The organism is Parundibacterium terreum, from assembly GCF_014636315.1.
Lineage (GTDB): Bacteria > Pseudomonadota > Gammaproteobacteria > Burkholderiales > Burkholderiaceae_D > Undibacterium > Undibacterium terreum.
This window is the reverse complement of the sequence record NZ_BMED01000003.1, coordinates 1-55,541: the sequence shown is the minus strand read 5'-3', so window position 1 is coordinate 55,541 and position 55,541 is coordinate 1. Positions and strand designations below refer to the sequence as shown.

Genomic DNA, 55,541 nt, shown 5'->3' with positions numbered 1-55,541 from the left:
GGATGAACCCTTTGCAGGCGTCGACCCGATTGCGGTGATAGAGATCCAGCGTATTGTGCGCTTCCTGAAAGAACGCGGCATAGGCGTGCTGATCACCGACCACAATGTGCGCGAAACGCTGGGCATTTGCGACCACGCCTACATCATCAACCAGGGTGCGGTGCTGGCCAGCGGCCGACCGGATGAAATCGTCGCCAACGAGTCTGTGCGTAAAGTTTATCTGGGAGAGCACTTCCGTATGTAACGGATGTCTATCTCTATGAAACAAAGCCTACAACTCCGTACCTCTCAACATCTGGCATTAACGCCACAACTGCAGCAATCAATACGTTTGCTGCAGTTGTCTACGCTTGAACTGCATCAGGAGCTGGAAAACCTGCTGACCGAAAACCCGATGCTGGAGCGCGTAGACGATCCCATGGACAATGCCGTCAGGCTGCTGGCGGATGGTGCCATCAGTGCAAGCAGTACGTCGGACAATGACAGCGGTGCGGCGAATACAGGCAATGAAGACTCCTCTCCAGCGTCGGACAATGGCGACGGCGCTGACGCGCCCAATGCAGCCGATACCACCAGTGCCAACGAAGAAGACTGGAGCTTTGACGATGTGCCGCAGGGCTCCAAGGGCCCGGAAGAAGATGAAGGCCGCCCGCAGTTGGAGTGTGCCCAGATTTCGCTCAGGGAACATCTGCTGGAACAGATGCGCGTGACCGTCAAGGAACTGAGAGACCGCGCATTGATCGAACTGATCATCGATGCACTGGATGGCAACGGCTACCTGACCGAATCGCTGGAAGACATACATGGCGCGTTGCCGCTTGAGCTATGCGTGGAACCCGAAGAGCTGAATTTTGCGCTGAACATGCTACAGAGTTTTGATCCTGCCGGCGTCGGTGCGCGCAGCCTCTCAGAATGCCTGTCCATACAGATCAAGCGCCTGCCGAAGATTGCATTCGTGACGCGCAGGCTGGCCCTGGATATTGTGGAAAAGCATTTGGCTTTATTTGCGCAACGCGATTTCAATAAGCTGAAAAAAGTACTGACTTGCGACGATGAAGATTTGCGCGAAGCGCAAGTTGTCATCAAGCAGTGCAAACCCCATCCGGGTGCAGAGTTCACCGCTGACGCATCGGACTATGTGGTGCCGGACGTCATTGTCAGAAAATCAAAGAATGGCTGGCAGGTGTTGCTGAACCAGGACGTGATGCCGCGTCTGCGTGTAAATAGTATGTATGCCAACATCATGAAGCAAAATCGCGGCGACGGCACGCTGAGTTCCCAGCTACAAGAGGCACGCTGGCTGATCAAGAATATGCGCCAGCGCTTCGATACTATTTTGCGCGTCGCACAAGCGATAGTGGAAAGACAACGCAATTTTTTCACACATGGCGCAGTTGCGATGAGACCTCTTGTTTTGCGCGAAATTGCTGATACACTGGGTTTACACGAGAGTACTATTTCTCGTGTCACAACTCAAAAATACATGCTTACCCCTCATGGTATGTTTGAGTTGAAATACTTTTTCGGTAGCCACGTTGCGACGGAAACTGGGGGTGAAGCTTCATCCACCGCAATACGGGCACTCATCAAGCAATTGATAGGAGCAGAAGACCAGAAAAACCCACTCTCTGACAGCAAGATCGCAGACATGCTGGGTGAACAAGGCATGGTCATCGCGCGACGTACCGTCGCGAAATACCGGGAAGCCCTGAAAATCCCTCCAGTGAGTCTGCGAAAATCCTTATAAGAATCCTTGAAAATCTTTGAAACCTTAAAAATTCCCGACGGCACTACCTTACGGTAGAGCATCTGTTTTTTTAAATTTTCTGTAACAAGTTCTTGTAATCGAGTTTTGCATTGCTATATATAATTTAGCTCAATGCTTTTGGGCTGACTTATTTTGTAGCAAGTAACATCTACCATAGGAGCGCCGTATGAATCTCACCATCAGTGGACATCACCTCGAAGTTACTCCAGCAATCCGTGAACACGTGCAAAACAAGCTAGAGAGGATAAGGCGACACTTCGACCAAGTCATTGATATTGCAGTCATCCTGACAGTAGACAAGCTCCGCGAAAAAGAGAAACGTCACAAGGCAGACATCAATCTGCACATCAGCGGCAAAGACATACACGTTGAAAGCCTCGCGCAAGACCTGTACGCAGCGATAGATACCCTCATCGACAAGCTGGACAGGCAAGTCATCAAACACAAAGATAAAATCCAGGCGCATAAAAACGACGCGATTAAATACATACCTGATCCCGCCTCCGCCTCTGCCTAAACGGCCATACGTAGAGAAACCAGACAAAGGATGCTTTTCAGCATCCTTTTTTGTTGCCCGCAACCATTCCCACGACAAGAAAGCATGCTTCTGCAAGCCGCTCCGCATAAGTTTATGCGACCAGAAAATTTTCTTGAGCACTCCTTGTCAGCCTCGGCGACGCGCTTAGGCTAAAATAGGCTTTTCATCCGGAAACGATCTTCCCATGAGCGAATACGTCCAGACCTTCGTCCAGAACCAGATAGGCTTTATCACGCTGGACAGACCCAAGGCACTCAACTCCCTCTCCCTGGACATGATCCGGGAAATTACCCAGGTATTGCTGCAATGGCGCGACGCAGACAATGTCGGTGCGGTATTTATCTCCAGCTCCAGCGAAAAGGCTTTCTGCGCCGGGGGGGACATCCGTTTCTTCTATGACGCCGGCACCGCAACGCCGAAAGGCGACAGCGCCTTGCTGGAAGATTTTTTCACTGAAGAATATGCGCTGAACCACCTTATCCATTTCTACCCCAAGCCGTATATCGCCTTGTTGAATGGCGTGGTGATGGGCGGCGGCATGGGTATTGCGCAAGCGGGGCCATCCTGCCGTATGCGCATCGTGACTGAAAAGACCAAGATGGCGATGCCGGAAGTAAATATCGGCCTGTTTCCTGACGTGGGCGGCGGCTACTTCCTGTCACGCGCGCCGGGCCAATTGGGCACTTACCTGGGCCTGACCGGTGAAATCATCAGGGCCGCCGATGCGATCTATGCGGAGCTGGCTGACGTGTATATTCCCACCAGCGCCATACCGGCGCTGATGCAATTGCTGACATCCACACAGCAGGCAGATATCCGCGCCGCCATCCGCGAGTTTGCAGCGCCGTTCGCCGCAGAAATCAAGCTGGAGGACAGCATGCTGGCAACGCACCGCAGCCTGATCGACCAGCATTTTTCTGCCAATCAGGTGCAAGCCATTGTCGATACCTTGTCCGATGACGGCAGCCCATTCGCACAGCAAACCCTCTCCGTTATGCAGAAGCGTTCGCCGCTACTGGTTAGTGTGACGCTGGAACAACTACGCCGCGGCGCCGGGTTGACAGTCGCAGCTTGCCTGCGCATGGAGCGCGACATGGTACGTTATTGCTTCAAGCATGGAGAAGTGCTGGAGGGTGTACGTGCGCTAGTGGTAGACAAGGACAACACGCCCAAATGGGCGCCGCCTAGCCTGGCAGAGGTTACCCAGGAAATGGTCGCGCCCTTCTTTGTATCTGCATGGCCGGATCATGCCCATCCATTGCGGCATCTCGATTGAGTAAAATTAAGCAAAGCCTGCCCCAATAAAAAAGGAGCCAATGTATATTGGCTCCCTTTTTTTAATGAAACTATGCGCAAGGCTTAGTGTTGCTGGCCACCGCCGAGATAGGCGGCTTTTACCGCCGGATCATTTTTCAGGCTGGCTGCAGGGCCATGGACTGAAATCTTGCCATTCTCCAGTACGTAGCCATAATCAGCCACATTCAAGGCCGCGGCGGCGAACTGCTCCACCAGCAGCATCGTCGTGCCCTCTTCTTTCAAGCGCTGGATAATGCGGAAGACTTCATCCACCAGAATGGGCGCCAGCCCCATGGAAGGCTCGTCCAATAGCACGACCTCAGGGTTGAGCATAACTGCCCTGGCCATTGCCAGCATCTGCTGTTCACCGCCGGACAAAGTCCCGGCCAACTGATGCTGACGTTCTTTCAGGCGTGGAAATAGCTCCAGCGCTTTTTCCAGGTCGATCTTGATGTCGCCACGCGGGCGCGAACCGGTAAACCGCGGGAAGGCTCCCAGCAGCAGATTATCGGTCACACTCATCGTCGCGAACACACGGCGGCCTTCCGGCGAATGGGCCAGGCCGGCACGCGCGATCTTGTGTGAGTCCAAGCCTGTGACGTCCTTGCCACCCAGAGTCACCGTGCCCTGCTTCGGTTTCAGCATGCCGGAGATGGCGCGCATCGTCGTGGTCTTGCCGGCGCCATTAGAGCCAATCAGCGTGACAACTTTTCCCTTTGGAACTTCCAGCGAAATGCCGTGCAATACTTCGACTTTGCCATAGGCGGCGTGTAAGTTTGAAATGCTTAACATGGTTGCCTCGCTTAAGCTGAAACAGTTTCGTGAGCAGGCGTATCGCCGGCGCTACCACCGAGATAAGCCTCTATCACTTTGGGATCAGCCTGCACATCCGCCGGCTTGCCTTCGGAAATTTTCTGGCCGAAATCCAGCACCGTTACCGTATCTGAAATCGACATCACAACGTCCATGTGATGCTCGATCAGGATGATGGTGATACCGTGTTCGCGTATCTTGCGAATGATGGCGACCAGCTCTTTGATATCCGGCGCGGTCAGGCCCGCCGCGGGTTCGTCCAGTAATAGCAATTGCGGATTCAGACCAAGCGCCCTGCCGATTTCCAGCACGCGCTGCTTGCCGTAAGGCAGATTGCGCGCCTCTTCATTCGCCAAGTCCGCCAGACCGGCGAAACGCAGGATGCTGGCAGCCCGCTCGCGCGCCGCCAGTTCTTCACGGCGATACCGCGGCGTGCCCAGCATCACGTCGAATACATTGCTGCGGAAGGTGTGGTGTAAGCCGACCAGTACGTTTTCTGTTGCAGTCATTTCACCGAACAACTGCACGTTCTGGAAGGTACGCGCGACACCGCCCAATGCAATGGCGGAAGGCGTATCGCCGGATATCTGCACGCCATTAAATTCAACGGTGCCGTCAGTCGGCTTGTAGATGCCGGTCAGCACATTCATCATCGTGCTTTTGCCTGAACCGTTAGGCCCGATCAGCCCATGCACAGAGCCCTTGGCAATGTTCAGGTCTACCATATTCAGCGCCTTCAATCCGCCGAACTGCATCAACAGGGATTTGGCAGCCAGCAAATAACCGGTCTTGCCGCTATCGGCCGCTGTCGCAACTGCGGCAACACTGGACGATGCAGACAAGGCTTCCACATGCTTCCGGCGGCCTTTGCTGAAGAAGCCATTGATGAAACCGATAATGCCATCCTGCAGGTAATACACGACAAACAGGGTCATGAAGCCGAAGATGGTGAGGCGCCAGTCGGTGATATTTTCCAGTTTGTACGAGAACAGCGCCATGCCCAGTGTTGCCACTACTGGTACGATCACATCACGCACGGTTTTCTTTTTGGTGGCCAGCAGGTAGGCTGAAGCGGCAACTGCAGCGACGGCCGCAACGGTCGCGATCTTGCGGAACAGGTCAATATCCGCCAGCAAGCTGGGCAGCATGACCACGATCAGCGCACCGAGCAGCGAGCCGCTACGGGTCTTGCGCCCGCCCATGATTACCGCCAGCAGGAACAGAATGGTCAACTCAAAGTTATAGGTATTGGGCGAAATATATTCTTCGGAATACGCATATAAGCTGCCGGACAAACCCGCCAGCGCGGCACTGATCACAAACGCATAGACTTTGTAGCGATACACTGAAACGCCCATGCAATCGGAAGCGATAGGGCTGTCGCGCAAGGCTTCGAAGGCGCGCCCCAGATAGGATTTGAGTATCCTGTGCACGACGATCAGCGACAGCACCATCAGCACCGCCACCAGGTAGAAATAACCGACCTCGTTCAATTTCTGTCCAAAGAAAATCGGCTTGGGAATCTTCAGGCCCATGGGGCCTTCAGTCAGGAAACTCATCTCATTGATCAATATCTGAATAATGGTACCAAAGGCCAGCGTCACCATCGCCAGATAAGGGCCGGTCACCCGCAATGCCGGTAAGGCCAGGATGGCGCCAAAAATCGCAGTGACGACGATACTGGCCGGCATCGCGACCAGGAAAGGCAAACCCAGCTTGAAGTACAGCACGCCCGTGGTGTAGGCGCCGATGCCAAACAGACCGGCGTGGCCAAGCGATACCTGCCCGGTGTAGCCAACCACGATATCCAGGCCAAACAAAAGAATGGCGTAGATGAGGATGGTTTCTGCCAGGTGAATATAATAGGGGTTATGAACCAGCATAGGGAATATCACCAGCGCAGCGATACCCAGTACTGAAAGCACAAGTATTTTCTTGTTCATGTTCTATACTTTCTTGATTGCAGCTTTGCCAAACAGGCCGGCCGGCTTGAACGCCAGGACCAGCAATAACAACAGCAAACCCGGCACTTCCTGATAACCAGTGGACAGGTAGAAGCCAGTCAGTTTTTCAGCAATCCCCAGTATCAGGCCGCCGACGATCGCACCGACGCCGGAGGTCAGGCCACCGATGATCGCCACCGCAAAAGCTTTCAGGCCCAGCGCTGAACCTATCGTCACACCGGTAGGCACCAGCGGCGCAATCAATACGCCTGCGAAGGCTGCCGCCGCAGAAGACAGCGCATAGGAAAAGGTGATGACCATGCGGGTATTGATACCCATCAGACCGGCGGCATCCCTGTCGTTCGACGTCGCGACGACGGCTTTGCCATAGATCGATTTGCGATTGAAGATTTCCACTGCAGCCATGATCGCCAGCGCACCGATCACAACGACGATTTGCATGGGTTGAACATTGGCTCCAAACACTTGGAAAGGCGCAGCTGACAACGGTGAAGGGAAAGGCACGTCATCCTTGCCCCAGATATTTTCAGCAATGTTCTTGAAGATGATTGCCAGCGCGATCGTCGACATGATCCATCCGAATTCGGACTTGATCTTGATCGCCGGCCGCACGCCTATCCACTCCACCAGCATGCCTTGCAGCGCGCCAAAAACTAGCACCACCGGTATCATCAGCCAGTAGTTCATATAGGGACCGCCGTGTACATTGCCGACCAGACTGAGACCCACCATGGCGCCCAGCATCAAGGCCTCGCCCTGGCCGAAATTCAGCGTGCCCGAAGTAGCGAATGTCAGCTGGTAACCGAAAGCGACGACCGCGTAGATCATGCCTAGCGCGATACCGCTGAACACAAGTTGTAAGAGAATTTCCATTTTATCCACCTGACAGACGGCAGCATTTGCCGTAATTCTTAAGAAAAGGGCCAGTCCTTAGAACAAGGTCTGGCCCAATTGCGGATCTGAGTTCTATCTCGGTATCGAGTATGAGAACTTTGCCGAATTATTTGGCGAGAACGACGCGTGCGTTCTTCACTTCGCCAATGACAGGCATGCCAGGTTTGATGGCTTCGTGATCGTCGTGGCTGAATGGCTTGTTGTAAGTCGCAACCACGCCTTCGACTTTTTCATTCAGGTTTTCCAGTGCTTCGCGCACTTTCGGACCATCAGTAGTACCGGCCTGTTTGATCGCTGCAGCCAGCAGGTACACTGAGTCGTAGCCTTGCGCAGCAGACACTGCGGATGGCATACGGTCTACTTTGTAAGCCTTCTGATAGCCCTCGATGAAGGACTTGCGTTTTGGCGTGTTTGGATCCTGGATAAAAGTCTGCGGCATCAGCGTGCCGTCGCCATTCTTGCCGGCGTTATCCAGGAAGTTACCCATGGACAAAGGCCAGCTGCCTATCATCGGCACTTTCCAGTTCAATTTTTCCATGCCGTTGGCGATCTGTGCCAACTCAGGGCCGATGCCATAGGTCAGCACGACCTGAGCGCCACCTTGTTTGGCTTTCAGCAACTGCGCCGTCATGTCCACGTCTTTGATGTTGTATTTTTCAATCGCAACTGGTTTGATGCCTTTGGTCGCCAGTGCTTTCTCCAGATCTTCGCGGCCCAGTTGGCCGTAGTTGGTGGAGTCGGCCAGGATAGCGACCTTGGTGAATTTGTGTTTGGTGATTGCCTCATCCACGATCATCGCCGACTGGATAGTGTCATTGGCGGATGTGCGGAAGATATAGTTATCTTTATGTTCCGGCGCTGCAAACTGCTTGGTGATCACGCTGCCAGTAGCAACGTTGTTGATGACGGGAATTTGCGCTTCCTGATAAAAGCGCTGCGCAGCCAGTGCCACACCGGTATTGATGAAGCCCAGAGTAGCAACGACTTTTTCCTTGTTGATCAATTCCTGTGCGACCTGCACGCCGCGTTCGTTTTTCGCTTCGTCATCGCGCTCAACTACCTGGAACTGACGGCCCAGCACGCCGCCTTTGGCATTGATTTCGGATACGGCAAGTTTCACGCCGTCACGCATGGATACGCCCATGGGAGCGGAACCGCCTGTGAAAGGACCGGATACGCCGATCTTGATCGGTTCAGCAGCATTGCCCGCTACAGTCCAGCTCAGCAACGCAGTGGCAATCAAGCTTTTCATCTTGTATGACATGTCTATCTCCTGTTATATGAATTATCGTGACTACGGATACATCAATAGTTCTTTTTTTGTTATAGCTACAAATTGTATGTGCGTTAAATCCATGCATCAATCAAAAACCCATGTGGCAGCGCAACATAAGCTACTTAAGTGGTACTACCGAGAACGGTCGAAATTGAGATGCGAACTCCTGCCAACTTCGACGTTCTCTTGCAGCATGAAGCCACGGGCTGGTAGAGCTTAATCCAGAAACAAGAAAAGGATTTTCTTTTGTCCTAAAAGCTTTTCATCCTAAGCTGAAATCTTTTTCATCTGAGCGGCTGGTAACTGCCTCCCCCTCTACCCCAGGGCCAAAATCAGCACGGAATATCGATGCATATCCTATGGTGTTCCCTGAAGCTTGCACTAAACTTACTTCAGCAAACCAAATACCTTGCCTATGATCTTGCTACCGGAACCGATAGGATCCTGGCGTATCGCTTTTTCCTCTTCGGCGATCATCAGGTACAGGCCATCGACAGCGCGCTGCGTTACATAGCCCTCTACGGTTGCTTCCTTGCCTGAAACTGCCCCGAATTTGGAGGCCTGCCCCATCACACTATTGTATTTGGCCGACAAGCCGGCCTTGTCAGTGACTTTTTTCACGATAGGCAAAAATTGATCGGACAACTGGGTCGAGGTTTTTCCCCGAAAAAAGTCGGTGACCGAGGTATCGCCGCCGGTCAGGATATTTTTAGCATCCGTCACAGACATCGACTTCACCGCATTGACCAGCAAGGGCTTGGCCATAGGCACGGCTGCCTCTGCAGCGTGGTTCATAGAGACCACCAGATCATCCAGTTGCTGGCCCTGCCCCGTCATCTTCAATATGGGCCGGGCTTTTTCCAGTATGGACGGCAACTGGATTTTGACTTTGTCATTATTCAGGAAGCCGTTCTCCACACCCAGTTTGGATACCGCTTGCGACGCGCCTTTATCCAGTGCAGCCTTCAGACCGGCACTGGCATCCTGATTGCTCAAGTCGTTTAACGAGGCCGCAAATGCAACACTGGAAATCACCAGCAAAGAACATGTGAGGAAGGGTTGGATGGGTTTTGTGAAGCGCATGCTGATCTCCTTGGATAAGAATTAACCGGCATTTACTTTAGCATGCCAGACGTGGCTGCAATGCAATGAATTGTGTCACTGCAAGCGTTGCCTGGCAGCACTGAGACTAAGCGTGATTCAAACTTCGTCTACAGCAAACAAGCGGCGATATTCGCGCATCGCATAACGGTCGGTCATACCGGCGATATAGTCGGCAATCTTGCGTGCCTGCAATTGACCGCCCGGGTCCGCTGCCTTTACCTGATAGTCTGGCGGCAGCAGGATGGGTTCCGCCTGCATCGCATCAAACAAGGCGCGTATGGTTCTTCTGGCCTTGGCCGTCATGCGATTGACGAGGTAATGCCTGTACAGATTTTCGTGCAGGAAACGCTTCAACAGGTTTGCCTGGATGCGCATTTCTTCGGAAAAAGAGATCATGCCGGGCGCGTTGCGCACGTCGTCCACAGATTGGGGTGCATACTCGGCAATTCGCTTTTCCGAGTTCACGATCAAATCAACGATCAATGCATTGATCATGCGGCGTATGGTTTCCGCAATCGCCCTGCGGCCAACCAGCCCTGGGTATTCCGCTTCTACTTCACGCCGGTAGCGCGCGAAAAAATCCAGCTCCATCAGTTGGGCTTCCTGCATCAGGCCGGAGCGCAGGCCATCGTCGATATCATGGTTGTTATAGGCAATCTCGTCAGCCAGATTGGCCAGCTGCGCTTCCAACGTAGGCTGTTTCTTGTCGATGAAACGCTGGCCTATATCGCCGAGGTTTTTGGCATTCGACAGCGAACAATGCTTCAGTATGCCTTCGCGTGTTTCAAACGTCAGGTTCAGGCCGTCAAATGCGCCATAGCGCTCTTCAAGTTCGTCTACAACGCGCAAGCTTTGCAGGTTATGCTCAAAGCCGCCGAAATTCTTCATGCAGTCGTTTAGCGCATCCTGCCCGGCATGGCCGAAGGGCGTGTGGCCCAAATCATGCGCCAGTGAGATCGCCTCGACCAGATCCTCATTCAGGTTTAGTTGCCGCGCAATGGAGCGCGCTATCTGCGCTACTTCCAGGCTATGCGTCAGACGGGTGCGGAACAGGTCTCCCTCATGATTGACGAAGACCTGGGTTTTGTATTCCAGGCGGCGAAATGCTGTTGAATGAATAATGCGGTCACGGTCGCGCTGGTATTCGGTACGGGACTGGGATGCATCTTGTGAAAAGCGGCGTCCACGCGAGGTGGCAGCTTGTGCGGCATAGGAGGCTAACGTGGCGTCCCTGAGTATCATATCAGCAGATACAGGCGCGCAAGCTGGCCAGCAGATGATCCTTGGGCGCAGCGGTAATCAGCGGAGCGCCCAGGGGTTTGAGCAAAATGAACTTGATCTGGCCGCCTTCATTTTTCTTGTCGACTTCCATCAGTTCCAGCCAGCGCTCCTCTCCCAGATCTGGCGCAACGACCGGCAAGCCGGCGGCTTCCACCAGGTTTTGCAGCCTGACCTTGCTGACATAGTCGATATGCCCCATGCGGTAGGACAGGTCGGCAGCCATTACCATGCCGCAACCGACCGCCTCGCCGTGCAGCCAGTTGCCATATCCCATGCCGGACTCTATCGCATGGCCAAAGGTGTGACCAAAGTTCAGGATCGCGCGCAAGCCGCCTTCGCGCTCATCCTGGCGCACCACATCAGCCTTGATCTGGCAGGAGCGCAGAACCGCATACGCAAGCGCAGCAGGATCTTTGGCGCGCAGTTTTTGTATATTGGCTTCTATCCAGTCGAAGAAGGCAGCATCAATGATCGCGCCATGCTTGATCACTTCCGCAAGACCAGCAGACAACTCACGGTCAGGCAAGGTATTCAGAGTCGCGATATCTGCGATCACAGCCTGCGGCTGGTAGAACGCGCCTATCATGTTCTTGCCTAACGGGTGATTGATACCGGTCTTGCCACCTACCGATGAGTCCACCTGTGACAGCAAGGTAGTCGGTATCTGGATAAAGGGCACACCGCGCATGTAAGACGCAGCTGCATAGCCGGTCAAATCACCGATCACACCGCCGCCCAGGGCGATCAGCGTGGTCTTGCGGTCGCATTTGGCCTGCAGCAAGGCATCAAATACCAGCATCAGGCTGGACCAGGTTTTATGCTCTTCCCCGTCGGGCAGGATAATCGGCACTACTTGTTTGCCTGCCGCACGCAAAGTGTTCAGCAAGGTCTCCAGATACAGCGGCGCAACCACCGTATTGGTCACCACAGCCACCCGCTCACCCTTGATATGGCGCCCGACCAACTGCGGATTACCTAGCAATGAGGTACCAATGTCGATGGGATAGCTGCGCTCGCCGAGATCGACTTGCAGTGAATGTTGTGAGGTTTGCTGCATAAATGGAGCTTCAATAAGCCTGGAATCGCCAGCGCCGGGCAACTGGTCCAGTTGAGTCAAGATGGATAGCACCAGATGCTGCACGTTTGGACGACCGGTTTCTATGACCAAATGCGCAACCTCCTGATAAAAAGGTTCACGCTGCACAGCCAGGTCTTCCAGTTTCTTGCGCGGATCCGCAGTCCTCAGCAGAGGGCGGTTTTTGTCGTGGCGCGTACGCTGCAAAATACTATTGATGCCGGCTCGCAGATAAATGACTGTACCACGGCTGTTCAGATACTGCCGGCTCTGCTCATTCAGGATGGCACCGCCACCGGTGGCGAGTACGATATCGTCTTGTGCAGTCAGGTCGCGGATGACATCCGCTTCCCGCTGGCGAAAGCTGGCTTCGCCTTCAATTTCAAAAATCACGGGAATAGAAACCCCGGTACGGGCCTCTATTTCGTGATCCGAATCAATGAAACGCTTGTTGAGTTTTTTTGCCAGGGCCCGGCCAACCGTAGTTTTGCCGGAACCCATCAGGCCTACTAAAAATATATTTCCAGGCATTCAAAACCAGTACCCACCCTTTTCAGGGCAGAAAAACTATGTCCCAATATATGTAATCGTCAACTGTTGAGTTGAGCGTTTACCTTTTGGTGTCGTTACGACCAAAGTCGGGTTAATCGTTTTAGGAGTGCCGGTAGCAGAGCACGCAGTTGGAGCAACCGTCAACTCTATCGAAGTGCCTCCCGGAGCACTGGTGACTGGCTCTGGAATTGAGGCTGGATATGGTACAACGGTTGCGCCAGAAAGATTCTCTATAGTAATCGAGGTACCAGTAGGCAATATGTAGCCTCTTTGATCAGTAACGGTAAAGCTCACTTTTTGAGGTGAAGCGCAATTCGAGCCAAATGCAAGAGTAGGAATAGCTGTAAATAAGGCGTTCGAGCCACTATTTATAAAGGAAGTGCTACCGGTCAATGTCTCTGTGGCATTTGCAGATGTCACGAGCACAGTAACAACCGATGCGCGAGGATTCTGGCTTCTCCATGAAACCGTGCATTGGCCATTCACTGTCAAACAGCGTGAGGTATCCGAAGTGCCGCCATCACCGATGATCGCACCTGCATTTGTCGTAAATACAGCCTGAGTACCGTTGGCAACCACACCCCCAAACTGATCCGCCATGGAAACAGTAATCGTATTTACTTCGCCATCAAAATCAATACCTTCAATATCCGATTTTGCACGTGCAATTGACAGCGCAGCTTGAGTAGGCTGGCCCGTGGTGACCGTTACCGTATCCGACAACGCGGAAATTGCAGTTCCATCTACCGTCGCGACCACACGCACCGTCGTCGGTGTCGAACCTGAGTTCACCGTAATGCTGGCCTTGCCTGTGGCATCCGTAAGACTCGAGGTCGCGCCCAGAGTAACAGAAGTGGTAGCAGGCACACTGAAATTGACTTTGATGTTTGGAATACCCACGTTGTTGCTGTCAACAACGGTAAACACAAGCAAAGCAGCCTCAGTGCGGCCATTGCCGCCAGCGCCTTTCAATACAATAGACTTATCAGCAGGCACAGCAGATGTGAAGTTAATTGCGCTAGGTGTTATTGTCGTTGCAGTAACAGAAAAAGTCGCAGTTGCTGTTATAGCAGTAGTGCCTACTACCGTGGCAGATGCCGTCAAAGTTGCGGCACCCGTTCCAGTTCCGCTCTTCAGGCTAATTTGCGCAACACCGTTAGCATCAGTCAATGCCGTACCACTCACGGGCGAAACACTGGCAATCGTCGCGTTATCCAAGGTAAATGTTACAACGATATTTTTTGCCACAGCGCCATTCGCATCAGTAACTACCGCCTTTGCGTTCAGTCCTGAACTGGAAAGGATATTGCTTGCGGCACCAGTGGAATCAAACAAGCTAACGCTGATCTTACCATTCGCCGTAGTACCAGTCCCTCCAGTACCGCCACCCTGCACTGGCGTACCAGCAGAACCGCCACCGCCGCCGCAAGCTGCAAGCGTGGCTATTAATAGGGACCCCATCAAGGCTTTAAATTGTTTTACCACGCGATACTCCTGCAGAATAAGTTTGAATCTTTAATTTGGATTGTCATTTTATCATTTTACAGACATACGGTCGGCAATGATCTTCGGCGTGATGAACACCAGCAACTCAGTTTTATCATTGGTGCGCCCAGTCGTCTTAAACAAATTTCCGAGCAGAGGGATGTCACCAAAGAAAGGAATCTTTGTCACATTGTCCGCTTCAGTTTGCTGATAAATACCACCCAGCACGACGGTCCCGCCGTTTTCAACCAGAACCATGGTCTTTACTTCCTTGGTATTAATCGCAAAGCCTGCTGTTGTCTGATCACCGACACTGTCTTTATGCACTTCAACTTCCAGGATGACGTTGCCGTCCGGCGTGATTTGTGGCGTCACTTCCAGTTTCAATGATGCCTTACGGAATGCGATGGAAGTCGCGCCGCTGCTGGTTGCAACCTGATACGGCAATTCCGTACCCTGCTCAATAGAAGCCTTTAACTGATCTGCAGTAACAATCCGCGGACTGGAAATGATTTTGCCCTTACCGTCAGCTTCCAGCGCAGACAACTCCAGATTCAAAAAGCGGTTGGCTGCAGAGGAAAACAGGCTCACCGCCAAGCTGCCAGGATTCAAACCGTTGATACCGGCAGCAGGCAAGCTGACAAATTGCGTATTCGGGATATAGCTCTGATCGGTAATTTTTGCCTGGCCGGTCTGCTCACCTACCCCCAGATAGTTACCTGTCAGCGCGATACGCTGATTACCGGACACCTGATAACCGGCAGTTCCGCCTTGTAATCCGCGCAGATCGGCGAAGCCAAGCTTGGCTCCAAGATTTTTGCTGAAGGTGTCATCCGCCTCGACTATGCGCGCCTCAATCAATACCTGCCTGGAGGCGATATCCGTCTTCTGGATCAGCTTCCTGACATCTTCCAGCTTGGAGGCAATATCGGTGACGAACAACTGGTTGGTGCGCGGCTCAATCACTGCACTGCCGCGTTTCGACAAGATACGGTTAGTGCTGGAGCCATCCACGCCGAAGACTTGTTTGAAAGCTTCCGCTTTTTGATAGTTCAACTGGAAGGACTCGGTCCTCAGGGGCTCCAGATCGGCGATTTGCGCCTTTTGTTCCAGTTCCAGTTTTTCTTTGGTCAGCAATTCATCTTTAGGAGCGATCCACAATACCGAACCGTTCTTACGCATATCCAGGCCTTTGGACTGCATGATGATATCCAGTGCCTGATCCCAAGGCACGTCTTTGAGACGCAGAGTCAGACTGCCATTCACTGTGTCGCTGGTAATGATGTTAAGGCCATTAAAATCGGCAATCACCTGCAACAAGGCCCTGACTTCTATATTCTGGAAATTCAGCGACAGGCGTTCGCCACGGTAGCCTTGTGTACCCTGGGTCAGCTTGTTTGGATCTTCCTTAATCGGTTTGACCTCGATCACCAACTGAGAGTCGCTTTGATAGACGCTGTGTTCCCACAGGCCCTTAGGCTCTATCGTCATCCTGACATTTTCGCCCTGGGGCATGGTCGTTACTTTCTGGATCGGCGTACCAAAATCGGTGACGTCCAGATTACGGCGCAATACCTCCGGCAGGCCGACCTTCATCAGGTCAACAACGATTTTTTGACCTTGTTGACGCACGTCAACCACGACCTGGCTGCTTGGAAGATCCACTACCACGCGACCTTCACCAGCCACACCCTTACGGAAATCGATATCGCGCAAATTCTGTTTGGTCTGCGCCGCAGGAGCAGAAACTACAGGCAAGCCTGCGGAATTGACGGCTGTTGCAATGCCCCCAGAGCCGTCTATCGTCACGATGACCGTATTACCCTCAATAGCGGTAGCATAATTGAGCGGCTTGTTCAGATTGAAGACCAGGCGCGAGCGGCCAGTCGCTTCCACCACATTGACGTTACGCACATCGCCCATTGCAATATCGGTTGTGCTCTTGCCGGTGCCATTCGAAGTATCTGCAAAATCCAGCGCTATCCTGGCCGGACTGGTAATCGCAAATCCCAGAGGCGGTTTGACAACAGGATTTTTCAGCGCAATTTTGACAATGATATTCGCACCCTGCTGATTGGCCACTATGGACTCAATCGCATTGGACTGCGCGTGGGCGGCGGGAGCCAAAAAGGCCAAGCCCAGCAGGGCAGCGGACATCAAGCGGGCATAGAAAGAAAAACGCATAGCGCTCCTTTTACTTGTATTTATCAACGCATTCATTTTTTCGCCTCCTGCAACTCCAACTTGGTCATCCTCTCGGTCCAGTCACCGGCGGCGTCCTGCACAATTTCCTTAACTTCTACCTCGGAGTCTGTAATCTTGGTAATCATGCCGAAATTCTGTCCTAAGTAATTGCCGATCTTGGCCTGATAAATGGACTTATCTACCTGTATCAAAGCGTTCTTCATATTCGGTCTTTCAATAATTCCGACCATTTTCAATGTGTCCAGCGGAAAAGCCTCCAACGCCTCGCGGCGCCGGTTCATATCCGGCTTCAAGCCGTTATCTGACTCTGCCCTGATCTTGGCCAAGGCGATCAATAATTTATTCGGATTGAACGGCTCGATCTGGTCTTTCCCCGTATAAGCGACCGGGACATAGATCTTGGGCTCACTGATTTTCGGGACGATAACGCGCGTTTCTTTCTTGACCCCGTCCATCCATTGCCGCACTTCCGTCAAACCATTGTCTCCGCACCCGGCAAGAGCCAGTGTAGCGAGCAATACTCCTGTCGACCTACTATTAGGACGCATCATTTCTTCGCCCCTTTTTTCAACGCAGCCTGTGCAGACAGCTCATCCTTATCCAGATAACGGAAGGTCTTCGCCACCACATCCAATACGAGGGTGCCGTCTTTGCCACTGGAGACTGCAAGATTATTTAAGGTAACAATACGCGGCAATTTAGCAATATCGCTAACGAACTCACCCATATCGTGATAATTACCCAGCAAACGTATATTGATCGGCAGCTCGGCGTAATAGTCTTTCACCAGCGCCTGACCAGGCTTGAACAAGTCGAACTGCAAACCCCGTCCCAAACCTGCCTGGTTAATATCCGACAGCAGAGCATCCATCTCCGCTTTGCTAGGCAATTGCTTTTCCATCGTCGCAACGTACTGCAAAACCAATTTCCTCTGCTCTTTCAATGCATCCAGGCTGATTGCCTGCTGCATTTTTTGCTTATAGGAGTCCTTCAGCTTCAGTTCTTCCTGCTGCCCTTGCTCCAGGGTATCGGTTTGGTCGCTCCAATAGAAATACCAGCCAACCAAAGTAACAAAGAACAGCAAACATACTGCAGACATCAGCCTCGGTGCCAAAGGCCACAAACCTGGGTGCAAGCCATTCAAATCACGAAATTGCGAAGCGACTGATTCGCCAAACTCTTTAACGTCCATTTTGATCTCTCGTCACTTTTTCACGGTTTGTTGACGGCGGGAGCTGAAGCGGCATTACTTGCCGATGCGGCCTCAAGTTCACGCGGACGCTGGATACCCACATTGACTGTAAAGTCAAACACCTTCTTGGCGTCCCTGCCCTGTCCGATCCCGGCAGATTTAATTTCTATCAGGTCAGGCTTATTCATCCAGGGAGACTTGTTGCCAAGGTTGCGCAAGAATTCGGACACACGTTCATTTGACTGGGCATATCCGGTCAACACTACTCGCTGCCCTTCCTGCTTCAAGGTACGGATGTAAACGCCTTCAGGAGTCAACTTGACCAGTTCATCCAACAGATACACCGGCTGATTACGATCAGCCTGCAAATCTTCAACAGCTTGCTGGCGGGCTTTAAGGCCGTCGATTTCCTGCTTGAGGCTCGCAACCTCTTTTATTTTTTCATCGAGCTTTGCATTTTCGGCTTTGATGAAATTGTTGCGGTCGGTTTGCGCTGATATCTGCGTCGCGTAGTACGCGCCGACAGCAATAACGATCAAGGCGCCAATGATGGCGGCGAGCGCCAGCAAAGAGTAAAAATCCTTCTTGAGTTGCTTACGCTTCTCTTCGCGGTGAGGAAGCAGGTTAATTTTTATCATCAGCCAAATCTCCGCATCGCCAGTCCACAGGCAACCAGGTAGGAAGGTGCATCATTGCGCAGCCATTTCTCGTTCACATTGGAGGAAATATCCATACCTTTGAAAGGGCTGACAACCGTCGTGGAGATTTTGGTGCGCTCGGCAACGATATCAACCAGGCCAGGAATCACAGCGCAGCCGCCGGCCAGGAAAATCTGGTCAACGCGGGTATAGGGTGTGGAAGTAAAAAAGAACTGTATCGCGCGAGTAACCTCGAGCGCAGCACTCTCCAGGAAGGGCTCCACCAGCTCCATTTCATAGCTGTCCGGCAGATCGCCGATCTTTTTCTTCGCCTCGGCCTCTTCGAACGACAAACCATAGTTGCGCACGATATCCTGCGTCAGTTGGCTGCCGCCGAATTGCTGGTCACGCTCATAAATGACCTGCCCATTCAGCAATATGGAGATATAAGTGGTTTTAGCACCGATCTGGAACAAGGCATAAATCTGGTCCTGACCGGCGTTCGGCTGCTGCTCTATCAGCCTGTCGATAGCCGCTCTGGCCGCATAGGATTCAATATCCATGACCTTGGCCTGCATGCCGGCTGCCTCAATAACAGCTACACGGTCCTCGATTTTTTCTTTGCGGGATGCTGCCAGCAAAACCTCGATATCTTCCTCGGAATTGGCAACTGGCCCCAGTACGCAAAAATCCAGGCTCACCTCATCCATCGCAAATGGAATGTATTGATTTGCCTCTGACTCAACCTGCACCTCCAGCGCCTGCTCACTCAGATGCGCTGCCAGGATGATTTTCTTGGTGATGACAGCAGAAGCCGGCATGGCCAGCGCTGCATTTTTAACATTCGTGCCGCTTTTCTTGATAACGCGGCGAATCGCCTCGGAGACTTGTTCAATATTTTCAATATTGCCGTCCACGACGGCGCCACGCGGCAAAGGCTCGGAACCGTAACGTTCCAGCTTGTAATTACTGTTTGCCCCCAGGGACAGCTCGACGAGCTTGATGCCAGAAGTGCTGATATCCAAACCAATTAATGGTGGATTTCTTCTGCCGAGCAATGATGCCAGATCTAGAGCCAAGGATATCCCCTCATAAAAACGCCATTTTATTTCTTCTGATCAATATTCTACTGCACGAACGGCAGCGGAACCGCATTGGCCACATAAATATGCGAGAACTTCGCGACTATGTCAGTTTTTTGCTACCGATTGATTACGCCGTTTCTATAAAACCACGAAAAGCATGTAGCTGTTTTTAAATGCTGATTTTTATTGCAATAAAGAACTAAATTGGACCTTCCGCATTTTTCGGAATGGCAAAATTTCTTTTAAAAACCGCTATTTAGCAGACAATTATCCAAGCTTACATTAAATCCTAGCAATAACTTTCCGACTGTGTAAAGCACTTTCCATCCAGCACTACCATAATGCGTTGCCATTTCCCCACTTCGGCCCAAAAGAGGCGTAAATTGCCACGTTTTCAGGCAAACCTCAGTACTATCCCGGTACATTCCTAAGCACCATGCAGCTAAAGTTATAATGCGTGCTGCGATCAACTTTCCTGAAATTGCTTTTTATGCCAGCCAAAGCTCCACCCTCTTCCAGCAAACCGGAAAAACAAGCCTCACCCGCAAAAAAAGGCAATCTGGCACTACGCATCCTGCTCGGCACCGGCGGACTGTTCTTGGGCCTGGTTTTGGCGGGAGCATTAATTGTCGGTTTTGCATTAACGATGGCCTATCCCAATTTGCCTGAGCTGGACTCCATCACCAGCTACAGGCCCAAGATGCCATTACGGGTATTTACTGCGGACAACATGCTGATCGCAGAATTCGGCGAAGAACGGCGCAATGTAGTCCGTTTCAATGAAATCCCCGATGTGATGAAAAAAGCCGTGCTGGCCATCGAAGATGACCGCTTCTACGAACACGGCGGTGTCGATTACCTGGGCATCACCCGCGCAGCGCTGCACAATCTGACCGGCGGCGCCAAACAAGGCGCATCAACGATTACTCAACAGGTAGCGCGCAACTTCTTCCTTTCGAGCGAGCAAACCTTCAAACGTAAAATCTATGAAATCCTGCTGGCCTGGAAGATAGAGCAAAATCTGAGCAAGGACCAGATTCTGGAGATCTACATGAACCAGATTTACCTGGGCCAGCGCGCTTATGGTTTTTCTTCTGCGGCGCAGATCTATTTCGGCAAAAAACTGCAGGACATCAGCGTTGCCGAGGCGGCGATGCTGGCGGGCCTCCCTAAGGCTCCCTCCGCCTACAATCCTGTCGCCAATCCCAAGCGGGCTGCAGTGCGCCAGCAATACATCCTGCTGCGCATGAAGCAACTGGGCTATATCACGGAAGCGCAGTACGAGAATGCCAGGACTGAAGAATTGCATATCAAGACAGACAGTGCCGAGTTTGGCATCCATGCAGAATATGTCGCCGAGATGGCCAGGCAGTTGGTCTATGAGCAGTTCAAAGAAGAGACTTACACTCGCGGCCTGAACGTATACACCACGATCACCAAGGCTGACCAGGATGCGGCCTACCTGTCCCTGCGCAAAGGAGTGATGGAATATGAAAAACGCCATCCTTACCGCGGCCCTGAAGCCATCATAGAAATACCAAAGGGCAAGGAAGCAGCCGACGAAGCCATCGAAAAAGAACTGGCGGAGCATGGCGACAGCGACGACATTATTGCCGCCATGGTGCTGGAAGCCTCACCCAAGCTGGTCAGGGCGGTATTGTCCTCCGGCGAGGAGATACAAATCACCGGCCCCGGCCTGACATTCGGCGCGAGCGGCCTGTCGAATAATGCGCCTGCCAACAAGCGCATCCAGCGTGGTGCAGTCATCCGTGTCATGCAGGAAGGTAAAAACTGGAATATCACGCAAATACCCGAGGTGCAGTCAGCCTTCGTTGCGGCCAGCACTACCGATGGCGCTATCCGGGCACTGGTCGGCGGTTTCGACTACAACATGAACAAGTTTAACCATGTGACGCAGGCATGGCGCCAGCCGGGCTCCAGCTTCAAGCCTTTCATTTATTCCTCGTCACTGGAAAAAGGTCTGTCGCCGGCCACGATCATCAATGATGCGCCGATTAGCTTCGATTCCGGCCAAACCGGCGGCCAGGCTTGGGAGCCCAAGAATTACGACGGCAAATACGAAGGTCCGATGACCATGCGCAAGGGTTTGACCAAATCCAAGAACATGATCTCCATCCGTATCCTGCATAAAGTCGGCGCGAAATATGGACAGGAATACACGACCCGCTTCGGCTTCCTGCCTGAGAAAAACCCTCCTTACCTGACCCTGGCCCTGGGTGCGGGCGCAGTCACTCCGCTGCAGATGGCCGGGGCCTATGCGGTATTCGCCAATGGCGGCTACAAGATCAATCCCTATCTGATTTCAAAAATTACCGATAGCACCGGCAAGGTGCTGACAGCAGCCGCTCCGGAAAAAGCCGGCGACGAAGGCAATCGTGTCATTGACGAACGCAATGCCTTCCTGATGGACAGCATGCTGAAGGATGTGGTCAGGTACGGCACTGCCGCCAAGGCCATGGTGCTGAAGCGTACCGACCTGGCCGGCAAGACAGGCACGACCAATGATTCCTTTGACGCCTGGTTTGCAGGCTACCAGGCCAAGCTGGTGGGGATTGCCTGGATAGGTTTCGACCAGCCGCGTAACCTGGGTAACCGGGAAACCGGCGGCGGCCTGGCTTTGCCGATCTGGATAGGCTTCATGCAGCAGGCCTTGAAGGGCATACCAATGGAAGAAAGGCCGGTTCCGCCGGGCATTATCCAGGCGGAAGGCGATTTCTTCTATGCAGAGAACCCTCCGTCGGCCAGCATACATAGCCTGGGAGATACCGAGGCTCCGGCATCGGTCACCGAAGAAAACTCCAACAATACGAACTAGATTTGCGGAAATGAAAAAAGCCTGCTGCGAGATTTCACAGCAGGCTTTTTTATTTACAGAGGCTTATTTCGCCTATAGGGCGCCACCGCCCTGGTCTTGCGCAATCCCGGCCAGAGTCGCAAACAATTCGGAGCCGTCACGGGTATTCAGCCATTTCTGGCCGTCATATTTATAGTGAAAGCCGCCAGAGCGGGCAGCAACCCACATCTCTTGCATCGGTGCCTGGCTGTTGACGATGAGCTTGGAGCCGTTATCGATAAATTCGATTTCCAGCACATTGCCGCTGCGGCTGCACTCTATGTCCAAGGTATCATTTTGATATGCCCTGTCAAAGGCATCCTCGATCTGGCGCAAAGTCACATCTGCCAGGCTCAAAAATTCTGTTTCAGTCATGCTACACTCCACCGCATTGATAAACCGCCATTCTATACGGTGTTAGCCATTTTGAAGACGCATACCCCTACCCCGGCAATAGCCTTACTTAGCCTTGCCCTCCTCAGCCTGAGCGCATGCGGCCAGCGAGGCCCCCTTTACCTCCCCAAGAAGCCGGCGGGGATAGCCACAAGCAAGACGCAGCCCGTGAGCACGCCATCGAATGTGCCTGCTGATGTTTCCGCACCTGTTACGCCAGCCCCGCCTCCGGTAGAAGACAAGGACAATTAAGTCTGCCTGATCAAACCGGCTTTTTTGAGGTTTCGTCCGGACGCAGGGCAATCGCGGAAGCCAGCTCGGGGCGCAAACCCTGCGTGCCTGCATAGAGCAATCGGATGGCCTCCATATCCTGCTCCATATTGCCGCTCAGCTGGATATAGTCCACCAGCGCAATTTCTTTTTTTGCATAATCGAAGCGGGCGCAACCGACAGGCAGTTTAGCCGCCAGCGCGATATGGTAAAAACCGCTACGCCAGTATTCCTTGTAGCTGCGTGTGCCCTCAGGAGTAATCGCCAGCCAGAACCAGTCGGATGCATTGATCTTGTCGGCCAGGCGCGAAATGGATCCGGTGGCAATACCCCGCTCTATCGGCTCGCCGCCCAGGCGACGCAGCAAACGTCCCACCGTCGCTCCCGTCAAGCCTTCGAATAGGGAAGCCTTGGCAACAAAGCGAAACGGCAGGCCTATCCCCCATTTTGCCAAAATACCAACAGGTACGTCCCAGTTGGAGGTATGTGGATAAACTATCACCACGCCACGCGGCCCCGGCAAGGCTTGAAACCTGACCCGCCAGCCTATCCAGCCCAATATTCTCAATGCCGACCGCTGCAACCTGCTAGGCGCTTCCTGTTCACGAAGTAGAAATGCTGTCATAAATTTTGATTATGATTACCCCAAACCATGGGGAGAAAATAATAATGAAAAGCAAGTCTGCCATCTTACTTATTTTGGGTTTACTGATCAAATCGGCGTTTGCAGCGCATCCTCTGAGTTCGGATGACAGCGTGGTACAAGGCAAGGACAAGCAGCAACTGGAACTGAATACTGATAGTGTCCGTTTCCAGGGGGAGCGAGTGCAGGTCGGAGATATCACCTATACGTATGGCGTCAACGACGATCTGGACGCGTTTCTCAACCTGCCCATGAATTTATCCCGGCCATCCGGCATTGCCGATGTGTCAGCCGGCGGCAAATGGCAATTCAAGGAATATCTCGGGCATTTGCTGGCGTTTAAGGCTGCGTTATTTTTGCCTAGCGGAAATCAGCAGCGGGGAATAGGACAAGGGCGCTACAGCCTGGACATGGGCTTGATAGACAGCTACACCCGTTCCGCATGGACCGTACACGGCAATCTGATGCTGACTGCAAGCCGCTATCAGCATAGCGAGGACAGAGCGGAGAATCGCAAGATGGTGTGGCGCGCCTCAACGGCCGTCATGTATCAGGCCAATGCAAAATGGACGCTGACTGTCGACACCGGCTTCACGCAGGCAGACAGCAAAGCGGTTTCCAGCCGGCCCGTCTATTTGCTGGGCGGCATCATCTACTCACCCAATACCAATATGGATCTGGACGTGGGCATCCGGCGCGAGCGCATTGCCGGCAATACAGAGAAAAGGCTGGGGATCGGTCTGACTATGCGTTATCAATAAAATACAGCAGGCACTGGTTCGATAGCGTAAGCAGCGAGCGCATTGGCGATATAAAGCTACGCCGCCGCCCGCTGTTGCACGCGTTTGCCTTGCCAGCGCCATACCAGCCGTAGTGCCAGCAACGCAGCAACGATGGCGCCAAACAGGAAGGGCTGGGCAAAATCATGCTTGCCCGCCTTCATCCAGAAGTAATGCAAGATACCCAGCGGGGCGATCAGATACACCAGCCTGTGTATCCACAACCAGCGTTTGCCACCCAGGCGCTTGACCATGCCATTGGTGCTGGTGACAGCCAGTGGAATCAGCAAGACAAAAGCGATGAAGCCGACCGTGATGAAGGGCCGTTTGACAACATCCTTCCACATTTCAGCAACATCGAAGAAATGATCGAACCACAGAAAAGTGGTGAAATGCAGCGTCGCATAAAAGAAGGCATACAGGCCTATCATGCGCCGCAGCTTGATCAGCCAGTTCCACTTGCTCAGTTTGCGCAGCGGCGTCACACCCAAGGTGATGCACAGGAAATACAGCGTCCAGTCGCCGGTATTGCGAGTAATGAATTCAACCGGATTGGCGCCCAGCCTGTCCAGGAACACAAACGCCACCAGCCGGACAAAAGGCAACAGCGCCAGCACAAACAGTATGCTTTTCAGGATGCTGATTTGCTTGGGGGTAGGATTGATCATGATGTGATGGGCAAGAATGTGGGCAAGCCGTTAGCGGCTCAATAAAACTTCTTCAAGTCCATGCCCGCATACAGCGGCGCCACTTCGTTGTAGCCGTTGAACATCAGCGTCTTGCGTTTCTTGGTAAAAATCCCATCCTCGCCGATGCGGCGTTCGGTCGCCTGCGACCAGCGCGGGTGATCCACGTCCGGATTCACATTCGAATAAAAACCGTATTCATTGGCAGCTGCGAGATTCCATGCAGTCTTGGGCTGCTCCTTGCTGAAGCGTATCTTGACGATGGATTTAACCGATTTGAAACCGTATTTCCAAGGCACGATAATGCGTACCGGCGCGCCATTCTGGTTGGGCAGCACTTCGCCATACATGCCGAAGGTCAGCAACGCCAGCGGATGGTTGGCCTCATCCATGCGCAGCCCCTCCACGTAAGGCCACTCCAGCACAGCACGACGCTGCCCCGGCATCTGCTTCTTGTCTTCCAGGGTCACGAACTCGATGAATTTCGCGTTGCCGGTCGGCTCAGCCTTTTTGATCAGATTGGACAGCGAATACCCTATCCACGGTATCACCATCGACCAGCCCTCAACGCAACGCAGGCGGTAAACACGCTCTTCCATAGGCGCCAGCTTCATCAGGCTGTCGATATCCAGTGTCATCGGTTTCTTGACCTCGCCCTCGATCGATATCGACCATGGGCGCGTCTTCAGCGTTCCTGCATTTTGTGCGGGTTCCGCTTTGTCGGTACCGAATTCGTAGAAATTATTGTAGGTAGTGGCATCCTTATATGCGGTCTTTTTTTCTATCAGCATATAAGCGGGATTGGCGGCAGCGGCCAGCTTAGTCGCGCCGGGCGTCTGCGCATACGCCTCACGGCCGGCCAGTTCCAGCAGAGCACCGCTGGCGATGGAACCTACCGCCAGTTGGCGGATGAAATCGCGGCGCGATTCATAAATTTCGCGCGGCGTGATTTCGGAAGGGTACGGAAGGTCGATTCCATTGGGGCTACGTTTGATCAGCATGATGACTCCGGTATGCATTAAGTACCTTGTATGCCATGCAAACCGACGCGGCTCACGGCAAAGCAAGTTCTATAAAAATCCAAGTAGATGAACAGTGAAGCTATTCGATGCCCGAGAGCATAAATAGTTTCTCATCAGTCGCTATTACCCGCCAGAACTTACACGTCCGATACAATTTGTCACACCGGCCCGGCATATCTTGGCCGGACAACTACAGAATGAGCACGCTCTGCGTAGCCCGCACTACCATCTGTGATAGAAAGTGCAAGCTTAGCAATACCAAGCCTACAAGGTTCCGTAGGAATGCAAACCAGACAAGAACATGTTCACGCCCAGGAAAGCGAATGTTGTGACCAGCAGACCCACCAGCGCCCACCAGGCCGCAACCTTGCCGCGCAAGCCCTTCATCAGACGCATGTGCAGCCACGCAGCATAGTTCAGCCAGACGATCAGCGCCCAGGTTTCCTTGGGATCCCAGGACCAGTAGCCGCCCCAGGCTTCAGCAGCCCACAGTGCGCCGAGGATGGTGGCGATGGTAAAGAAAGCAAAACCCACTGCGATAGCCTTGTACATCACATCGTCCAGCACTTCCAGCGCAGGCAACCGGTCTTGCAGATAACCGTTGGACTTCAGCAGATAGGCCACCGATACCATCGCCGCCAGCGAGAAAGTGCCGTAACCGATGAAGTTTGCAGGCACGTGTATCTTCATCCACCAGCTTTGCAAAGCCGGTACCAGCGGCTGTATCTCGGCAGCGTCGCGCTGTATCGTGTACCACAGCAGGAAACCAACCGCTGCTGTAATCACCAGCAATACAAAAGCGCCCAGTTGGCGGGTCTTGTACTGTTGTTCGTAATACAGATAAAACAAGGCAGTGATCATCGAAAACAGAATGAACACTTCATACAGGTTGGAGACTGGGATATGGCCGACATCGCTGCCTATCAGATAGGACTCATACCAGCGCACCAGCATGCCGGTAAAACCCATGACTACCGCCGCCCAGCACAACACGGAGCCTACCGATGCACCGAAGTTGGAGCGTGCTACCAGGCCCCCCCAGTAGAACACGGTGGACAGCACAAACAGGAAGCTCATCCACAAAATCGCTGACTGGCTGGAGAGTAAATATTTCAGGAAGAATTTCTTGTTCGCCATATCCAGCGAGCCACCGTACAGGTTGATCGCAAACAGGGACAGCACCGCCAGGATCAGCAACAGCTTACGTACAGGTTTCCAGTTCCAGCCCAGCCAGGTGAAAGTGGGAGCGGCCAGAAACAGAATGCCTTTTTCATACACATCCATGTGCGCGCCGTAACGATTCAGCGCAAACAATGCGGCGGTGAACAAGACGGCTGCATAAAGCCAATCCACCACGGACAGGCGTTTGAAGTACCCCTGGTAAGGCGTGTAGTTTTGTGTAATTTCCATCATATTCCCTGGTGACTTTGCACGGCAGCGCTCATGCTCCCGTGCCATTTTCACAAGACCGGCCAATCGCGCCGGACATGAGACGATTTATTTCAATTGCCCGTAGTTTAGTCGATTACGCCCGCTCATGCGCTTCCGCAGTGATAGGCATATTCCCCTGCATTAACTGCTGCTTCAAGTCTTCAAATTCATGCTCAAAATCCAGAGTCTTGCGCTGAGAACTCAATGCCATCATCGCGTGCGCACCATTGCCGCCGGCAGTAGCCTCATCCCTGACCCAGATCCACAAGCGCCGCTCACGGATGTAGAACATGGAAAACACGCCAAGCACCAGCAGCAGGCAGCCCAGATACACCACTTTCTTGCCTGGGGAGCGGGTTACCTGCAGTACCGAAGCCTTGATCTCGTCAAAGCCGCTCAACTGCAGATACACCGGCGCACCGTAAAAGAAAGAGTCCGATACCGCGTTGGTGGCCAATTGCAGGAAACGAGCATGCTTTTCATCCAAAGTAATCGCCGGCAAGCCATCTTTCTCGCGCGCCACTTGCCATAAATCCCACAAGCTGCCGTTCAGTATCTTCATGAACACGTCGGCGGCCTTTTCCTGATCCACCGCAGGAATCTGCTCCAGGAACTTCGAGATCGCAAAATAACCGGATGCCTGCCCACCGTCACCGGCAAAAATGGCCAGGCCCTTTTTCGATGACTCCGCCAGTTGCTCACGTAGTTTTTGTACCTGGCCATTGGCGTCGGGCATCGCGCGCTCCGCATAGCGCTGCGCGGCAACAGAGCGCAACTCAGGATTGGCAATGGCGGCCCTGAGGCGCATCCACTCTGCAACGGTATCCTCATCATCGGCAGGAATGCGCAGGTAGCGGAAGGCTTCAGACGGGCTATCGCGCGTACCGGCCAGGAACATATAGGCGCCGTCAATCAGCATCGGCTGCATGTAATTATTGAATTCTTTTGCCTGGCCGTTCTTGTCGCGCAGCTTGTATTGCACGCTGGGGCCGACGTTCTTCAGGTCCTTGTTATTGGCATTTTTGGCGGCAGAACCCAGATGCTTGCTGATATCGGTGCTAAGCTGCTCATTAAAGCTCTGCTTGGCATTGACCGCGCGTACATCCTGGCCGTTCCGGGACATGTTTTCCACGTTGGCGGCACGAAAGCCCGACCACTCGACCGTGTAGTCATTGCCGTTGCTATTTTTCAAGGGCGTGCTGCCGCCTACATCGCCGGACATCGCAAACGTTACTGCCTTGGAACCTGTCATCGGATAGCCGGTCAGTTTCAGGTGGCTGCCGCCATCTTCAAAACTGGATTGATACACCGCAATACCCTTATAGATCAGAGGTTCATTGACCTTGATAGTGGCAGGGAAAGTCTTGCCGGTCTCATGATCCTTGACCACCACTTCACTGGCAAACAGCTTAGGCATGCCGGTCGAGTAGTATTCGATAATGAATTTATTCAGTTGTATCGTGAATGGCAGATCCTGGATCAGTACCCCGGTTTGCTGCGGGATGATCGCCGTTTCACTCGACGTGCCCTCTGGTATCAGCGTGTTGCCCCGGAAGGTAGGATTACCCAGAGGCAGCCGATGTTTCTCAGGTATCTGGGCAATAACGCCGCTACCGTCAAAAGGCACCTTGCCCATGAACCACTGCTGAAGACGGATGGGCATATCGGAATCCAGCAAGCCACCGATACAGATGATGACGATTGCGCTGTGGGCAAAGATATAACCCCACTTGTTGGCCGCGCCGCGCTTGGCGGCGACCAGCGTCGCATTCTCTTTTTCCACTACCTTGAACTTATAGCCTATGCGGCCGATATGCGCCGTCAATTGCTGCAGCAACTCGGTGCGTGATGCGGTACTGCGCCACTCTGCCCGATGATGAAAATTACGCAGTGATTGCTCGCGCACATTGTCGCGCCAGCTGCTCATGTCTTTCAGCATCTTGGGCGCATTGCGGATGATGCACAGGCTGGTAGAGAGTACCAGGAAGGCCATGATCAACAGGAACCACCAGGCCGAATACACCGCATATAAGCTCAGTTTGCCAAACACATCGAACCAGAACGGACCGAACTGGTTGATGTAATTGGGCATAGGCTCATTTTGTTTGAGCACCGTACCTATCACTGCCGCAATCGCAATCAGGGTCAGCAGGCTGATGGCAAAACGCATGGAGGAAAACAATTCCACCGCCTCGGCCAGCCAGCGGCGCTTGGTATTCAATTGCATGCCGCCTGTATCAATGCTACTTGTATCCATGGAAACCTAAATATCCTGAGAAACTGATTAATCTATTCAAGACCGGTGCTGGCACGCCAGCTCGGCATCGCAAGGCTGCCGCCATTGTAAAGCTCCTTATCCAAATCTGCTTACCGTACGGAAATGAAAAAAGGGGTGGCTTGCGCCACCCCCTCCAATTATTTGCTCTAGCGGTAAGGACTTGCTTATTTCAAACCAGCGACATAGTCGGAAACTGCTTTCATTTCATCATCCGACATGCGCTTGGCAATCGTCGTCATCTGTATGCTGTTTTTACGTGTGCCGGCACCGAAGCTGACCAATTGCGCATGCGTATAATCCTGGTGCTGACCGGCGATACGCGGGAATTGCGCAGGAATACCCGCACCGTTAGGGCTGTGGCAGCCTGCGCAGGCAGGAACATTCTTCTCGGCGATACCACCGCGATAGATTTGCTTGCCCAGTTCTACAGTGTCTTTGCTCTTTGCGGCGCCGGCCTTAGGTTTTTGTGCGCTCAGGAATGCCGCGACGTTTTTAACATCATCCGCAGTCATCGCCTTGGCGAAGGTCGTCATGATCGCGTTATTGCGGTCAGGGCCCTTGAAATTATCCAATTGCTTGGCAATATAGGCTTCGTGCTGGCCAGCCAGTTTCGGATTGGTAGAAATGGTGGAATTGCCGGCAGCACCGTGGCAAGAAACGCAAGCCGTAATATTGCGGGCCGCATCGCCATTGGTGTACAAAGCCTCGCCTTTGGCAGGGTCAGCCTTGGCAGCTTTAGGTTCTTCGTTAGCGTATGCAACGGAGGACACCGCCAGAATCGCGATGCCGAGAGACTTCAATAACGGTAAAAAAGCACGGTTCATTCAAACACCCTGAGACTAAATAATGGAAATCTGCCCTGTTGGCGACGCGAAAACAAACAACACAGCTATTTGGAGCATATTTCTGCCTGTTTTTAATACAAAAAAGGCAAAAACACAGATCGGGCGCAGACTTATACAACTGCCCAATAGGTAACCCCTTATTGTACAATAGCTTTATAGCGTTTTTGCTTACTTCTGTTGCATTTTTCCATTAGGGAAGTTCTTGACAGCTTTTTAACAACTGTCCAGACTGATTTCGCCCCCGTCTCAATCGAGACATATCCATGTAACAACATGGTCAGGCAGCTCCCGCACTTACGTATTACTATTTTCATATGTCCATCCTTTGGCAAGCCCGCTTTTTTACAACGGTCAATCATTTGCGTGATTTACCCAGCACCCATGTGCCGGAAGTCGCTTTCGCCGGGCGCTCCAATGCCGGTAAATCCACCGCGATCAACACCCTGTGCAACCAGAAAAAACTCTGCTTTGCCTCCAAAACCCCAGGGCGCACGCAGCATATCAACTATTTCTCCATAGGTGGGGCCCACGTAGGACAGCACCGCAAGGATGAGACCCGGGTCGATGAGATCCGCGCCTTGCTGGTTGACCTCCCCGGTTACGGCTATGCAGAGGTGCCTGGTGCCGCCAAAGACCACTGGAACAAATTGCTGGGCAACTATGTGCAGCGGCGCGACCAGCTGGCTGCATTGATCCTGATCATGGATTCCCGCCGCCCCTTCACCGAGCTGGATATCCAGATGCTGGAATGGTTTGCCCCTAGCGGCCGCCCTATCCATTGCATCCTGACCAAGTCCGACAAGCTGAACAAAAATGAATCCGCGAATGCCTTGCGCCAGGCACGCACGGTTTTGTCCAGCTATGTAGACGCCGAGGGTCAGCCCTTTCCGTTCACAGTACAACTGTTCTCGGCATTGAAACGCGAAGGCATAGAAGAGGCAGACGCAAAAATCCAGCAGTTGCTGGGTCTGGATGTCGTGCCGGAAGCGATAGAAACCAATCCTGCTGAAGCAGATCCAGCTTCCGGCGAATCCGCCGCTTCCTGAGCTTTTTTTCCACCCCTCGAAATTTCCTGATTTCGAGGGGATCCCCCTCCCTTCCGCTCTCAGCACCCTCTCCACCGTCACCAAGGTTTTTGCACCTGCACACCCCTTAGGCAACAACATTGTTAGAATGCAGTCTGCACCGGCAAGCCCCGAAGCAAAAAATCCGGCGTTCGAAAGCGCCAGGGTAATAACGCCAGACAGGGCAGTGAAACCGGTGCCCGTTCAGCGGGATAGCGACAAGTTCGAAAGCTTGTTCTAAGAACTTGCATCCATCAACAAGTTTCATTACCCTGAATTAAATTCTTTGCATTTAATCTGCATACATTAAGAGCATCTTCATGTCCCATACAAAATCTGCCCAATTTCCTGCCATACGCATGCGCCGCATGCGCAAGGATGTCTTTTCACGCGCACTGATGCGTGAAAACATCGTCACGCCGGCCGACCTGATTTATCCGGTCTTCGTCATAGAAGGCGTTAATCAGAAAGAAAAAGTAGCGTCCATGCCAGGCGTGGAAAGGGTCTCGGTAGATCTGCTGCTTCAGGTGGCTGAAGACTGCGTCGCGCTGGGCATCCCTGTGCTGGCCCTGTTCCCGGCTATCAACCCCGCGCTGAAAACGCCGGATGGCGTAGAAGCAACCAATCCTAAAGGCCTGATCCCGCGCGCGGTGCGCGAGCTGAAAAGCCGCTTCCCCGAACTGGGTATCCTGACCGATGTTGCGCTGGATCCGTATACCAGCCACGGCCAGGATGGGCTGCTGAATGCGGATGGCTATGTGCTGAATGACGAAACCACAGAAATGCTGGTCAGGCAGGCGCTGGTTCAGGCCGAAGCCGGTGTCGATATCGTCGCTCCCAGCGATATGATGGATGGCCGCATAGGCGCAATCCGCCATGCGCTGGAAACCAATAATTTCATCCACACCCGCATCATGGCGTATTCCGCCAAGTACGCGTCAGCTTTCTATGGCCCTTTCCGCGATGCAGTCGGTTCCGCCGCAAATCTGGGCAAGAGCGACAAGGCCAGCTATCAGATGGACCCGGCCAACAGCAATGAAGCATTGCGCGAAGTTGCGCTGGATCTGGCCGAAGGCGCCGACATGGTGATGGTCAAACCGGGCATGCCTTACCTGGACATCGTGCGCAGGGTCAAGGATGAGTTTCGCGTGCCGACGTTTGCTTACCAGGTCAGCGGCGAATACGCGATGATCAAGGCGGCTGCACAAAACGGCTGGCTGGACCATAACAAGACAATGATGGAATCGATGCTGGCATTTAAACGCGCCGGCGCCGATGGCATCCTGACGTATTTTGCCCGCGACGTGGCCCGTCTGCTCAAGCACAATTCATGACCGCATCGGTGCCAGCCCCGTCGCCGGCCGCATCCGGCTTGCGCACGCAAACGCCACTGGCCTTGCTGACAGCGATCTGCGCCTGCCTGGCGCTGTATGGCTCAGGCGCGCAAGACGCGACGATATGGCTGCACTATCTGTTTAAACCGCTGACGACATTGCTGATACTTGCCCTGGCCTGGAATAACAGGCCGGCCGTCAGCGCGCGCTACCGCTCGGCAGTCATGCTGGGCATTGCCTTCTCCCTGGCCGGCGATATTTTTCTGATGCTGCCGCGCACCGTGCTGGCTGCCGGCTTCCTGTTTGGCCTGGGCAGTTTTCTGTGCGCGCATCTGTGCTTCCTGCGCGCCTTTTGCAGCGATAGCCCCCTGTTCGCCAAGCCGCTCATTTTCCTGGTGATCGGTGTGCTTGGCGCACTGAACCTGTTCGTGCTGTGGCCCGGCCTGAGCAGCGGTTTGCGCTTGCCTGTAGCAGCCTATGTCATCTGCCTGCTGAGCATGACCGCACAGTCCATCACGCGCCATCAAATCCTGCAGACACCTGCCAGCAGGACCGCAGCTATCGGCGGCCTGCTATTCATGTTGTCCGATACCTTGCTTGCGTACAACCGTTTTTATACACCGCTGCCCTATTCCGCAGTGTTCATCCTCGGTACCTATTACCCGGCGCTGTGGTGTATCGCAAGCTCAGTAAAAGCGGCAGTAAGAGCAGGCCAGGCGGCGCAGCGCTAGTATCCCAGTATCATCCCTATCACTGCGCCATTTTTTCACCTTATCCCCTTCAGGCAAACGGCACACCATGCAAGAAAAAATTATTACATTTGCCAGCCCGGTATTTTTCCTGTTGATCGCCATAGAGTTCATCGTGGGTATGCGGCGCCAGCGCAATACCTATCGCATCAATGATGCACTGAACAGTCTTAGCCTTGGCGTCATGAGCCAGATCGTCGGCGTGTTCCTGAAAGTGCTGGCCGTCGGCGTGTATGCGTGGGTGTACACAAACTGGTCCTGGTTCAAGCTGCCGGGCGACAGCGTGTGGGTCTGGGTATCCGGTTTGCTGCTGTACGATTTCATGTATTACTGGCTGCATCGCATGGGGCATGAAACAGCCATCCTGTGGGCCGCGCATGTCGTGCATCACCAGAGTGAAGAATACAATCTCACCACTGCATTGAGACAAACCAGCACAGGTTCCTTGTTCGGCTGGATCTTTTATCTGCCGCTGGCATTGCTGGGCTATCCGGTCGATGTCTTCATTGCGATTGCACTGATCGATCTGCTATACCAGTTCTGGGTGCATACGCAGCAGATAGGCAAGCTGGGCTGGTTTGATCGCGTGTTCGTGTCGCCGTCCAATCATCGCGTGCACCATGCCGTCAACGACATCTACCTGGACAAGAATTACGGCGGTATCCTGATCCTGTGGGATAGGCTGTTCGGTACCTTCATTGACGAGATGGATGAACACCCCGTTGTGTACGGCACCCGCAGCCCCCTGCGTAGCTGGAACCCCTTGTGGGCCAATCTGGAGGTGTACAAGGCAGTCGCGGTGGACGCCTGGCGCTCCCGCAACTGGTTGGACAAGATTCAGATCTGGTTCCGCCCGCCGGGCTGGCGTCCGGCCGATGTGGCCGCCGCCTATCCATCCAAGGCTTTCGATATCAACCGCCCGCTCTACGATCCGCCTTTAAAGGGTGCTCCGATGTGGTACTGCCTGGCCCAGTTCGTCGTGATACTGCAAATCGCTACACACTTCCTGACTGCCCATCGTAGCGTCTCCGTCGGTGCCGGGCTGGCCTATGCGGCATGGCTGGTGGCCGGTCTGTGGATAGTCGGTGGCTTGATGGAAAAACGCAGCCCCTATCTGCAACTGGAAATCGCCAGGTTGATTGCCAGCCTGCTCATCGTTGTGCTCAGCGGTAACTGGTTTGGCACTTTTGCCTTATCCGCCGCGGCCCAGGCAGTCATCGCCGTCATCTGCATCGCCTCCCTGTGCGCCTTGTGGCCCATCTTCAAACATCGCGACCACTATGGACATCCTGTACATTAACGACAATCAGGTGACGCTGAATCCGGCTGATCCTCCGACCTGCGCCGAGATCAGCAACGGCTTTTTATGGGTAGATACCTGCCACGACGAAGTCAGCGCCGATCCGGAGGCCTGGCGTGAAAAAATCGCCCGCATCACCGGCACCCATCTGTATGACCTGCATCTGAAGGATGTGACCAACCTGTCCCATCCCTCGTATTTCGATTCCACCCAGGATTACGAAATGGTGGTCTTTCGCAAGCTGGCGCTGAATGGAGAAGCGGCGCCCAAGCCTACTGACGATGTATCAGACATCCTGAAACGCAAGATGCCTGCGGCCTTGAACAAACTGGCAACGCAGCCTGTCTCTTTTTTACTGGTCAACCGCGGCCTGGTCACAGTACGCTCCAGCAAGAGCCGCACGATAGAAAGCACGCGCGCGCGCCTGCTGGACTATAAACCGAAAGCCGACGGCAGCACCCACTCCAGCCGCCTGCCGACATCGCCGGAAGAGCTGATGCTGCGCCTGCTGAACGCCATGGTGGACCAGTACCTGGAATTGCGGCAACCGCTGACGCAGCAACTGGACCGCTGGCAGCATGCCTTGCTGGATCCGCGTCGTCCCTTCAACAACTGGCTGGCGCTGCTGGACTCACGCATAGAACTACGCAAGCTGGACAGCCTTTGCGAAGAACAGCACGATGCGATGCAGGAGCTGCGCGACCATATCGTCGATACACATGACGGCAGCAGCCGCGCCAAGGATTTGCTGCTGGTGCGTGTCAACGACGTCATAGAGCATATCAGCCGCGTACTGAACCATGCGCGCAGGCTGGAGGCTTCGCTGGAATCAGCGGTGCAGATCCACTTCGCCGCGATGGCGCACCGTACCAGCGAGATCATGCGCACTCTGACCGTGATTACCGCGCTGTTCATGCCGCTGACCCTGATTACCGGCATCTTTGGCATGAACTTCGAGGTCATGCCCCTGCTCAAGCATGCGTCAGGATTCTGGATCACGATGGGCATCATGCTCTTCATCGTGGTCGTGCTGCTGATCTACTTCCGCAGCAGACGCTACCTGGAAGGCCGGGTATAGGCAAATAGCCTGCTCCGGTCTACACTTCCGCACTCATATTACTCGCCACACACTCCATGTCCCAGCACACCTTTCTTTGGCACGATTATGAAACCTTCGGCGCGCAGGCGCGGCGAGACCGCCCTTCGCAGTTCGCCGCAATACGCACCGATGCCGAGCTGAATGAAATCGGCGAACCCATCATGCTGTATTGCCAGCCGGCGCCGGATTTTCTGCCCAACCCGGAAGCCTGCCTGATTACCGGTATCACACCGCAAACCTGCCTGGAACGCGGTATTCCGGAATACCAGTTTGCGGCGCAGATAGAAAAAGCCTTCTCGCAAAGCGGCACGATAGGCGTGGGCTACAACACGATACGCTTTGACGATGAAATCACGCGCTTCATGTTCTGGCGCAATCTGATCGACCCGTACGCGCGTGAATGGCAAAATCAGTGTGGCCGCTGGGATATCCTGGATATGGTGCGCACGACGTTTGCGCTGCGGCCGGAAGGCATCAACTGGCACAAGCACGAAGACGGCAGGCCCAGCTTTAAACTGGAGCACCTGAGCGCCGCCAACGGACTGGTACATGAGGCGGCGCATGATGCCTTATCCGACGTGCGGGCCACCATTGCGCTGGCAAGGCTGATACGCCAGCACCAGCCCAAGCTGTTCGACTTTTGCCTAGCCCTGCACAAGAAAGACCGTGTTTCTGCTGAAATGGGCTTACCTGCCCGCAAGCCCTTCCTGCACGTGTCCGGCATGATCCCGGTAGAACGCGGCTGCATCACTGCGATGTGGCCGCTGGCCATGCACCCGCAAAACAAGAATGAAGTGATTGCCTGGGACTTGACGCAAGATCCGAGTGAACTATTCACCCTGGATGCCGCCAGCATACAGACCCGCATGTTCAGCAAGGCCGACTCGCTACCGGAGGGAGTGAGCAGGTTGCCGGTGAAAACCATACACCTGAATAAATCCCCGGTCGTTATCGGCAACCTCAATACCCTCAGCGCAGCCAGAGCGCAGCAATGGGGTATCGATACCGCATTGATACAGCATCATGCGCAACTGGCGCTGTCCGGCCCTGACATGAGCATTATCTGGGAGCAGGTATTTGACCGGCCGCAGACAGCGGCAGCAGACGTGGACGAGGACTTGTATGGCGGCTTCGTCGGCAATACCGATCGACGCCTGTTGAATGATCTGCGCCTGATGAGCGTAGAACAATTGGCCAAGGCCAGGCCTGGCTTTCAGGATGCAAGGCTGACGGAATTGCTATTCCGTTACCGCGCCCGCAATTTCCCGGACAGCCTGACGCCGGAAGAGCATCAGCAATGGGAAGAACACCGCGCCGCCAGATTGTATGACGGCTATGCCAATGCGCTGACGGTGGACGACTATTTTGGCCAGATAGACGCACTGGCGGAAACTGCCGGCGAGCGGGAAGAAGCGATACTGGGCGCGCTATATGATTACGCCGAACTAATCATGCCGGAGCCACTGGAAGGCTAGGGCCCGCAAATAAAAAAAGCGCCTGCAAAACAGGCGCTTTTTTTATTGCCAGTAAATGGCCGTTTATTTGTTCGGTTGCGGCGTAATGCGCAGATACGGGCGTGGTGAAGTATAGCCCTTGGGATACTTCTGCTTGATCACTTCTTCATCCTTGACCGACAGAGGAATGATCACGTCATCACCGTCGCGCCAGTTGCCTGGGGTAGCGACTGTATAGCCATCCGTCAACTGCAGTGCATCGATTACCCTCAGCACTTCGTCGAAGTTACGGCCTGTGCTCATCGGATAGGTGATGATCAAACGGACTTTTTTCTTGGGATCAATCACAAACAGCGAACGCACGGTCGCAGTTTCAGACTGATTGGGATGGATCATGTCGTACAGGCCAGCCACCGACTTATCAGCATCGGCAACAATCGGGAAGCCGACTACAGTCTTTTGCGTATCTTCAATATCCTTGATCCATTGCAGATGAGTTTCTGCAGGATCGACAGACAGCGCAATGGCCTTGACATTGCGTTTGTCGAATTCAGGTTTCAGCTTGGCCGTCAGACCCAGCTCTGTCGTGCAGACCGGGGTAAAGTCGGCGGGGTGTGAAAACAGGACGACCCAGGAATCGCCTGCCCAATCATGGAACTTGATTTTACCGATAGAGGAATCTTGCTCGAAATCAGGAGCGGTGTCGCCTAAACGCAGTGTCATAGTGTTCTCCAATAAAAGCTGAAAGTATCAATATAATGCCAGTAGGATGCAAGTTCAACAACAAACTTGTCAAATGCTTATATCTACAGGCGTATATGCTGCCTATGCCGCGCACTAAGCTTCCACACTCAGCTTCGCTTAAATTCCCTCTACCCGTCCCAGTGAACCGGCAAACTTGTCCGGATTCTGGTAGCCGATCACGCGTCCGCCCTTGATTTCCTGGCCCTGCTTATTGAAAAAGATGATGCCGGGAGGCCCAAACAGATTGAAGCGTTTCAGCAGCGCTTTGTCGTCGGCATTATTGGCAGTAACGTCAACCTGCAACAGCAGCATCTCATCCATCCTGGACTTGATTTTCTGGTTGGTGAAAGTCAGCTTTTCCATTTCCTTGCAAGACACGCACCAGTCGGCATAGAAATCCAATACTGCTGTCTTGCCCTTGGACTGCGCCAGCGCCTGGTCCAGCTCAGACACAGAGCGGATGCGCGTGAATTTAACGCCGTGCTCCTGGTTTCCGCCAAAATGCGCCAGCGGCGCGAAAACATCACGCCCACCGGTGCTGACGCCGATCAGTTGTACGGCACCCAGCAGCGTAAATATCAAGGCAAATGCCTTGGCGACATTACCGCTATTTTTACGCAAGAACAGCAGGTAAAGGCCATAGCCGATCAGCAATGCAGCCCAACCCGCCATCTGCAGCCAGGCAGGCAATACAGGCGATACCAGCCACAAAGCCATTGCCAGCATCAGCACGCCGAAGAATTGCTTGATGCTCTCCATCCACATGCCGGCGCGCGGCAATATGCTGCCGGCGGACACGCCTACCAGCAACAGGGGCACGCCCATACCTATCGCCATCGCAAACAGCGCAGCGCCGCCAACCACCACGTCACGGGTCTGACTCAGATACACCAGGGCTCCAGCCAAAGGCGCAGCCACGCATGGGCCAACTATCAACGCCGAGATCGCGCCCATGACGAACACACCCATCAATTTGCCGCGGCGCTGGCCGTCAGAAGCCGCGCTCAGCTTGGTTTGCAGTGCGCCCGGCACCTGCAACTGGTAAACATCGAACATTGACAAGGAGAGTATGACCATCAGCAGAGCGAACGCACCCAGCACCCAAGGGTTCTGCAAGGTCGCGGCCAATCCGCCGCCCAGCAAGCCGGCAGCAACGCCCAATGCCGTGTACACCAGGGCCATACCCATCACATAACTGAAAGACAGGATAAAGCCGCGGCGACGGCTCACTCCGGCGCCTTCGCCGACGATAATGAAAGACACGATAGGCACCATGGGCAATACGCACGGTGTGAAGGACAGGCCCAGGCCCAGCAACAGGAACAAGGGCATGATCACGGTCAGCTTGCCGCTTTTCAATGCAGAACTGATGCTGCTGCTCTCTGCATCATCTGCCACGCTGGGGCCTTCCGCAGGCACTTCACTGGACGCGTTCGCAGGTGTCTGGGCGCCGAGGCTAACGGTCGGGGTCGGTGCCGGAGCAGCATTGCCGCTGCTGGTGCCGCCAGCCACCGTCAACTTGGCAACCGATTCCATCGGTGAGTAGCACAGGCCCTGGTCAGCACAACCCTGGCTGGTGATACGCAGGTTGAAGTCGCCGGATGCCTGTACAGGGACGCGGAATACCAGGCTCTTGCGGTAGGTTTCCACTTCCTTCTGGAAGGTTTCGTCGAACTTGACCTTGCCTTTTGGCAGCTCCGGTGTTCCCAGCGTCGCATTGTCTGCCTTGAACTGCAGGCGTTCACGATACATGTAGTAGCCGTCGGCGATCTGATAAGTCACTTCGGCAACGCCCGGCTCTACCATCTTGGCAGAAAATTTGAATGCCACCTCCGGATCCAGGAATTCATCTTCCGCATGCGCGGACATGCTGAACAGCAATGCCGCCATGCAGAGCATCACCAGTGCGCCCAAAAACCGGATCATGCGCTGTCCGTTGCTGGTCTTATATTCAAATGCCAAAGTATTCATTTACTTCCTGTTTCCTTGAGGACCCATTGCAGATAGGCGGGTAAGCCAGCTGCGACCGGGATTGCGATGATTTCCGGTACTTCATACGGATGCAGGTTTTCTATCAAAGCCTGCAATTCCGCGTACCTTGTCTGAGTGGATTTGATCAGCAAGGCAAATTCTGTTGATGTTTCCTGCCGGCCATTCCAGTTGTAGAAAGACCGCATTTCCGGCATTACGTTCACGCAAGCCGCATAATTATTTTTAAGTATTTCTTCAGCCAGTTGCTGCGCACTTGCTGCGTCCGGTACATTGCAGATAACCAGCAGAATTTGATCCATTTTGCTCACGCCTTGATACTGGACGTCTCGCTTGCAGTAACACTCTCTATTGTAGCAATATGGGCCGATTCTTGCGCGGGACCAAAAAATCCTGGGCGCGGGCGAAAAAAAAGCCAGGCTTAGCCTGGCTTTTAAGTATTACTTGTCTGACACTAGGTCGACATGAAAGCAGAATTATTCTGCTGTCGGTGCGTCTGCAGCATCAGTGACTTCTGGACGGTCCAGCAGTTCTACGTATGCCATAGGAGCATTGTCGCCAACGCGGAAACCCATTTTCAGGATACGCAGGTAGCCGCCATTGCGGTTAGCGTAACGTGGGCCCAGTTCTGCGAACAGTTTGACAACCATTTCGCGGTCGCGCAGGCGGTTGAATGCCAGACGCTTGTTTGCCAGTGTATCTGTTTTACCCAAAGTCAGAATCGGCTCGATAACGCGGCGCAGTTCTTTTGCTTTTGGCAAAGTTGTTTTGATTGCTTCGTGACGCAGCAGGGATACTGTCATGTTGCGCAGCATCGCCAAGCGATGGGAAGAAGTACGATTCAGCTTACGTAAGCCGTGACGGTGACGCATGGTATTTCCTTTCGATTTAAAAAATTCCAGCTCTTCTATCACTGCCGGTGCTGACTGAACAGCGCGGCAGTGCGGGCCGGTAATACAGGTACTACGGACTAATGGGCAGCCAGGCTGCCCACACTACAAATTATTTTTCCAGACCGGCTGGTGGCCAGTTTTCCAGCTTCATGCCCAAGGACAGACCACGGGATGCCAGAACTTCCTTGATTTCGTTCAAGGATTTGCGACCCAGGTTTGGTGTCTTCAACAGTTCGTTTTCGCTGCGCTGGATCAGATCGCCGATGTAGTAGATATTTTCGGCTTTCAGGCAGTTTGCGGAACGTACTGTCAGTTCCAGATCGTCCACTGGACGCAGTAACACTGGATCGACCATAGGTGCGCGGGACGGTGCTTCCGCTGCAGCTTCGGTGCCTTCCAGGGCGGCAAATACGTTCAATTGGTCAACCAGAACGCGAGCGGACTGACGAATTGCTTCTTCAGGAGTGATCACGCCATTGGTTTCGATATTGATAACCAGTTTGTCCAGATCGGTACGCTGTTCCACACGTGCAGATTCAACTGCATAGGAAACACGGCGTACTGGGGAGAACGATGCATCCAGAATGATACGGCCGATAGTCTTGTTCGCATCTTCGCTCAGACGGCGAACGTTACCTGGCACATAGCCACGGCCTTTTTCTACCTTGATCTGCATGTCCAGCTTACCGCCGGCAGTCAGATTGGCAATAACGTGATCCGGGTTGATCAGTTCTACGTCATGCGGCAGATCGATGTCGGAAGCCAATACGGCGCCTTCGCCATCTTTTTTCAATGTTAGTGTGACTTCATCACGGTTGTGCAGCTTGAAAACGATACCTTTCAAGTTCAACAGGATGTCAACTACGTCTTCCTGAACGCCGTCCAGGGAAGAATATTCGTGAACAACACCGGCGATTGTCACTTCGGTCGGCGCGTAGCCTACCATCGAGGACAACAATACACGGCGCAGAGCATTGCCCAGTGTGTGGCCATAGCCACGTTCAAACGGTTCCATCACGACTTTAGCGTGACCGGCACCCAGCATTTCCACATCGATAATACGTGGCTTCAACAGATTGTTTTGCATGAAAGTCCTTTTCAATACCCTCGGCTCGTTACACCGATAAGGCTGAATGGTTTTCTATACATCGCAAGGATGTATAAATCACCTGGTGGCACAAAGAAAAAAGCCTGCCTATGGGTATAGGCAGGCGGTGAAACTTGAATATTAACGTGAATACAATTCGACGATCAGGGATTCGTTGACGTCATGAGCGATGTCGCTGCGGTCTGGCATGGACTTGAAAGTACCTTCCATTTTCTTCGCATCAACAGCTACCCATGAAGGCATGCCGCTTTGTTCTGCCAGGGACAGAGCTTCAGCGATACGCACTTGTTTTTTAGCTTTTTCACGAACAGCGATAACGTCGCCGGCTTTTACTGTGTAAGAAGCGATGTTAACAACGATGTTGTTAACTGTGAATGCTTTGTGGCTGACCAATTGACGTGCTTCAGCGCGCGTGGAGCCGAAGCCCATACGGTAAGCAACGTTGTCCAGACGGGATTCGAGCAGTTTCAACAGTGTTTCGCCTGTGTTGCCTTTTTGACGATCGGCTTCAGCGAAATAACGGCGGAATTGACGCTCCAGAACACCGTACATACGTTTAACTTTTTGCTTTTCACGCAATTGGTTACCGAAGTCAGAGGTACGAGCACCGGAAGTGCGACCATGCTGGCCTGGTTTTGCATCTAATTTGCATTTTGAATCCAAAGAGCGACGTGCGCTTTTCAGAAACAGGTCCGTGCCTTCGCGACGGGATAGCTTTGCTTTTGGTCCGATATAACGTGCCACGATAATTTCCTTTTATTAAATGACGCAGAGCAGGGACATTACCCCGCTGCGCTAGTCTGATCTGCCTGCTATCAGACGGTGGTCTTACGAACAAAACCCACCAAATTTATTGGCGGGTTGCATTCTAACGGTAAAACCGTCAGAAAGATAGTAGGTTCTCTACTATTAGATACGACGACGCTTTGGAGGGCGGCAGCCGTTGTGTGGAACTGGAGTAACGTCCTGGATCAGGGAGATCTTGATGCCCAGGTTGTTCAGTGCGCGTACAGAGGATTCACGGCCTGGGCCTGGTCCTTTGATACGAACTTCCAGATTCTTGACGCCGCATTCAACAGCAACTTTACCAGCTGCTTCTGCTGCAACCTGCGCTGCAAACGGTGTCGATTTACGCGAACCTTTAAAACCAGCACCGCCAGCAGTTGCCCATGACAGCGCATTGCCTTGACGATCAGTGATCGTGATGATGGTGTTGTTAAAAGAAGCGTGAACGTGTGCAATACCTTCAGCGACGTTCTTTTTAACTTTTTTACGAGCGCGTGCTGCGGCCGCGTTGTTTTGTGCTTTTGCCATGACTATTCCTTGAATCCGTAGGCTAGTTTAACTGCTTACTAGGATTATTTCTTCAGAGATTGCGCTGCTTTACGTGGACCTTTGCGTGTACGTGCATTAGTACGTGTACGCTGACCACGGCAAGGCAAGCCCTTACGATGACGCAGGCCGCGGTAGCAACCTAAGTCCATCAAACGTTTGATGTTCATCGAGATTTCACGACGCAGATCACCTTCAACGATGAATTTTGCAATTTCATCGCGAAGCTTTTCTAATTCGTTGTCATCCAGATCTTTGACCTTTTTATTGGTCAATACACCGGTTGCCTCGCAGATGTGTTCTGCGCGTGGGCGGCCAATACCATAGATAGCTGTCAAGCCGATTACGGTATGCTGATGATTTGGGATATTAACCCCTGCTATACGTGCCATTCGTTATTCCTCGATCAATAACGTTAAATTAACCTTGGCGCTGCTTATGGCGTGGTTCTGTGCAAATAACACGAACAACACCCTTGCGCTTGATGATCTTGCAATTGCGGCAAATCCGCTTAACTGATGCGAGAACTTTCATTTTTGCCCTCTTTCCTTTGCTTCTAATTCACTTTTAATTTACTTGGTTCGGAACACTATTCGCGCCCGGCTCAAATCATAAGGCGTCAATTCCACTGTCACCTTATCACCTGGAAGGATGCGGATGTAGTTCATTCGCATCTTCCCGGAAATATGGCCAAGTACAACATGCCCGTTTTCCAACTTAACTCGAAATGTTGCATTCGGAAGATTCTCTAGAATCTCGCCCTGCATCTGTATAACGTCGTCTTTTGCCATTCGATCTGCTGTTCCTCTGGGCCTACCTAGAAGGAATTCCGCCCTTGAAATTTGCTTTACGAAGAAGCGATTCGTATTGCTGTGACATCACATAGTTTTGTACTTGTGCCATGAAATCCATGGTGACAACTACGATAATCAACAAAGACGTACCACCGAAATAGAACGGTACCTTCCAACGCGCTTGCATGAACTCAGGCAACAAGCAGACCAGCGTGATATAAACCGCACCAGCCAGTGTCAAACGCATCAAAATCTTGTCAATGTAACGAGCTGTCTGGTCACCAGGACGAATTCCAGGAACAAACGCACCGCTTTTCTTCAGGTTCTCTGCTGTTTCCTTGCTGTTGAATACCAACGCAGTGTAGAAGAAGCAGAAGAATACAATTGCAATCGCATACAGCAAGGCGTGGATAGGCTCACCAGGTCCCATCGATGCCGCCAGGTCTTTCAGGAAGCGGACAAAACCGCTATTGGAAGACTCGGCGCCTTTTGTAAACCAGCTGACTATCGTCGCCGGGAACAAAATAATCGACGAAGCGAAAATAGGAGGAATAACACCCGCCATATTCAACTTCAAAGGCAAATGGCTGCTTTGACCACCGTACACCTTGTTACCGACCTGGCGCTTGGCATAATTCACCAAGATCTTGCGCTGACCGCGCTCGATAAACACAACCAGGAAAGTCACTGCTGCAACGATCAAACAAATCAGAATCGCGGATATCGCGCTCATCGCACCGGTATTCACCAGCGAGAACAAACCACCCAGAGCACCTGGCAAACCTGCTGCGATACCGGCAAAGATAATGATGGAAATACCATTACCCAGACCTCGTTCGGTAATCTGTTCGCCGAGCCACATCAGAAACATGGTGCCGGTAACCAGAGTAATCGACGTCGTCAGACGGAATGCGATACCAGGTGCAATCACCAAGCCCGGCTGGCCTTCCAATCCGAACGCAATGAAGTAAGCCTGAACAAGAGCCAACACCAGCGTGCCATAACGCGTGTACTGCGTTATCTTCCTGCGACCGGATTCGCCTTCTTTTTTCAAGGCTTCCAGCTGCGGAGAGACGATCGACAGCAATTGCATGATGATAGACGCCGAAATGTACGGCGTAATACCCAGTGCAAATACTGCAAAACGCGACAACGCCCCACCGGAGAACATATTAAACATACCCAGGATACCACCCTGGTTTTGCTTAAACAGGTCAGCCAGTGCATTCGGGTCTATACCTGGAACAGGTATATGCGTACCAATCCTGTATACAACCAGCGCCGCCAGCAAAAACCACAGTCTTCCCCATGGGAATCCGCTTGCAGCACTTTTAGCTTGTTGTGGAGATGTTGCCAATTATTGCTCCGGTGTCAGCACTCTATTAAGCGACTGTGCCGCCAACAGCTTCGATTGCAGCTTTCGCGCCCTTAGTGACGATCAAGCCGTTCAAAGTAACTTTTTTAGTGATCGCGCCGGACAGGATCACACGTACTACACGTGCGAGGTCGCCGATGACACCAGCTTGTTTCAAAGCCAGGATATCGATTTCGGACACTGGCAGATTTTCCAGGTCGGTCAAACGAACTTCTGCTTTATAAGGCGTTGCCAAGGATTTAAAACCACGTTTAGGCAAACGGCGTTGCAAAGGCATCTGACCGCCTTCGAAGCCGACTTTATGAAAGCCGCCTGAACGGGATTTTTGACCTTTGTGGCCGCGACCCGCTGTCTTACCCAAACCAGAACCAATGCCGCGACCAACACGACGTTTGTAGTGTTTTGCGCCATCTGCTGGCTGTATGCTATTCAATTCCATAATTTGCTCCGATCGCAAACCTGACGGCTTACGATACAACCTTCACAAGATACGAGACTTTGTTGATCATGCCGCGTACGGATGGCGTGTCTTGCAATTCGGATACCGAATTAACGCGACGCAGACCCAAACCGCGAACGGTTGCACGATGGGACTCACGAGTCCCGATCAAGCCTTTGACCAAAGTTACTTTTACTGTCTTTGTCATTTCGCTCACCTTAGCCCAGAATTTCTTCAACGGTCTTGCCGCGCTTGGCAGCGATTTCCGAAGGAGTACTCATCTTGGACAAACCATTCAAAGTAGCACGAACCATGTTGTAAGGATTAGTGGAGCCGTTGGACTTAGCCACAACGTTCACAATACCCATTACTTCAAAAATCGCGCGCATTGGGCCGCCGGCGATAACGCCAGTACCGTCTTTTGCAGGAGAGATCATCACAGATGACGCGCCGTGCTTGCCGGTAACGGTGTGTTGCAGAGTACCGTTCTTCAAAGTCACTTTGATCATCTTGCGACGTGCTTCTTCCATCGCTTTTTGCACGGCTACTGGAACTTCTTTCGATTTTCCTTTACCCATGCCGATACGGCCGTCGCCGTCGCCTACTACTGTCAGTGCTGCGAAGCCCATGATACGACCACCCTTAACCACTTTGGTTACACGGTTGATCGCGATCATTTTTTCGCGCATGCCATCATCCGGCTTGTCAGCCGCTGTTTTCGCTTGCATTTTTGCCATGACGAATTTTCCTTAGAACTTCAAGCCAGCTTCACGCGCGGCTTCTGCCAACGCCTTGATGCGGCCATGGTAACGGAAACCGGAGCGGTCAAACGCAACTTCGGTAACCCCTGCTTTCAATGCTTTCTCCGCAACGCGCTTGCCAACCAGAGTTGCTGCTGCTGCGTTGCCGCCATTGCCGGATGCTGCTGCCAACTCTGCACGTACTTCCGCCTCTACGGTGGAAGCCGACGCCAACACTTTGGCATCTGCGCCAATGATGTTCGCGTAGATGTGCTGGTTGGTACGATGCACGGCCAGGCGGGTCACTTTGAGTTCTGCGATCTTGGCACGGGTTTGACGTGCGCGGCGCAGACGTGATTGTTTCTTGTCCATCGTCAACCCCTATTACTTCTTCTTGGTTTCTTTAATCACAACCACTTCGTCCGCGTAGCGGACACCCTTGCCTTTATAAGGCTCTGGGCTGCGGTATGCACGAACTTCAGCTGCCACCTGACCTACGCGTTGCTTGTCAATCCCTTTGATCAGGATCTCAGTCGGCGTTGCTGTAGCACACGTCACGCCTTGCGGCATTTGGTGGATAACTGGGTGTGAAAAACCCAAGGACAGATTCAATTTATCGCCTTGTGCTTGCGCTTTGTAACCAACGCCAACCAGGGTCAATTTACGCTCGAAGCCTTTAGTAACGCCGTTGACCATGTTGTTGACCAGAGCACGCAGGGTGCCGGTCATTGCATTGGCTTCACGTCCGTCATTAGCCGGAGAAAAACTGAGTGTACCGTTGTCGTTTGCTACTGTTACCAGGCCGTTCAGACCTTGTGTCAGCGCGCCCAAAGGGCCTTTTACTGTAATCTGCTCTGCCGAGATCTTAACTTCAGCACCTGCTGGCAAAGCGATTGGCATTTTACCTACTCGAGACATCTTGCACTCCTTAGGCGACGTAGCAAATCACTTCGCCACCGACACCGGTTGCGCGCGCTTTGCGGTCAGTCATAACGCCTTTTGGTGTGGAAACAATCGCCACTCCCAAACCGTTCATCACATTTGGAATCTCGTCTTTACCTTTGTAAATACGGAGACCTGGGCGTGAAACACGCTCCAAACGCTCAATAACAGGACGTCCTGCGTAATATTTCAATCCGATTTTCAATTCGGATTTGCCTGCAGCTTCAGAAACTGCGAAATCTTCAATGTAACCTTCATCCTTCAGGACGCTAGCGATAGCAATCTTGACTTTGGAGGATGGCATTGCAACGACAGTCTTTTGAACAACTTGTGCGTTACGGATGCGGGTCAGCATATCGGCGATAGGATCGCTCATACTCATTGCATATTCTCCTATTACCAGCTGGCTTTAGTCATACCCGGGACTTCACCACGCATGGCGACTTCACGGAGTTTAATACGGCCCAAACCGAATTTACGGAATGTTCCACGTGGGCGACCTGTCAAAGAGCAGCGATTGCGCTGACGAGTCGGATTGGAATTACGTGGCAATGCCTGCAACTTCAGACGAGCAACATAACGCTCTTCTTCAGTTTTTGATTGGTCATCAATGATGGCCTTCAATTCGGCGCGTTTGCCGGCGAATTTCTTCACCAGGTCAGCACGCTTTTGCTCACGATTAATCAGTGCCAGTTTTGCCATGGCGACCTCAGTTTCTGAACGGGAATTTAAATGCGGCGAGGAGCGCTTTCGCTTCTTCGTCGGTCTTTGCTGTCGTTGTGATACTAATATTCATACCACGCAGCGCGTCAATCTTGTCGTACTCGATCTCAGGGAAAATGATCTGTTCCTTGACACCGATGTTGTAATTACCACGACCATCAAACGCACGACCAGACACACCACGGAAGTCACGTACACGCGGCAGAGCCACAGTAATGAAACGATCCAGGAATTCATACATCTGAGCGCCACGCAAAGTTACCATACAACCAATTGGGTAACCTTCACGAATTTTGAAACCAGCAATCGCTTTACGCGCTTTGGTTACGACTGGCTTTTGACCAGCAATCTTAGTCAAATCACCAACGGCGTGCTCAATGATCTTTTTGTCGGCAATAGCTTCCGACAAACCCATATTCAGGGTGATCTTGGTAATGCGAGGCACTTCCATTACTGATTTGTAAGAGAACTTCTCTGTCAAATCGCCAACAACTTTGTCTTTATAAAATGCTTGTAGACGGGCCATGATTACGCCTTCACAACTTCGCCAGTCGACTTGTAGATACGGACTTTCTTGCCATCCACTACCTTGAAGCCTACACGGTCTGCTTTGCCAGATGCAGCGTTAAACAACGCAACATTTGAAACATGAATCGGCATCACTTTATCCACGATGCCACCAACTGCGCCAGTCATTGGGTTAGGCTTAGTCGCTTTTTTAGCAACGTTAACACCTGCGACAACAACGTATTCGCCATCAATGCTTTGCAGCACTTGACCACGCTTACCTTTGTCTTTACCCGTCAAGACGATGACTTCGTCGTTTTTCAGAATTTTGCTCATCACAACCCCTTACAGCACTTCTGGAGCCAGCGAAACGATTTTCATGAAGCGCTCAGTACGCAGTTCGCGTGTCACTGGGCCGAAAATACGAGTTCCGATTGGTTCGAGTTTTGCATTTAACAATACTGCAGCATTGCCGTCGAACTTCACCAGGGAACCGTCTTGACGACGTACGCCCTTGGCTGTGCGGACAACAACAGCGTTGTAAATCTCACCTTTTTTTACACGACCGCGAGGAGCAGCAGATTTCACAGTAACTTTGATTACGTCACCGATACCTGCATAACGACGCTTGGAGCCGCCCAATACCTTGATGCACAAAACTTCGCGCGCACCAGTATTGTCAGCCACTTCCAGCCGGCTTTCTGTTTGAATCATAATGTTCTCTTTCCCAACTTAATCCACATAATCCGCACAATGCAAATTTGTAGTCAGTCTTGGTCCCGCCAGCCAACCCACTATTTGTCAGAATTAACAACTAACAATGCACGAGCCAACTGATTAGGTGGACGAATTTTTTAACCACTTCCACAACAACTGCGTGTCATGAAAGGCATTTAGGCTGTCATTCGCATGCTTTGCAAATGACAGCCAACTATTATTACACTAAAAAACGAATTGTGCAATAAATTTATACTACTTGTGCGACTTGAACCACACGTGTCACTGTCCAAGCTTTAGTCTTGGAGATAGGACGACCTTCTTGAATTTCAACGGTGTCGCCGGCCTTTGCCTGGTTCGCTTCATCGTGTGCGTGGTACTTGTTAGTACGAACGATGATCTTGCCATACAAAGGATGCTTGACGTGACGCTCAACGACCACTGTTACGGTCTTGTTCATCTTGTCGGAAACAACCTTGCCAATCAATGTGCGCTTCAATGCCACTTTAACTTGATCGTTCATTATTTGGCATCCTTCTGATTCATGACAGTTTTTACGCGTGCGATATCACGACGAACTTTCTTGAGCTGGGAAGTATTGCTCAGTTGTTGCGTAGCGATTTGCATACGCAGGCTAAACTGGGCCTTCAGCAGTTCATTCAGCTCTTTGGTCAAAGCCGCCTGGTCCTTGCCCTGGAGTTCAGATACTTTCATTTTCAACTCCTATTATTGGCCGACTTGACGGACGACGAACGTTGTCAATAACGGCAGTTTAGCTGCAGCCAAGCGGAACGCTTCGCGTGCCAGCGCTTCATCGACACCATCCATCTCGTACAGCATCTTGCCTGGTTGAATCTCGGCAACATAGTACTCAGGATTACCCTTACCGTTACCCATACGGACTTCAGCAGGTTTTTGTGAAATTGGCTTATCTGGGAAAATACGGATCCAGATACGGCCACCACGTTTGATGTGACGAGTCATCGCACGACGTGCAGCTTCGATTTGACGCGCAGTAATACGACCGCGGCCAACCGCTTTCAGACCAAACTCACCAAAAGAAACAGCAGTACCACGGGTATGCGAGATACCCTTGTTGCGGCCTTTTTGCTCTTTACGATACTTTCTGCGTGCTGGTTGCAGCATGATTATTCTCCTGCTTTCTCAGCCGGTGCTGCTACTGCGCCATCAGCCTTGGTGCGAACACGTTTAGCTGCGGGAGCTGCTGCTGTACCGGGTGTGTTTTGTCCTTCTGGGCGCTTGGCGCGAGGACGGCTATTTGGCTTACCATCATCACGACGCGGACCACGACGTTTTTTGTCGTCTTCTGGAGTGGATTCGATTACAGGTGCATCGCCGTTTGCCAGACGATCGCCTTTGTAAACCCAAACCTTAACGCCAATAATGCCGTATGTAGTCGATGCTTCGCCGAAGCCGTAGTCGATATCAGCACGCAGAGTATGCAGAGGCACACGGCCTTCGCGATACCATTCTTTACGCGCGATTTCGATACCATTCAAACGTCCGCCGGACATGATCTTGATACCCTTGGCACCCAGGCGCATCGCGTTTTGCATCGCGCGCTTCATTGCGCGACGGAACATGATACGTTTTTCGAGCTGCTGAGCGATAGAATCAGCGATCAGTTGTGCGTCGATTTCTGGCTTGCGGATTTCTTCGATATTGACGTGTACAGGTACGCCCATCAATTTCGCGAGATCTGCCTTCAGGATTTCAATGTCTTCGCCTTTTTTACCGATTACAACGCCTGGACGGGAGCTGTAAATAGTAATACGGGCATTTTTTGCTGGACGCTCAATAGTGATACGACCTACTGATGCGTTTTTCAGTTTCTTCTTCAGGTATTCACGTACCTTCAGATCTTCACCGAGCATGGAGGCAAAGTTACCATTGCCTGCATACCAGCGGGAAGACCAGTTACGTGTAACCGCAAGACGGAAACCGGTTGGATGTATCTTCTGTCCCATCGTGACTCCTTAGTTACCTACAGTCACGTAGATGTGACAGGATTGTTTAGAGATACGATCACCACGACCTTTAGCACGCGCTGTGAAGCGCTTCAAGATCGCACCTTTTTCAACATAGATAGTCTTTACTTTCAACTCATCGATGTCAGCGCCATCATTGTGTTCGGCGTTTGCAATTGCAGACTCCAGAACTTTCTTGATGATTGTTGCGCCTTTTTTCGGGCTGAAGGCCAAGATGTTCAATGCTTGATCTACTTTTTTACCGCGAATCAGGTCAGCCACCAGACGACCTTTTTGCTCAGACAGACGCACACCGCGCAGAATTGCTTTAGTTTCCATCATCGCACCTATTTCTTAGCCTTTTTATCGGCGGCGTGACCCTTGAACGTACGAGTCAGCGCGAATTCGCCAAGTTTGTGACCAACCATGTTTTCGGATACATACACAGGCACGTGTTGCTTGCCGTTATGTACAGCGATCGTCAAGCCTATGAAGTCCGGCATAATTGTCGAACGACGTGACCATGTCTTGATTGGCTTTTTGTCTTTGATTGCTTGCGCAGCCTCGACTTTTTTCACCAGGTGGGCGTCGCAGAACGGCCCTTTTTTCAATGAACGTGTCATGAGTTATCCCTTATTTCTTACCACGGCGTGAGACGATCATCGAAGTCGTGCGCTTGTTGCGACGTGTCTTCTTACCCTTGGTCTGTTGACCCCATGGCGATACTGGATGACGGCCGGCTGCAGTTTTACCTTCACCACCACCGTGCGGGTGATCGACCGGGTTCATGACCACACCGCGAACGGTAGGACGAACACCACGCCAACGCATCGCACCAGCTTTACCAATTTTGCGCAGGTTATGTTCGCCATTACCTACTTCACCAACTGTCGCGCGGCATTCGATATGGATGCGACGAACTTCGCCGGAGCGCAAGCGCACCTGAGCGTAAGTACCATCACGAGCCATCAGAACAACTGCGGCGCCGGCTGTACGAGCAATTTGCGCACCTTTGCCTGGCAACATTTCCACGCAGTGCATGGTTGTACCGACTGGGATGTTGCGAATTGGCAGGCAGTTACCGGTTTTGATCGGAGCTTGCGAACCGTTCATTACCTGATCGCCAACGGACAGACCTTTTGGAGCGATGATGTATTGACGCTCACCATCCGCATAGCACAACAAAGCGATGTGCGCTGTACGGTTAGGATCGTATTCAATACGCTCTACTTTTGCCGTGATACCGTCTTTATTGCGACGGAAGTCGATGACACGATAGTGCTGCTTGTGACCACCACCGATATGACGGGTAGTGATGTGACCGTTGTTGTTACGGCCGGCAGTTTTCGATTTCTTTTCCAACAGAGCGGCAAACGGACGACCTTTGTACAGGCCTTCTGTTACCACTTTTACCATACCACGACGACCTGGCGAGGTTGGCTTCATTTTAACGAGTGCCATGCTTATGCCCCCTCGGTGAAGTTAATTTCCTGACCTGGCTTCAAGCATACAAAAGCGCGTCTTGTATGGTTGCGGCGGCCATTAAATTTACCGGTACGTTTTTGTTTGCCTTGACGGTTAGCCACTTGAACGGACTCAACCTGGACTTTAAACAACAGTTCAACTGCTGCTTTGATTTCCGGCTTGGTCGCATCTGGCATTACCAGGAAAACTACTTGCTCGTTTTTCTCAGCGACCATAGTCGCTTTTTCGGAAATAACTGGAGCCAGCAGCACTTTCATCAGGCGCTCTTCGCTGTGCTTAACTATTGCGTTCATGCCAGCATCTCCTCAATCTTTGCCAACGCTGCTTTAGTGATCAACACTTTCTTGAAGAAAACCAAGGAAACTGGATCAGCATAACGCGGCTCAACAACCAGGACATTCGCCAGATTGCGGGCTGCCAACATCAGGTTTTCATTGAATTCTTCAGTGATAACCAGAACGGAATCCAGACAACCCAATGCTTTCAGCTTTTCGGACAACAGTTTTGTCTTAGGAGCTTCAACAGTCAGGCTATCAACCACACTCAAACGGTCTTCACGAGCCAACTGAGACAGGATCGAGCAGATACCTGCGCGATACATCTTCTTGTTAACTTTGTGAGAGAAGTTTTCGTCTGGGGAGTTCGGGAAAATACGACCACCGCCGCGCCACAATGGAGAAGAGGACATACCGGCACGTGCACGGCCTGTACCCTTTTGACGCCAAGGCTTCTTGGTTGTGTGGTGAACTTCTTCACGATCTTTCTGTTTGCGATTACCGCTACGTGCATTCGCTTGGAATGCAACAACGACTTGATGAATCAAGGCTTCGTTGTAATCACGACCAAAAATAGTGTCAGGTGCAGCAACGTTGGACGCTGCCTGGCCTTGTGCATTTAGGAGCTTCAGTTCCATAGATTAAGCTCCCTTCTTGGCTTTAACTTTAACAGCAGGCGAAACAATCACCTGACCATTTTTCGCGCCTGGTACGGCACCCTTCACCAGCAACAACTGGCGCTCAGCGTCAACGCGAGCGATTTCCAGATTTTGCACAGTGCGAGTCGCATCACCCAGGTGACCAGTCATGCGCTTACCAGGGAAAACACGACCTGGATCCTGCGCCATACCGATAGAACCAGGTACATTATGCGAACGGGAGTTACCGTGAGTTGCACGACCAGAAGAGAAGTGATGGCGTTTGATGGTACCGGCATAGCCTTTACCAATTGTCACGCCCTGCACGTCCACTTTCTGACCAGCTTCAAACAATCCAACAGGCACAACATCGCCTGCCTTCATTTCTGAGGCTTTTGCAGATTCAACGCGGAATTCTTTGAGGACAGTACCAGCTTCAACACCTGCTTTTGCAAGGTGACCGGCTGCCGCTTTAGTAACACGCGACGCACGGCGCTGACCGAAAGTTACCTGAACAGCGGAATAACCATCTGTTTCAGGAGTTTTGATTTGTGTCACGCGGTTGTTGGATACATCCAATACTGTAACTGGAATTGAATCCCCGTCATCAGTAAAGATACGCATCATACCAACCTTGCGACCAACAAGGCCCAAGCTCATTGTTTTCTCCATTCTCACCTACGATTGGGTGAGGCTGACTGTTTAAAAAACTTAAACGCATAGGCCCGCAAAATGCGAGCCGACACCTAAGCCTTCGATTATAGCTTGCAGAAAAAAGTTTTACAAGACTATTTGTTTGAAAATGCCAAAAATTGTGGTATGTGACATTTTCCAATAATTTGAAACTTTGAAATCTCCGGCAATCAGCTCAATAAAAACCAAAAGCCGGATTCTTCGAATTTCTATTATTGCAATTTGATTTCTACGTCCACGCCTGCTGGCAAGTCCAGTTTCATCAACGCATCAACTGTTTTGTCTGTTGGATCAACGATGTCCATCAGGCGTTGGTGAGTGCGGATTTCAAACTGGTCACGGGAAGTTTTGTTCACGTGTGGGGAACGAAGAACGTCGAAACGCTGGATACGTGTTGGCAAAGGAACTGGACCTTTAACAACAGCGCCGGTGCGCTTTGCTGTTTCAACGATTTCGAGTGCCGACTGATCGATCAACTTGTAATCGAAAGCTTTCAGACGGATACGGATTTTTTGATTTGTAGCAGACATGTTACTTCCTTATAAAGAGCGATCTGCGGACGGTGGCTTGCGCCAGGCGCCCGCAGTATTTAACAAAGAGCGAGAGTATTTATTTAAAATAATTACTCGATGATTTTTGCAACAACACCAGCACCAACAGTACGGCCACCTTCGCGGATCGCGAAACGCAGACCTTCTTCCATCGCGATCGGGTTGATCAGTTTTACTGTGATCGACACGTTATCGCCTGGCATGACCATTTCTTTGTCTTTCGGCAACTCGATCGAACCAG

The 55,541-nt window shown here is 52.4% G+C and carries 66 protein-coding genes (1 of these 66 running past the window's edge); 13 read left to right on the top strand and 53 right to left on the bottom strand.

The window, feature by feature from the left end:
• The 4 genes from lptB to IEW12_RS15030 form a co-directional block, all read left to right on the top strand.
• Positions 1–244: the final stretch of an LPS export ABC transporter ATP-binding protein gene (gene lptB / locus IEW12_RS15045; RefSeq protein ID WP_188566918.1), read on the top strand. Its footprint begins 500 nt before the window's first position; 244 of the gene's 744 nt are visible here — the last part of the coding sequence; its start codon lies beyond the left edge, outside the window; its stop codon occupies positions 242–244.
• A 15-nt stretch (positions 245–259) separates the two neighbouring features.
• A complete protein-coding gene (locus tag IEW12_RS15040; RefSeq protein WP_188566917.1) occupies positions 260–1,747 on the top strand; it encodes an RNA polymerase factor sigma-54 in 1,488 nt (495 codons plus the stop codon).
• A gap of 187 nt (positions 1,748–1,934) precedes the next feature.
• Complete coding sequence (gene hpf / locus IEW12_RS15035) at positions 1,935–2,285, top strand: ribosome hibernation-promoting factor, HPF/YfiA family (protein ID WP_188566916.1); 351 nt, start codon at positions 1,935–1,937, stop codon at positions 2,283–2,285.
• 205 nt (positions 2,286–2,490) lie between these two features.
• Positions 2,491–3,582, top strand: coding sequence for an enoyl-CoA hydratase/isomerase family protein (locus IEW12_RS15030; RefSeq protein WP_188566915.1), 1,092 nt, complete (start codon positions 2,491–2,493; stop codon positions 3,580–3,582).
• 83 nt (positions 3,583–3,665) lie between these two features.
• On the opposite strand, the gene IEW12_RS15025 is transcribed toward IEW12_RS15030, so the two are convergent.
• From IEW12_RS15025 to IEW12_RS14965, 13 genes are all read right to left on the bottom strand, one after another.
• Positions 3,666–4,394: an ABC transporter ATP-binding protein gene (locus IEW12_RS15025; protein ID WP_188566914.1), complete on the bottom strand. Its 729-nt coding sequence runs from the start codon at positions 4,392–4,394 to the stop codon at positions 3,666–3,668.
• Between the two features lie 11 nt (positions 4,395–4,405).
• Complete coding sequence (locus IEW12_RS15020; RefSeq protein WP_188566913.1) at positions 4,406–6,358, bottom strand: branched-chain amino acid ABC transporter ATP-binding protein/permease; 1,953 nt, start codon at positions 6,356–6,358, stop codon at positions 4,406–4,408.
• A gap of 3 nt (positions 6,359–6,361) precedes the next feature.
• Positions 6,362–7,252 carry a branched-chain amino acid ABC transporter permease gene (locus IEW12_RS15015; protein ID WP_188566912.1) on the bottom strand — a complete coding sequence of 297 codons (891 nt, stop codon included), beginning with the start codon at positions 7,250–7,252 and terminating at the stop codon, positions 6,362–6,364.
• A 127-nt stretch (positions 7,253–7,379) separates the two neighbouring features.
• Positions 7,380–8,537 (bottom strand): ABC transporter substrate-binding protein, encoded by a 1,158-nt coding sequence (locus IEW12_RS15010; RefSeq protein WP_188566911.1) that lies wholly within the window; start codon positions 8,535–8,537, stop codon positions 7,380–7,382.
• A 399-nt stretch (positions 8,538–8,936) separates the two neighbouring features.
• Complete coding sequence (locus IEW12_RS15005) at positions 8,937–9,632, bottom strand: DUF4197 domain-containing protein (protein ID WP_188566910.1); 696 nt, start codon at positions 9,630–9,632, stop codon at positions 8,937–8,939.
• A gap of 117 nt (positions 9,633–9,749) precedes the next feature.
• Positions 9,750–10,895, bottom strand: a complete 1,146-nt coding sequence (locus tag IEW12_RS15000) for a deoxyguanosinetriphosphate triphosphohydrolase (protein ID WP_188566909.1) — start codon at positions 10,893–10,895, stop codon at positions 9,750–9,752.
• A gap of 1 nt (position 10,896) precedes the next feature.
• Positions 10,897–12,510, bottom strand: coding sequence for a bifunctional shikimate kinase/3-dehydroquinate synthase AroKB (gene aroKB / locus IEW12_RS14995; RefSeq protein WP_308789134.1), 1,614 nt, complete (start codon positions 12,508–12,510; stop codon positions 10,897–10,899).
• 66 nt (positions 12,511–12,576) lie between these two features.
• Complete coding sequence (locus IEW12_RS14990; RefSeq protein WP_188566907.1) at positions 12,577–14,046, bottom strand: Ig-like domain-containing protein; 1,470 nt, start codon at positions 14,044–14,046, stop codon at positions 12,577–12,579.
• 51 nt (positions 14,047–14,097) lie between these two features.
• Entirely contained in the window at positions 14,098–16,230 is a 2,133-nt protein-coding gene (locus tag IEW12_RS14985) for a type IV pilus secretin PilQ (protein WP_229751137.1), read from the bottom strand.
• 32 nt (positions 16,231–16,262) lie between these two features.
• Positions 16,263–16,802 carry a pilus assembly protein PilP gene (locus IEW12_RS14980; protein ID WP_229751136.1) on the bottom strand — a complete coding sequence of 180 codons (540 nt, stop codon included), beginning with the start codon at positions 16,800–16,802 and terminating at the stop codon, positions 16,263–16,265.
• Complete coding sequence (locus tag IEW12_RS14975; protein WP_188566905.1) at positions 16,799–17,443, bottom strand: type IV pilus inner membrane component PilO; 645 nt, start codon at positions 17,441–17,443, stop codon at positions 16,799–16,801. Before IEW12_RS14975 ends, IEW12_RS14980 begins: the two co-directional genes overlap by 4 nt.
• 20 nt (positions 17,444–17,463) lie before the next feature.
• On the bottom strand, positions 17,464–18,081 hold the full coding sequence (locus IEW12_RS14970; protein ID WP_188566904.1) for a PilN domain-containing protein: 618 nt from the start codon (positions 18,079–18,081) through the stop codon (positions 17,464–17,466).
• Positions 18,081–19,160, bottom strand: coding sequence for a pilus assembly protein PilM (locus IEW12_RS14965; RefSeq protein ID WP_188566903.1), 1,080 nt, complete (start codon positions 19,158–19,160; stop codon positions 18,081–18,083). The genes IEW12_RS14970 and IEW12_RS14965 overlap by 1 nt, the downstream gene beginning before the upstream one ends.
• 496 nt (positions 19,161–19,656) lie before the next feature.
• On the opposite strand from IEW12_RS14965, the gene IEW12_RS14960 reads away from it, so the two are divergent.
• On the top strand, positions 19,657–22,002 hold the full coding sequence (locus IEW12_RS14960) for a penicillin-binding protein 1A (protein WP_188566902.1): 2,346 nt from the start codon (positions 19,657–19,659) through the stop codon (positions 22,000–22,002).
• Between the two features lie 72 nt (positions 22,003–22,074).
• Here the strand turns inward: IEW12_RS14960 and cyaY are convergent, their stop codons facing one another.
• Entirely contained in the window at positions 22,075–22,395 is a 321-nt protein-coding gene (gene cyaY / locus IEW12_RS14955; protein WP_188566901.1) for an iron donor protein CyaY, read from the bottom strand.
• 39 nt (positions 22,396–22,434) lie between these two features.
• Between cyaY and lptM the strand changes: the two genes are divergently transcribed.
• A complete protein-coding gene (gene lptM, locus IEW12_RS29110; RefSeq protein ID WP_371874545.1) occupies positions 22,435–22,665 on the top strand; it encodes an LPS translocon maturation chaperone LptM in 231 nt (76 codons plus the stop codon).
• Between the two features lie 10 nt (positions 22,666–22,675).
• Here the strand turns inward: lptM and IEW12_RS14945 are convergent, their stop codons facing one another.
• On the bottom strand, positions 22,676–23,308 hold the full coding sequence (locus IEW12_RS14945) for a 1-acyl-sn-glycerol-3-phosphate acyltransferase (protein WP_188566899.1): 633 nt from the start codon (positions 23,306–23,308) through the stop codon (positions 22,676–22,678).
• A 44-nt stretch (positions 23,309–23,352) separates the two neighbouring features.
• On the opposite strand from IEW12_RS14945, the gene IEW12_RS14940 reads away from it, so the two are divergent.
• On the top strand, positions 23,353–24,087 hold the full coding sequence (locus IEW12_RS14940; RefSeq protein ID WP_188566898.1) for a transporter: 735 nt from the start codon (positions 23,353–23,355) through the stop codon (positions 24,085–24,087).
• 56 nt (positions 24,088–24,143) lie between these two features.
• On the opposite strand, the gene msrQ is transcribed toward IEW12_RS14940, so the two are convergent.
• From msrQ to IEW12_RS14915, 5 genes are all read right to left on the bottom strand, one after another.
• On the bottom strand, positions 24,144–24,773 hold the full coding sequence (gene msrQ, locus IEW12_RS14935; protein ID WP_188566897.1) for a protein-methionine-sulfoxide reductase heme-binding subunit MsrQ: 630 nt from the start codon (positions 24,771–24,773) through the stop codon (positions 24,144–24,146).
• Between the two features lie 38 nt (positions 24,774–24,811).
• Positions 24,812–25,792: a protein-methionine-sulfoxide reductase catalytic subunit MsrP gene (gene msrP, locus IEW12_RS14930; RefSeq protein ID WP_188566896.1), complete on the bottom strand. Its 981-nt coding sequence runs from the start codon at positions 25,790–25,792 to the stop codon at positions 24,812–24,814.
• Between the two features lie 285 nt (positions 25,793–26,077).
• On the bottom strand, positions 26,078–27,226 hold the full coding sequence (gene ccsB / locus IEW12_RS14925; protein WP_371874544.1) for a c-type cytochrome biogenesis protein CcsB: 1,149 nt from the start codon (positions 27,224–27,226) through the stop codon (positions 26,078–26,080).
• A gap of 112 nt (positions 27,227–27,338) precedes the next feature.
• Complete coding sequence (locus tag IEW12_RS14920; RefSeq protein ID WP_188566895.1) at positions 27,339–29,501, bottom strand: cytochrome c biogenesis protein ResB; 2,163 nt, start codon at positions 29,499–29,501, stop codon at positions 27,339–27,341.
• A 185-nt stretch (positions 29,502–29,686) separates the two neighbouring features.
• A complete protein-coding gene (locus IEW12_RS14915) occupies positions 29,687–30,346 on the bottom strand; it encodes a c-type cytochrome (protein WP_188566894.1) in 660 nt (219 codons plus the stop codon).
• Between the two features lie 335 nt (positions 30,347–30,681).
• Here IEW12_RS14915 and yihA point away from each other — a divergent pair, with 335 nt between their 5' ends.
• The 6 genes from yihA (at position 30,682) to sbcB (ending at position 37,388) form a co-directional block, all read left to right on the top strand.
• On the top strand, positions 30,682–31,413 hold the full coding sequence (gene yihA / locus IEW12_RS14910) for a ribosome biogenesis GTP-binding protein YihA/YsxC (RefSeq protein WP_188566893.1): 732 nt from the start codon (positions 30,682–30,684) through the stop codon (positions 31,411–31,413).
• A gap of 338 nt (positions 31,414–31,751) precedes the next feature.
• Complete coding sequence (hemB, locus tag IEW12_RS14905) at positions 31,752–32,765, top strand: porphobilinogen synthase (protein WP_188566892.1); 1,014 nt, start codon at positions 31,752–31,754, stop codon at positions 32,763–32,765.
• Positions 32,762–33,496: a lysoplasmalogenase gene (locus IEW12_RS14900; RefSeq protein WP_188566891.1), complete on the top strand. Its 735-nt coding sequence runs from the start codon at positions 32,762–32,764 to the stop codon at positions 33,494–33,496. Before hemB ends, IEW12_RS14900 begins: the two co-directional genes overlap by 4 nt.
• Before the next feature lie 67 nt (positions 33,497–33,563).
• Positions 33,564–34,814 carry a sterol desaturase family protein gene (locus IEW12_RS14895; protein WP_188566890.1) on the top strand — a complete coding sequence of 417 codons (1,251 nt, stop codon included), beginning with the start codon at positions 33,564–33,566 and terminating at the stop codon, positions 34,812–34,814.
• Complete coding sequence (locus IEW12_RS14890) at positions 34,795–35,892, top strand: magnesium transporter CorA family protein (RefSeq protein ID WP_188566889.1); 1,098 nt, start codon at positions 34,795–34,797, stop codon at positions 35,890–35,892. The genes IEW12_RS14895 and IEW12_RS14890 overlap by 20 nt, the downstream gene beginning before the upstream one ends.
• Before the next feature lie 56 nt (positions 35,893–35,948).
• The gene (gene sbcB / locus IEW12_RS14885) at positions 35,949–37,388 is read left to right on the top strand and encodes an exodeoxyribonuclease I (RefSeq protein ID WP_188566888.1); all 1,440 of its coding nucleotides are present in this window, start codon (positions 35,949–35,951) and stop codon (positions 37,386–37,388) included.
• A 63-nt stretch (positions 37,389–37,451) separates the two neighbouring features.
• Here the strand turns inward: sbcB and IEW12_RS14880 are convergent, their stop codons facing one another.
• From IEW12_RS14880 to IEW12_RS14720, 33 genes are all read right to left on the bottom strand, one after another.
• Positions 37,452–38,090 carry a peroxiredoxin gene (locus tag IEW12_RS14880; RefSeq protein WP_188566887.1) on the bottom strand — a complete coding sequence of 213 codons (639 nt, stop codon included), beginning with the start codon at positions 38,088–38,090 and terminating at the stop codon, positions 37,452–37,454.
• Positions 38,091–38,228: 138 nt separating this feature from the next.
• The gene (dsbD, locus tag IEW12_RS14875) at positions 38,229–40,037 is read right to left on the bottom strand and encodes a protein-disulfide reductase DsbD (RefSeq protein WP_188567518.1); all 1,809 of its coding nucleotides are present in this window, start codon (positions 40,035–40,037) and stop codon (positions 38,229–38,231) included.
• Between the two features lie 41 nt (positions 40,038–40,078).
• Positions 40,079–40,402, bottom strand: a complete 324-nt coding sequence (gene cutA / locus IEW12_RS14870) for a divalent-cation tolerance protein CutA (protein ID WP_188566886.1) — start codon at positions 40,400–40,402, stop codon at positions 40,079–40,081.
• Between the two features lie 174 nt (positions 40,403–40,576).
• Positions 40,577–40,972 carry a 50S ribosomal protein L17 gene (gene rplQ, locus IEW12_RS14865; protein WP_188566885.1) on the bottom strand — a complete coding sequence of 132 codons (396 nt, stop codon included), beginning with the start codon at positions 40,970–40,972 and terminating at the stop codon, positions 40,577–40,579.
• A 130-nt stretch (positions 40,973–41,102) separates the two neighbouring features.
• Positions 41,103–42,080 (bottom strand): DNA-directed RNA polymerase subunit alpha, encoded by a 978-nt coding sequence (locus IEW12_RS14860; protein WP_188566884.1) that lies wholly within the window; start codon positions 42,078–42,080, stop codon positions 41,103–41,105.
• 141 nt (positions 42,081–42,221) lie between these two features.
• Positions 42,222–42,845, bottom strand: a complete 624-nt coding sequence (gene rpsD, locus IEW12_RS14855) for a 30S ribosomal protein S4 (protein WP_188566883.1) — start codon at positions 42,843–42,845, stop codon at positions 42,222–42,224.
• Between the two features lie 165 nt (positions 42,846–43,010).
• Positions 43,011–43,415 carry a 30S ribosomal protein S11 gene (rpsK, locus tag IEW12_RS14850; RefSeq protein ID WP_188566882.1) on the bottom strand — a complete coding sequence of 135 codons (405 nt, stop codon included), beginning with the start codon at positions 43,413–43,415 and terminating at the stop codon, positions 43,011–43,013.
• A gap of 44 nt (positions 43,416–43,459) precedes the next feature.
• Positions 43,460–43,825: a 30S ribosomal protein S13 gene (gene rpsM, locus IEW12_RS14845; RefSeq protein ID WP_188566881.1), complete on the bottom strand. Its 366-nt coding sequence runs from the start codon at positions 43,823–43,825 to the stop codon at positions 43,460–43,462.
• A 28-nt stretch (positions 43,826–43,853) separates the two neighbouring features.
• Positions 43,854–43,967 carry a 50S ribosomal protein L36 gene (rpmJ, locus tag IEW12_RS14840; RefSeq protein ID WP_014004415.1) on the bottom strand — a complete coding sequence of 38 codons (114 nt, stop codon included), beginning with the start codon at positions 43,965–43,967 and terminating at the stop codon, positions 43,854–43,856.
• Positions 43,968–44,005: 38 nt separating this feature from the next.
• Positions 44,006–44,224, bottom strand: coding sequence for a translation initiation factor IF-1 (gene infA / locus IEW12_RS14835; RefSeq protein ID WP_005663428.1), 219 nt, complete (start codon positions 44,222–44,224; stop codon positions 44,006–44,008).
• 22 nt (positions 44,225–44,246) lie between these two features.
• On the bottom strand, positions 44,247–45,584 hold the full coding sequence (gene secY / locus IEW12_RS14830) for a preprotein translocase subunit SecY (RefSeq protein ID WP_188566880.1): 1,338 nt from the start codon (positions 45,582–45,584) through the stop codon (positions 44,247–44,249).
• Positions 45,585–45,609: 25 nt separating this feature from the next.
• Positions 45,610–46,041 carry a 50S ribosomal protein L15 gene (gene rplO, locus IEW12_RS14825; RefSeq protein WP_188566879.1) on the bottom strand — a complete coding sequence of 144 codons (432 nt, stop codon included), beginning with the start codon at positions 46,039–46,041 and terminating at the stop codon, positions 45,610–45,612.
• Positions 46,042–46,069: 28 nt separating this feature from the next.
• Positions 46,070–46,249 carry a 50S ribosomal protein L30 gene (gene rpmD / locus IEW12_RS14820; RefSeq protein ID WP_126771746.1) on the bottom strand — a complete coding sequence of 60 codons (180 nt, stop codon included), beginning with the start codon at positions 46,247–46,249 and terminating at the stop codon, positions 46,070–46,072.
• A 10-nt stretch (positions 46,250–46,259) separates the two neighbouring features.
• Positions 46,260–46,778, bottom strand: coding sequence for a 30S ribosomal protein S5 (rpsE, locus tag IEW12_RS14815; RefSeq protein WP_188566878.1), 519 nt, complete (start codon positions 46,776–46,778; stop codon positions 46,260–46,262).
• A gap of 12 nt (positions 46,779–46,790) precedes the next feature.
• Positions 46,791–47,153: a 50S ribosomal protein L18 gene (rplR, locus tag IEW12_RS14810; protein ID WP_188566877.1), complete on the bottom strand. Its 363-nt coding sequence runs from the start codon at positions 47,151–47,153 to the stop codon at positions 46,791–46,793.
• 12 nt (positions 47,154–47,165) lie between these two features.
• On the bottom strand, positions 47,166–47,699 hold the full coding sequence (rplF, locus tag IEW12_RS14805; protein ID WP_188566876.1) for a 50S ribosomal protein L6: 534 nt from the start codon (positions 47,697–47,699) through the stop codon (positions 47,166–47,168).
• 10 nt (positions 47,700–47,709) lie between these two features.
• Complete coding sequence (gene rpsH, locus IEW12_RS14800) at positions 47,710–48,105, bottom strand: 30S ribosomal protein S8 (RefSeq protein WP_188566875.1); 396 nt, start codon at positions 48,103–48,105, stop codon at positions 47,710–47,712.
• A 14-nt stretch (positions 48,106–48,119) separates the two neighbouring features.
• Positions 48,120–48,425: a 30S ribosomal protein S14 gene (gene rpsN, locus IEW12_RS14795; RefSeq protein WP_188566874.1), complete on the bottom strand. Its 306-nt coding sequence runs from the start codon at positions 48,423–48,425 to the stop codon at positions 48,120–48,122.
• Positions 48,426–48,432: 7 nt separating this feature from the next.
• Positions 48,433–48,972, bottom strand: a complete 540-nt coding sequence (rplE, locus tag IEW12_RS14790; protein ID WP_188566873.1) for a 50S ribosomal protein L5 — start codon at positions 48,970–48,972, stop codon at positions 48,433–48,435.
• A 2-nt stretch (positions 48,973–48,974) separates the two neighbouring features.
• Complete coding sequence (gene rplX / locus IEW12_RS14785) at positions 48,975–49,289, bottom strand: 50S ribosomal protein L24 (RefSeq protein WP_188566872.1); 315 nt, start codon at positions 49,287–49,289, stop codon at positions 48,975–48,977.
• A 9-nt stretch (positions 49,290–49,298) separates the two neighbouring features.
• Positions 49,299–49,667 (bottom strand): 50S ribosomal protein L14, encoded by a 369-nt coding sequence (rplN, locus tag IEW12_RS14780; protein ID WP_006464924.1) that lies wholly within the window; start codon positions 49,665–49,667, stop codon positions 49,299–49,301.
• A gap of 253 nt (positions 49,668–49,920) precedes the next feature.
• The gene (gene rpsQ, locus IEW12_RS14775; RefSeq protein WP_188566871.1) at positions 49,921–50,193 is read right to left on the bottom strand and encodes a 30S ribosomal protein S17; all 273 of its coding nucleotides are present in this window, start codon (positions 50,191–50,193) and stop codon (positions 49,921–49,923) included.
• Positions 50,193–50,384 carry a 50S ribosomal protein L29 gene (gene rpmC, locus IEW12_RS14770; protein ID WP_188566870.1) on the bottom strand — a complete coding sequence of 64 codons (192 nt, stop codon included), beginning with the start codon at positions 50,382–50,384 and terminating at the stop codon, positions 50,193–50,195. The genes rpsQ and rpmC overlap by 1 nt, the downstream gene beginning before the upstream one ends.
• 12 nt (positions 50,385–50,396) lie before the next feature.
• Positions 50,397–50,816 carry a 50S ribosomal protein L16 gene (gene rplP / locus IEW12_RS14765; protein WP_188566869.1) on the bottom strand — a complete coding sequence of 140 codons (420 nt, stop codon included), beginning with the start codon at positions 50,814–50,816 and terminating at the stop codon, positions 50,397–50,399.
• A gap of 2 nt (positions 50,817–50,818) precedes the next feature.
• Positions 50,819–51,658 (bottom strand): 30S ribosomal protein S3, encoded by an 840-nt coding sequence (gene rpsC, locus IEW12_RS14760; RefSeq protein ID WP_188566868.1) that lies wholly within the window; start codon positions 51,656–51,658, stop codon positions 50,819–50,821.
• 9 nt (positions 51,659–51,667) lie between these two features.
• Complete coding sequence (gene rplV, locus IEW12_RS14755; RefSeq protein ID WP_188566867.1) at positions 51,668–52,000, bottom strand: 50S ribosomal protein L22; 333 nt, start codon at positions 51,998–52,000, stop codon at positions 51,668–51,670.
• Between the two features lie 5 nt (positions 52,001–52,005).
• Complete coding sequence (gene rpsS, locus IEW12_RS14750) at positions 52,006–52,281, bottom strand: 30S ribosomal protein S19 (protein WP_105530985.1); 276 nt, start codon at positions 52,279–52,281, stop codon at positions 52,006–52,008.
• A gap of 10 nt (positions 52,282–52,291) precedes the next feature.
• Positions 52,292–53,119 (bottom strand): 50S ribosomal protein L2, encoded by an 828-nt coding sequence (gene rplB, locus IEW12_RS14745; RefSeq protein ID WP_188566866.1) that lies wholly within the window; start codon positions 53,117–53,119, stop codon positions 52,292–52,294.
• Positions 53,120–53,121: 2 nt separating this feature from the next.
• The gene (rplW, locus tag IEW12_RS14740; protein ID WP_188566865.1) at positions 53,122–53,436 is read right to left on the bottom strand and encodes a 50S ribosomal protein L23; all 315 of its coding nucleotides are present in this window, start codon (positions 53,434–53,436) and stop codon (positions 53,122–53,124) included.
• Positions 53,433–54,056, bottom strand: coding sequence for a 50S ribosomal protein L4 (gene rplD, locus IEW12_RS14735; protein ID WP_188566864.1), 624 nt, complete (start codon positions 54,054–54,056; stop codon positions 53,433–53,435). The genes rplW and rplD overlap by 4 nt, the downstream gene beginning before the upstream one ends.
• A gap of 3 nt (positions 54,057–54,059) precedes the next feature.
• Positions 54,060–54,716: a 50S ribosomal protein L3 gene (gene rplC / locus IEW12_RS14730; protein WP_188566863.1), complete on the bottom strand. Its 657-nt coding sequence runs from the start codon at positions 54,714–54,716 to the stop codon at positions 54,060–54,062.
• A gap of 245 nt (positions 54,717–54,961) precedes the next feature.
• Entirely contained in the window at positions 54,962–55,279 is a 318-nt protein-coding gene (gene rpsJ / locus IEW12_RS14725) for a 30S ribosomal protein S10 (protein WP_188566862.1), read from the bottom strand.
• 92 nt (positions 55,280–55,371) lie between these two features.
• Positions 55,372–55,541 (bottom strand): EF-Tu C-terminal domain-related protein (locus IEW12_RS14720; protein ID WP_503826894.1); only part of this gene is annotated, 170 nt, incomplete at its 5' end.

Bases quoted from the DNA above. Each gene is read 5' to 3' on its own strand.
- rpsE (WP_188566878.1), bottom strand. From the start codon at position 46,778: ATGGCAAAAATGCAAGCGAAAACAGCGGCTGACAAGCCGGATGATGGC.
- IEW12_RS15030 (WP_188566915.1), top strand. From the start codon at position 2,491: ATGAGCGAATACGTCCAGACCTTCGTCCAGAACCAGATAGGCTTTATC.
- rpsQ (WP_188566871.1), bottom strand. From the start codon at position 50,193: ATGAACGATCAAGTTAAAGTGGCATTGAAGCGCACATTGATTGGCAAG.
- rpsN (WP_188566874.1), bottom strand. From the start codon at position 48,425: ATGGCAAAACTGGCACTGATTAATCGTGAGCAAAAGCGTGCTGACCTG.
- IEW12_RS15015 (WP_188566912.1), bottom strand. From the start codon at position 7,252: ATGGAAATTCTCTTACAACTTGTGTTCAGCGGTATCGCGCTAGGCATG.
- IEW12_RS14890 (WP_188566889.1), top strand. From the start codon at position 34,795: ATGGACATCCTGTACATTAACGACAATCAGGTGACGCTGAATCCGGCT.
- rplN (WP_006464924.1), bottom strand. From the start codon at position 49,667: ATGATTCAAACAGAAAGCCGGCTGGAAGTGGCTGACAATACTGGTGCG.
- msrQ (WP_188566897.1), bottom strand. From the start codon at position 24,773: ATGATCAATCCTACCCCCAAGCAAATCAGCATCCTGAAAAGCATACTG.
- rplE (WP_188566873.1), bottom strand. From the start codon at position 48,972: ATGGCCCGTCTACAAGCATTTTATAAAGACAAAGTTGTTGGCGATTTG.
- rplX (WP_188566872.1), bottom strand. From the start codon at position 49,289: ATGAGCAAAATTCTGAAAAACGACGAAGTCATCGTCTTGACGGGTAAA.
- IEW12_RS15005 (WP_188566910.1), bottom strand. From the start codon at position 9,632: ATGCGCTTCACAAAACCCATCCAACCCTTCCTCACATGTTCTTTGCTG.
- rpsJ (WP_188566862.1), bottom strand. From the start codon at position 55,279: ATGTCTGCTACAAATCAAAAAATCCGTATCCGTCTGAAAGCTTTCGAT.
- cyaY (WP_188566901.1), bottom strand. From the start codon at position 22,395: ATGACTGAAACAGAATTTTTGAGCCTGGCAGATGTGACTTTGCGCCAG.
- rplO (WP_188566879.1), bottom strand. From the start codon at position 46,041: ATGGAATTGAATAGCATACAGCCAGCAGATGGCGCAAAACACTACAAA.
- IEW12_RS14860 (WP_188566884.1), bottom strand. From the start codon at position 42,080: ATGCAAAACAATCTGTTGAAGCCACGTATTATCGATGTGGAAATGCTG.
- IEW12_RS14895 (WP_188566890.1), top strand. From the start codon at position 33,564: ATGCAAGAAAAAATTATTACATTTGCCAGCCCGGTATTTTTCCTGTTG.
- IEW12_RS15040 (WP_188566917.1), top strand. From the start codon at position 260: ATGAAACAAAGCCTACAACTCCGTACCTCTCAACATCTGGCATTAACG.
- IEW12_RS14900 (WP_188566891.1), top strand. From the start codon at position 32,762: ATGACCGCATCGGTGCCAGCCCCGTCGCCGGCCGCATCCGGCTTGCGC.
- rpsH (WP_188566875.1), bottom strand. From the start codon at position 48,105: ATGAGTATGAGCGATCCTATCGCCGATATGCTGACCCGCATCCGTAAC.
- infA (WP_005663428.1), bottom strand. From the start codon at position 44,224: ATGGCAAAAGACGACGTTATACAGATGCAGGGCGAGATTCTAGAGAAT.
- IEW12_RS15010 (WP_188566911.1), bottom strand. From the start codon at position 8,537: ATGTCATACAAGATGAAAAGCTTGATTGCCACTGCGTTGCTGAGCTGG.
- IEW12_RS14920 (WP_188566895.1), bottom strand. From the start codon at position 29,501: ATGGATACAAGTAGCATTGATACAGGCGGCATGCAATTGAATACCAAG.
- rplF (WP_188566876.1), bottom strand. From the start codon at position 47,699: ATGTCTCGAGTAGGTAAAATGCCAATCGCTTTGCCAGCAGGTGCTGAA.
- rpsS (WP_105530985.1), bottom strand. From the start codon at position 52,281: ATGACACGTTCATTGAAAAAAGGGCCGTTCTGCGACGCCCACCTGGTG.
- IEW12_RS14960 (WP_188566902.1), top strand. From the start codon at position 19,657: ATGCCAGCCAAAGCTCCACCCTCTTCCAGCAAACCGGAAAAACAAGCC.
- dsbD (WP_188567518.1), bottom strand. From the start codon at position 40,037: ATGATCCGGTTTTTGGGCGCACTGGTGATGCTCTGCATGGCGGCATTG.
- rplP (WP_188566869.1), bottom strand. From the start codon at position 50,816: ATGCTGCAACCAGCACGCAGAAAGTATCGTAAAGAGCAAAAAGGCCGC.
- IEW12_RS14915 (WP_188566894.1), bottom strand. From the start codon at position 30,346: ATGAACCGTGCTTTTTTACCGTTATTGAAGTCTCTCGGCATCGCGATT.
- IEW12_RS14980 (WP_229751136.1), bottom strand. From the start codon at position 16,802: ATGATGCGTCCTAATAGTAGGTCGACAGGAGTATTGCTCGCTACACTG.
- IEW12_RS15000 (WP_188566909.1), bottom strand. From the start codon at position 10,895: ATGATACTCAGGGACGCCACGTTAGCCTCCTATGCCGCACAAGCTGCC.
- msrP (WP_188566896.1), bottom strand. From the start codon at position 25,792: ATGCTGATCAAACGTAGCCCCAATGGAATCGACCTTCCGTACCCTTCC.
- rplD (WP_188566864.1), bottom strand. From the start codon at position 54,056: ATGGAACTGAAGCTCCTAAATGCACAAGGCCAGGCAGCGTCCAACGTT.
- rplB (WP_188566866.1), bottom strand. From the start codon at position 53,119: ATGGCACTCGTTAAAATGAAGCCAACCTCGCCAGGTCGTCGTGGTATG.
- rpsC (WP_188566868.1), bottom strand. From the start codon at position 51,658: ATGGGACAGAAGATACATCCAACCGGTTTCCGTCTTGCGGTTACACGT.
- IEW12_RS15025 (WP_188566914.1), bottom strand. From the start codon at position 4,394: ATGTTAAGCATTTCAAACTTACACGCCGCCTATGGCAAAGTCGAAGTA.
- yihA (WP_188566893.1), top strand. From the start codon at position 30,682: ATGTCCATCCTTTGGCAAGCCCGCTTTTTTACAACGGTCAATCATTTG.
- rplQ (WP_188566885.1), bottom strand. From the start codon at position 40,972: ATGCGTCACCGTCACGGCTTACGTAAGCTGAATCGTACTTCTTCCCAT.
- sbcB (WP_188566888.1), top strand. From the start codon at position 35,949: ATGTCCCAGCACACCTTTCTTTGGCACGATTATGAAACCTTCGGCGCG.
- IEW12_RS14880 (WP_188566887.1), bottom strand. From the start codon at position 38,090: ATGACACTGCGTTTAGGCGACACCGCTCCTGATTTCGAGCAAGATTCC.
- IEW12_RS14985 (WP_229751137.1), bottom strand. From the start codon at position 16,230: ATGCGTTTTTCTTTCTATGCCCGCTTGATGTCCGCTGCCCTGCTGGGC.
- rpsK (WP_188566882.1), bottom strand. From the start codon at position 43,415: ATGGCAAAAGCACAAAACAACGCGGCCGCAGCACGCGCTCGTAAAAAA.
- IEW12_RS14975 (WP_188566905.1), bottom strand. From the start codon at position 17,443: ATGGACGTTAAAGAGTTTGGCGAATCAGTCGCTTCGCAATTTCGTGAT.
- IEW12_RS14970 (WP_188566904.1), bottom strand. From the start codon at position 18,081: ATGATAAAAATTAACCTGCTTCCTCACCGCGAAGAGAAGCGTAAGCAA.
- IEW12_RS14945 (WP_188566899.1), bottom strand. From the start codon at position 23,308: ATGACAGCATTTCTACTTCGTGAACAGGAAGCGCCTAGCAGGTTGCAG.
- hpf (WP_188566916.1), top strand. From the start codon at position 1,935: ATGAATCTCACCATCAGTGGACATCACCTCGAAGTTACTCCAGCAATC.
- cutA (WP_188566886.1), bottom strand. From the start codon at position 40,402: ATGGATCAAATTCTGCTGGTTATCTGCAATGTACCGGACGCAGCAAGT.
- rplW (WP_188566865.1), bottom strand. From the start codon at position 53,436: ATGAACGCAATAGTTAAGCACAGCGAAGAGCGCCTGATGAAAGTGCTG.
- rplC (WP_188566863.1), bottom strand. From the start codon at position 54,716: ATGAGCTTGGGCCTTGTTGGTCGCAAGGTTGGTATGATGCGTATCTTT.
- rplR (WP_188566877.1), bottom strand. From the start codon at position 47,153: ATGGACAAGAAACAATCACGTCTGCGCCGCGCACGTCAAACCCGTGCC.
- ccsB (WP_371874544.1), bottom strand. From the start codon at position 27,226: ATGATGGAAATTACACAAAACTACACGCCTTACCAGGGGTACTTCAAA.
- rpsM (WP_188566881.1), bottom strand. From the start codon at position 43,825: ATGGCACGTATAGCAGGGGTTAATATCCCAAATCATCAGCATACCGTA.
- rplV (WP_188566867.1), bottom strand. From the start codon at position 52,000: ATGATGGAAACTAAAGCAATTCTGCGCGGTGTGCGTCTGTCTGAGCAA.
- rpmC (WP_188566870.1), bottom strand. From the start codon at position 50,384: ATGAAAGTATCTGAACTCCAGGGCAAGGACCAGGCGGCTTTGACCAAA.
- rpmD (WP_126771746.1), bottom strand. From the start codon at position 46,249: ATGACAAAGACAGTAAAAGTAACTTTGGTCAAAGGCTTGATCGGGACT.
- aroKB (WP_308789134.1), bottom strand. From the start codon at position 12,510: ATGGGTTCCGGCAAAACTACGGTTGGCCGGGCCCTGGCAAAAAAACTC.
- IEW12_RS15020 (WP_188566913.1), bottom strand. From the start codon at position 6,358: ATGAACAAGAAAATACTTGTGCTTTCAGTACTGGGTATCGCTGCGCTG.
- IEW12_RS14940 (WP_188566898.1), top strand. From the start codon at position 23,353: ATGAAAAGCAAGTCTGCCATCTTACTTATTTTGGGTTTACTGATCAAA.
- rpmJ (WP_014004415.1), bottom strand. From the start codon at position 43,967: ATGAAAGTTCTCGCATCAGTTAAGCGGATTTGCCGCAATTGCAAGATC.
- hemB (WP_188566892.1), top strand. From the start codon at position 31,752: ATGTCCCATACAAAATCTGCCCAATTTCCTGCCATACGCATGCGCCGC.